This is a genomic window from Natrinema pallidum, assembly GCF_005890195.1.
In the GTDB taxonomy this organism is placed as follows: Archaea; Halobacteriota; Halobacteria; order Halobacteriales; family Natrialbaceae; genus Natrinema; species Natrinema pallidum.
On record NZ_CP040637.1, the window covers coordinates 1,624,173 to 1,681,843 of the forward strand.

The following is a 57,671-nucleotide window of genomic DNA, read 5'->3' on the forward strand; positions in this document are numbered from 1 at the left end:
GTCGCTCACCAGACAGTCGCCCCGTCCCAGCGTCGCGAGGGCCTCGAGCGTGCCGCCGGCCCCGTCGAGACCGACGCGATCGAACGAGTGGCCGCCGTCGGTCGTCTCGAAGACGCTGTCGTTCGTGTCACAACAGTAGCCGACCGACGCATCCGCGAGCGCGATCGCGCTCAGACTCGCGCCGCTGCCCGGCGTGATCGGGTCGTCCCACGCGCACTTGCCGTCACGATACCGTCCGCGGAGGACGGTCCCGGAGCCGGTGATCAACAGAACCGTCTCGTCCCCGCTCGTCCCGCCGACGGCGACCCCCACCCAGTTGTCAGTGCTGTCGGCGGGTGCCGTGTAATCCGTGTGACGCCCCGTCTCGGCCTCGAGCCGGCCCAGCGAGCCGCTGTCGCCTGCGACCCAGACCGCCTCGCCCCCGTCGGTGGCGTCGACGCCGGTGAGTTCGTCGCCCGCGGCGGCCGGCCCGTCCTCGAGAACGATCGACCACGCACCGGTGTCGGCACCGTCGACCGGCGCTCCCGCGAGGACCAGCCCGTTTTCGCCCACTGCGTAGACCGCTCCGGCGTCGGTCACGCAGACGTCCCGGAGCGTCGCGTCGGTCGGCACATCGACGAGGTGCCAGTCAGCGTCGCGGTCGTCCTCGCCCGCGGCGGCCGGACCGTCCCCGGCCCCGGTCCGCTCGAGGGGCGGGCCACCGCCACCCGCGATAGCCGCATCGCCTTCCCCCTCGGCAGCCGTATCGCCGTCGGTTCGACCCGCCGACGGCCGCCACAGGTAGAGCGCGATCGGGGGCACGATGTAGGTGGCCAGCGCGAGGGCGATGAACCCGCGATGGAAGACTGCCAACGTCCCGAACGCCGTCAGACCCGCCGTCGCGACCGCGTGGACCCATGTCTTCGTGTAGTCGCGAAAGAACGAGACGAAACCGCCGCGCGGGCGCGTATCCTGGGTCGCCATTGGGCGTGGCTGCTCGAGTGAGCGTACCGGACTGGCGCGCAAAAACGTACTGCCGGCACGTCCGGTTCGGGACGGGCGCTCGATCGTCTCCGCGTCCGGGTCCCGATCGACGCGGGCCGCGTCGATCTCGAGGTCGTCCGCGAAGTCGTCTACGGAATCGGCTGGCTGGGTGCCACCAGTCCTGGTTTCGATAGAATCGGCTATCGTAGCGACTGACAGTCGATGCACACCTGATCGCACGAGGGCGTTGCGATCAGTGTGTAAATCGTTTCAGTTGCTACTATAACTCTCGGATATCACGCTCGCGCTCAGCGAAGGCAGATGCCATCTGCGAGCGCCCAGCGTTCTGTATACAGACGAACGCGATACATGTCGTGTTCTTACTCATAGTGTGGTTGCTGTTGATTAGTCGTCTTCTGATACGGCTGTCTCGGTTGGATCGACTATCTGTCCCGTCTCAAAGCCGTCCCAATCGAACGTACGTTGGAAGTACAGCGCCACATGGACGAGTGCGAGCAAGACGGGTACTTCGATAAGCGGGCCGACGACGGTCGCGAAGGCGACACTAGATCCGACTCCAAAGACGGCGACTGAAACGGCAATCGCCAACTCAAAATTATTCGATGCCGCGGTGAATCCGATTGCGGTCGTCGTTGAGTAGTCCGCTCCAATGCCGCGACCCATCCCGAAGCTTACGAGGAACATCACGACGAAGTAAATCGTCAGTGGGACGGCAATCAACAGAACGTCTGCTGGGGCCCCGACAATGTTCTCGCCTTGCGTGGCGAACATTACAATGATGGTGAACAGCAATGCGATCAGCGTCAGTGGATCAATTTTGGGAACAAATTCGTCGTCATACCACTCCTCGCCCTTCGTTCGCGTTCCGACATACCGAGTAAGGAACCCACCTGCAAAGGGGATACCAAGGAAAATAACGATTGCTTCGAACACTTGCATCGGCGTGATATCGAAGGTCGTAATCCCGGTGACAAGCGTCTCCATACCCAATAGCGGCGGGAGGAAGAGGGCAAAGAACCAGACGTACACCCCATAGGTGAGGATCTGAAAGAGACTATTGAACGCGACTAAGCCGGTAACATACTCAGTCGATCCTTCAGCAAGTTCGTTCCAGACCAGCACCATCGCGATACACCGGGCCATTCCGATGAATATGAGTCCAAGGAAATACTCGGGACGAGCCGGTAGACCGGGTACAAGCCCGCTGAAGAAGATGGTTGCAAGCCCGAACATTAGCGTCGGGCCAATCAGCCAGTTCTGAATGAGGCTCAACCCGAGAACCCGCCAGTTACTGAATACAGTCGGAAGCCGCGAGTAGTCCGCCTTCGCCAACGGTGGGTACATCATTAAGATAAGACCGAGTTCGACGAGGTGGAGGTCCTGAATTGGTCGGGTCACTGACGGAGCGGCATAGCCGATGCCGACACCAATCGCCATCGCACCGAAGATCCAGACAGTGAGATACTTATCCAGAAAGTCCATTGACCGTGGATCGCCACAGCTCTCGCAGCCGCAGTTCGGGCCGTGTTCGTGGGTAGTGTTACTCATCGTTCACGCTCCCTCCGAGGACTGTTACGAGGGCGACAGCACGCTTGGTCGCTCTGTACTTCTTCCAGCGTCCGTCGTTCCGACTCGAGACAAGCCCCGCTTCGACGAGTGCTGAGAGCGCATGGCTGAGACCACTCTCGGTCACATCGACGACCGCGTTCAATTCGCAGACGCAGAGTTCCGTTTCTGCGGCGACGAGAACGCGAACGAGCGTATATCGCGTCTCGTTGGCCAGCGCTGAAAGAACGTCGAGTTCGGCGTTGACCTGTTCCGGCCCAATCGCTGCTTCGAGCGTGCTGAGTTCGTTGAGCCGTTCTTCGAGATCCTCGTTGCGACACTCTCCGAGTTCGTCTTCGAGATATCGTTGTAGTCGGTCCATTGCTTGCGCCATCACCAGTCGATTGATGAGATACTAAATTAATACTTCCGGTAGAAATCTGCTGTATCGAGTATGAGGTCTACGTACGGGAAGTATCCACACTATTAGAATAGACCCCAATATTTTTGATTGAGCACTCTCTAAACTCTCCTATGGAAAACAAGCAAAGAGCTGAGTCCCGTCCTGTTCGTATCAGTGAAACCAGTCGGAAGCAACGGAACGGATCGGAGTTCGTTGGTGCGTTCGGGAAGAAAACCGGGAGTTCTGATCTTCTTTTTACTGAGGGCCTACTTCCAGAACAGGATGGCACAGTCGCTCGTAACGAACCACCGTCGCGGCAGTTAGAAATTTGTCTCGAAAAACTCGAGGCGGAACTGAACCGATATGGCAAAGGCTTGGATAACGTTCTCCAATTAACACTATATCTTACAGATATGGATGCATATGAGGAGATCAATGAGACTTACGAGCAATTTTTCGACACGACGTGTCCTGCGCGGACAACAGTAGGTGTTTGCGAACTGCTCGGTGGTGCGGTGGTGACTGTTGATGGTGTTATCGCCATTGAATGAAGTATTACGTTCGCACACCTACCTAACAGCTGTGTCACCGGATACGATGTCTAACGAATCGGGTTTCAACAGAGCCAGTTGCTACTATACTCGTCGCTCATCGTCGTACCCGCGATTCGACACCTCGCGGGATCAATCTCGGGCAAGCGAATACCGGCTACCGGAGTCGAGCGGTCGGATCGGCCCGCTCGAGGCCGTGTGGTCCGGACTACCGATCACTCCGTGCGGGGCCGCGTGACCAGCGAGACGGTGAGAATACCGTTGTTGTAGCTCGCCTCGCGATCCTCGCCGAATGCGAGGTCCGACGTGAGCGGTGTGACGGTCCGCTCGAGGACGTGGTCCCCCCGGTCGACGGTGAGTCGGAGGCGACGGGAGTCGGCTTCGATCGTCACGTCGTCGATTCCTGCGGGGGCGATGTCGACGACGGCTCGGAACCGGTCGGCCGCGTCCTCGTAGACGAACTGCGTCGGGAAGGGAAACGACGCCGCGTCGGGTGCCGAACTGGCGGACATGAGACGGCGTTCCGCCGACGGACGGAAGGGTCCCAGGGTGAACAGGTGTACGTTTGATATCCCTGTCGAGCACGGGATGGACGGCAGCCGCCCGGCGGTCCGACCGCGCAGTGGGGACGATCGGGACCGGCCACCGGTCCCCAAGTCACTGTCGCGAGCGAGCGGGAGACGCGAACGGGCGTCGTATACTGATTTTATACCTCACATATCGGAACAGCAGTCATATAGTCGTCCAATGGGAATCAGCACTCGTGACTACTAAACTCAATCTCAGCGATGCACTCAGCTACGGGTTCGATCGGATCACGACCCGTGGCGGAGCGATCCTCCTCGTCGTCTACGCTCTGTTCCAACTCGCCATGCAGGTGAGCGTGCAATCGCTCTTTTCGCGGGTGCTCGCGGACGTGTTCCCCGACGAGAAGTCCTCACAGCTCTATCCACTCGCCGTCGACCTGCCGATCGCCGTCAGTGCCGGGGTAACCGCCCTCCTCGTGCTCGTCGGGGCCGTTATCGGAGTCGTGACGATACGGGCGCTATACGCGGGAATCAACGACGTTCCGACGGCGGACCATACCCGCCGACTCGCCCGAACCGCCGGCGTGACGGTCATCGTCTCCGTCGTCACCTTCGTTGCAGTGCTGGTCGGGACGGCCTTTCTCATCTTCCCCGGCATCTTCCTTGCGGTCAGTCTGGTATTCGCCACCGTCGTCGTTATCATCGAGGACGCTGGCGTCATCGAATCGCTCGAGCGGAGTTGGGAACTCTCGTCCGGACATCGGTTTCGCCTCCTCGTTCTCGGGGTGATTATCGGTGCCGGCGGCGGGCTGGTTAGGCTCGCGTTCGGCATCGTCGGCGTGTTCGCTCCCGTCGTCGGCGAGCTAGCGACGACGGTCACGTCCGGCGTTCTCTCCCTGTTCGGTGCCGCGGTTCTCGTCGGTGCGTACCGACAACTCGCCGGGGATCGAGAACCGCGCAGTCCGTCCGAGTGGTGACGGCGGTCCGACCGACGCGGTGATGAGTGTGATTCGACCGGCGGCGATTACGACGGGGGAGCGAGCCACTGTCTCCGCGTCGTCCCGCGGCACTCCTCAGAGGTAGCCGAGGTCCGCCAGCCGCTCTTTGGTCCCGTCGCGCATCTCGACCTCGCCCGTGCCGTTCGCCTCGGCGAGCGGGTCGAACCGGTCCTCGAGTCGCCGCCGCAACGTCCGGACCCGTTCGGGTTCCGCGTCGCTGATATCGGTGTGTTCGAGCGGATCGGTTCGCACGTGGTGGAGCCGCTCGGAGCCGTCGTCGCCGCGGACGTACTTGTACTCGCTCGTGCGGATCGCCCGCAGCCGGCGGTCGAACTCCCGAACGGCTGCCGGAACCTCGCCGAACCGGGCTTCGAGGCGCTCGATCGAGGGCTGCGGCGCGACGTACTCGGCGAAGACGGCGTCGCGGTTCCGAGCGTCGGACGCGGGGTGGAGCGACCGACTCGACCACTGCTCGCGGAGCTCGGGATCGTCGATTCCGGCCGTCTCGAGCAGCGTCGCCGGGAGGTCGAGCAGTTGGGCGAGGTCGGACCGTCGCCCGCCGCCGGTGAACTGACCCCCGTGACAGACCAGCGGGACGGTCAGCAACGTGTCGTAGAGGTTGTACTGGTGGCCGAAGAAGCCGTGTTCGCCGATGTGCTCGCCGTGGTCGCCACAGACGACGAATAGGGTGTCCGGCCACTCGCCCGCGTCCTCGAGAGCGGTTCGGAGCCGACCGAGTTGGGCGTCGACGTAGGCGAGTTCGGCGCGGTAGAGTCCCCGGAGCAGGGCGAACTCGTGATCGGAGATGTCGTAGTCGTCACAGTCGTAGGCGCGGGGGTCCTGTCTGATCGCGGTCGCCTCCTCGTAGCTGGCTCCCACGGGGAGGAACCGTTCGGCGTACTCCCGCGGCGGGTCGTACTCGACGTGGGGTTCGATGAAGTTGCAGAACAGAAAGAACGGACGGCTATCGTCGCGGTCGCCGAGCCAGTCGGCGATCCAGTCGACCGCGCGGGCGGAGCCGTCGTCGCCGGCTGGCTGGAACAGTTCGCTGTAGAGGATGTTGGCGGCGTTGACGACGGGGTTGCCGTCGAAGAGACGTGCGCGGGTCGCGAGGAGTTTCTCACGGATGTCCTCGCCGCGGACGACCGCGCCCATGTCGGCGTCGGACTGAATGTACTGCCAGCCCTTGCGGAGGTCCGCGAAGCCGCGATCGAAGCCGAACTCCGCGGTGATCCAGGTATTGTTCGAGACGCCGATCGTCTCGAACCCCGCGTCGGCGAAGGCCTCGGGAACGGTTCGCAACTCATCGTCGAGATAGGTGTGGCCGCCGTGCGTGCCGTGTTCGGAGGGATAGGTTCCGGTAAAAAGCGACGCATGAGAGGGAAGCGTCCAGGGCGCGGTCGCGAACGCGTTCTCGAACGCGGTTCCCTCCTCGGCGAGTCGTGTCAGTGTCGGCGTCGGGTGCGTGCAAACGGAATCGTCGCTCGAGGCGGGTCGGTCGTCCGGTGCCGAGCGGAGCCCGACGGAACCGGTCGGGGCCGCGTTTCGCTCGGCTGGCACCGACTGCGTCCCGACGCTTTTCGCCCGCGCCGTATCGAGGACGACGAGAACGACGTTCCGCACAGCACGATGTGACTCGTCGTCACGTCCGTTGGAGTCCGACATGGATACGCTACTTCCACGGCAGGCAGGGAAGGTCACCAGCCCGGAGTATGCAGGGCGTCGATGGCTGTTACCGGCTGATTTCCCGACGGATACGCCGAGCACGGGACGATCCGAGATCGGTCCGGGAACCGCGGCGGCCCGACCCTACGGGTCGAGTCGTCACCGTCGACCGCCCCTTCGTCCGGCTGGGGTCCACGAGCGGACGCTGCTGGACCCGGACGCGGACCCGATTCCCCACGGAGCGGCACTCGAGAGCGCGTTCAGAGATCGCTGCCGCGCTCCGAGTAGAGCACGGGAAGCGTGACGAACGCGGCGACGGCGAGCCCGAGGACGCCGCTCCCGGCGAGCGACGAGATGGGCCAGTAGTAGCCCGAGATCGCGAGCAGGGACACGACACCGGCGGCGACGGCCGCGGCTCTCGCGGTGAGGGCGCGGCTCCCGTGAATCGGGCCACGACCCGCGTCGACCTCTCGAGCGAGGGCGGCGAACTGCCAGCCGGCGAACGCGCCGACCGACGCGCCGACGAGCAGGACGGCGTCGGAAGCGGCTCCGCTCGTGACGAACGCGACGGCGGCGAGGGCGACGGCCAGTCCGAACCCGAGCGTGCCCCGCCGGGCCGGGTACCGATCCAGAAGCCGCCAGACGAGGAGGAGAAAGACCAGTCCGATGCCGACGCCGGCGACGACGTCGACGAGGTAATGGACTCCGAGGCCGACCCGGGAGAAACAGACCACCGTCACGATTCCGGCGGCTCCGACGTATCGCTGGCGGCGCGTGCCGACGGAGCCGTACTCGGCCAGGCTCAGGTAGACGATCGTCGTCAGCAGGGCGTGGCCGCTCGGAAACCCGTACCCGGTCGCCGTCGCGGTGGCCTCGTACAGCGGGTGGACCGCTTCCGGGAGCGCCTCGATGTCCACGAGCGTCCGCTCCGGCCGCGGCAGCGCGAAGACGTGTTTCAGCGCCGTGATGAGCGACAGGCCGGCCAGCAGTAATCCGAAGACGGCGGCGATCCGGTCTCGGTTGTCGGTCTCCAGCCAGTAGCTGGTCCCGACGAGCGCCCCCAGGAACCACACGTCGCCGAGTTGGGTCACCACCCCGAGTACGACGACGGCCCACTCGGGGGCCACCTCGCGGAACGCGTCGAACCAGCCGATCCCTCGAGTCATACTTACGCTACGGACGACGACGCATATAAGCGATTCCGCTCGGCCGGACGGCCGACGCCGCGAGCGGCCCCCGATCGATGTCGTTCACTCGCCGCGGACCGTCACGCGAACGCGGGAAAACCCTCATTTCCGTGTCACCTGTAGGTTTCCGAGACGCGCCATCGCTCGGCGTACGAGGGACCCTCATGAGTGAGATATCGGAGCCCCAGCGCGGGCGTATCGATCCGGAGTACGACCACCGGCGCGTGGACGGCGTCGACGAGGGGCGACTCGAGACGCTGCTCTCCGAGTACGCGATCGGTCGGGACGATCACGAGAACGCGCCCGCGTTCGTGATCCGACCGGACGACGTGCAGGCGGTGATTCGCCTGTTGCGCGACGAAGCCGGGTTCGACCACCTCTCGTGTATCACGTCCCAACAGTACGAGGATCGCTACGAGTCGATCGTCCACATGACCAAATACGATCGGCGGACCCACGAGGTGACGCTGATCGTTCCGTTACCGCCGGCCGAGCCGGTCTGTGAATCCGCCGAACCGGTCTTCCGGACCGCCGACTGGCACGAGCGGGAGGCCTACGACCTCGTCGGCATCGAGTACGCCGGCCACCCGGACCTCCGTCGAATTCTCCTCCCTGAATCGTGGCAGGGACACCCGCTCGCACTCGAGTACGACCAGGACAAACCGCAGGTCGTCAGCTACAGCGAACACGCGAACCCGCTCGCGGCGGACCACCGCGTCACCGAGTCGGACACGATGTTGCTCAATATCGGGCCACATCACCCGGCAACCCACGGCGTGCTCCACCTCGAGACGGTACTGGACGGCGAGTCGGTCGTCGAGGTCGACCCCGATATCGGCTACCTCCACCGGTGTGAGGAACAGATGTGCCAGAACGGCACCTATCGTCACCAGATCATTCCGTACTCGAACCGCTGGGACTACACGGCGAACCTGCCCAACGAGTGGGCGGTCGCCCGGGCGATCGAGGACATCGCCGACATCGAGGTTCCCGAGTACGCGCAGGTCCTGCGGACGATGGCGACCGAGTTCGGACGACTGCTCGGCCACTTCCTCGCGGTTTCGACGTTCGCCCTCGACGTCTACGGCGACTTCACGGCCATCTTCCAGTACGGCATGCGCGATCGCGAAGTCGTCCAGGACATCTTGGAGGACCTGACCGGCCAGCGGATGATGTTCTACTTCTTCCGGCTGGGTGGCGTCTGCTGGGACCTGCCCGACCCCCGCGCGGCGTTCATCGAGAAGTGCCGGGACTTTCTCGACGAACTCCCCGCGAAGGTCGACGAATACCACGATCTGCTGACCGGCAACGAGATATTCCAGATTCGAAGCATCGATACCGGCGTCCTCGAGCCAGCAGTCGCCAAAGAGTACGGCTGTACGGGCCCCGTCGCTCGTGGTTCCGGGATCGACTACGATATCCGACGGGACGACCCCTACGGCTACTACGACGATCTGGAATGGGATGTCGTCACCGAGGACGGCTGTGACAACTACGCGCGTGTCCTGGTCCGCCTCCGCGAGGTCGAGGAGTCGGCGAAGATCATCGAGCAGTGTCTCGACTTGCTCGAGGACTGGCCCGAGGACGAGCGGACGGTCCAGAGTAACGTCCCGCGGACGCTCAAGCCGGACGCCGGAACCGAGACCTACCGCGCCGTCGAGAGCGCGAAGGGCGAACTCGGAATCTACATCCGTGCGGACGGCTCGAACTCGCCGGCGCGGTTCAAGATCCGCAGCCCGTGTTTTCACAATCTCTCAGCGCTGCCGGAGATGGCCGAGGGCGAGTACGTCGCGGACCTGATCGCGTCGCTCGGGAGTCTCGACATCGTGCTGGGAAGCGTCGACCGGTGATCGGTCGGACGCACGCGGCTCCCGTCTCGGCCGATCGACACCGAACGCCGAGTCCTCGAGCGGCGTCGCAAGGAACCGACCGGTCACGACACCCGTCCGCCGCAAGTAGCAGCAATATAGTCCGCTATCTCCGACGAGAGGGAGAACTATTAACTGTCGCGGTATCAGGAGTCGAACGTATGTCGATGTCGATCGATCGGTGGCGGTGGAGTACCGTCATCAGAGATCGCTGGACAGCGCTCGAGCGCGACTGGCAGAGCGTCGTCGTCGGTGCAACGATCGTCGGACTCGTCAGCGTTCTCGGCCTGCCGATCCCCTGGTGACGAATGGGCGTCCGTCGACTCCTTCCGGGGATCGTCGCGCTCTGTCTCGGTGCCGTCCTGGCCCGGTGGGTCGCCCGCGTCGTCGGCGTCAACCACCTGCTCGTCGCCATCGCGCTGGGCGTCGTCGTCTCGAACGCCGTCGGCCTCCCGGACGACTGTGACCCCGGCGTCGCGACGCACAAACTGTGGCTCGGGTCCGGGATCGTCCTCATGGGTGCGTCGATATCGACCGCGACGGTTCTCGAGGTCGGGGGACCGGTCTTTCTCGTCGTGCTCGCCGTTACCGGGATCACGCTCGTCGTCGTGGAACTCCTCGCGCGAAACGTCTTCGGCCTGACCGAACGGCTGGGGACGCTGCTCGCGGCCGGGGCGAGCATCTGTGGCGTCTCGGCGGTCGTCGCGGTCGCCGGTGCCGTCCGGGCGACGGAAGACCAGGTCGCCTACGCGGCGGCCACGGTCCTGCTGTTCGACGCGATTACGATCGTCGTCTACCCGATCGTCGGCGACCTGCTCGACCTGTCCGGCGCGGTCTTCGGAACGTGGGCCGGCGTCAGTATGTTCTCGACCGGGCCGGTCGTCGCGGTCGGCTTCGCCTACTCCGACGCCGCCGGTCAGTGGGCGACGATGACCAAACTCTCGCGAAACGCCCTGATCGGGGTCGTCGTTCTCGGGTACGCGAGCTACTACGCACAACGTGGAGACGACGGCGCAGCCTCCGTCCGGACCCTCTGGGCCGAGTTCCCGAAGTTCGTGCTCGGCTTTCTCGCCCTCGCCGCGCTCTCGAGTCTCGGCGTCTTTTCGTCGGCCCAGCAGGCCTCGATCGAACACGCGTACAACTGGTTGTTCCTGCTTGCGTTCGTCGGCCTCGGGACCGAAATCCGCCTCGCCGACATCAAGAGCACCGGGCTACTGCCCGCGGTCGTCGTATTGCTGGCGTTGCTCGTCGGGAGCCTCCTCTCGTTGACCGTCCTCTCAGTGCTGTTCTGAATTCGTTGCGAGGGGTGGCCGATCCGGTCCCGTGGCTCCCGATCCGTTCGGAGACCGTGTCATCGGTGTCGGTAATACTTTCGGCCGCACCCCGGGGGCCGCCGCGCCGCCGCTGGCTGCGAGGCTGAGCCCTCGAGCGCACGGAACTTACTTGACGATGAGCGCGCAACCAACCGTCATATGTCCAACGGAACGTTCGAGGGCTACGGCGGGCGACACGTGCCGGAACCGCTTCGGGAACCGCTCGAGCGACTCGCGACGGTCTACGACGATATCGCGGACACCGAGGCGTTCCAGTCCGAATTACGGGGCGTGCTCGAGGAGTTCGCCGGGCGGCCGACGCCGCTGTACTACGCCCGAAACTTGAGCGAGCGCTACGGGGCCGAGATCTACCTCAAGCGGGAAGACCTGCTCCACGGCGGGGCCCACAAGATCAACAACGCGCTCGGTCAGGCGCTGCTGGCCAAGCGGGCGGGTCGCGACCGCCTCATCGCCGAAACCGGGGCCGGCCAGCACGGCACCGCGACCGCGATGGTCGGTGCCCTGCTGGGCCTCGAGACGGAGATCTACATGGGGAAGAAAGACGTCGAGCGCCAGGAAATGAACGTCTTCCGCATGCGGCTCATGGGAGCCGAGGTCAACGAGGTTACCCGCGGCGACGAGGGCCTGGCCGATGCCGTCGACGCCGCGCTCGAGGACTTCGCCGAGAACGTCGAGGACACGCACTACCTGGTGGGCAGCGTCGTCGGCCCCGACCCGTTCCCGCGGATGGTTCGGGACTTCCAGAGCGTCATCGGTCGGGAGGCCCGCGAGCAAATACAGGAGCGGACCGGCGACCTGCCCGACGCCGCGGTCGCTTGCGTCGGCGGCGGGTCGAACGCGATCGGGCTCTTTCACGCGTTTCGGGACGATCCCGTCGCTTTCTACGGTGCCGAAGGCGGCGGCGACGGTGCGACCTCGAGCAAGCACGCGGCCCCGCTCGCGAAGGGGACTGACGACGTCATTCACGGCATGAAGACCCGCGTCATCGACGACGACGTCGAGGTCCACTCCGTCTCCGCGGGGCTCGACTACCCCGGCGTCGGCCCCGAACACGCCATGTTCCGGGCCGTCGGTCGCTGCGACTACACCGGCGTCACGGACGACGAAGCGCTCGCGGCGTTCCGGGAACTGAGCGAGACCGAGGGGATCATTCCCGCACTCGAGTCCAGCCACGGGATCGCTCGCGCGATCGAACTGGCGGAGGCCGGCGAGCACGAAACCATCCTCGTTAACCTCTCGGGGCGCGGTGACAAGGACATGGAGACGGCGGCGGCGAAGTTCGAACTCTGAGCGCCGACTCGAGACGCCACGGGCGGTCCACCGCTCGCGGAGCGCAGGCGGTCAGAGGTGCCCTCGGACGCGATTCCGCAGTTGTGTTGCCTCGTCGGCCTCGAGTCGGGTCCGCGGGAGCGATAGGGACACGTCGTCGTCCGCGAAGCGGGGCACGAGGTGGACGTGCGCGTGCTCGACGGTGCCGACGAGCGGCCCGCTGGTGTGAAAGACGCTGAACCCGCGCGGCTCGAGCGCCGTCTCCAGCGCGTTCGAGACGGTGCGGACCGTCTCGAAGACGGCCGTCGCGGTCGATTCGTCTATCGTCAGGACGTCCGACTCGTGGGTCCGCGGAACGACGAGGCTGTGTCCCGTCGTGGCCGGATTCTCGTCCAAAAACGCGACGGTGTGCTCGGTTTCGGACAGAACGTACGCCGATCGCTCGCCCGCGACGATCCGACAGAACTCACAGTCGTCGTGCATACCCGAATACGATCATGAACGAACATATAGGTATCTCCGGTCGATGCGGTGAGCCCGCTACCACTCTTCCGGCGCGGTCGCGGCTCGATGTCCCGTTCGACCGACTGCACGAACGGGACTGCAAGGGAGACGAGAACGACGGCCGAAAATACCCGTGTCACGGCCCGTCTCTGTCGGAAAGAAGACCGTGAAGTCGGACAGCAGCGCGGCTGAATGACGAACTCGTCTCCCCACCACCTGCTACAGTACGCCGTGCTCGTCGCGGAGCGCTCGGTACCGCTCGAGGTACCGGTCTGCCACCGCCGACCGGTCGTAGTCGGCGAACGCCTCGTCGTACGTGCGATGCTCGAGATCGCCCGCGGCGAGGATGGCCTCTGCGAGTTCGACCTCGCTGGTCGTTCGGAATCCTCGGTCCCTCCCTTCGACGAGTTCGTGTGCGCTGGAGTTGGCGTGGTACTCCACGATGCCGACACAGCCGGCGGCCAGCGCCCACAGCATCTCCGTCGGGAAGACGCAGTGGTCGGCCGTCTGCGCGAAGACGTGAGCCCCGCGGTAGGCCGCGATCCGATCCTCGAGATCGAGGTCGCCGACGAAGGTCACCCGGTCTTCGATCCGGAGGTCGGCCGTCAGTTGTTCGTACGCCGCTCGCTCGGGTCCGTCGCCGACGACCGTCGCTTGCCACTCGCGATCACGGAGTTCGGCCAGCCCCAACAGCAGGCTCTCGAGGTTGGCACCCGCATCGAGTCGCCGGGCGTAGATTACGTCGACTTCCGCGCCCGGTTCGACATCCCGAATCCGGTCGCAGTCGATCGGGTTCGGGATCGTCTCGATGCAGTCGCCGTCGGCCCCGAGTTCCCGGACCCACGTCCCGACGAGTTCCGACGGCGTGACGATCCGGTCGGGCCGCCCCGCCGCGAGCTGCGTCCACCGCGTGTCGTCGATGCCGCCGTCGCCGTACCACTCGAGGACGAGCGGTGCACGGGCCATCGTCGCACCCAGTGTAGCGGCGACGACCTGGCTCGGCGGCTGGGGGCCGACGTGGATCACGTCCGGGCGCGTGGCCGCGAGGACGAACGGCAACCGCAGGAGGAACGAACTCCGGGCGTCCGTCCCGGTCGCGACTGCGTGGTATGTTATCCCGTCGTGTTCGTATGTCGACTCCTCGCCGGCCCAGAACCCGGCACAGTACCAGTGGACGTCGTGGCCGCGCTCCGCGAGGAGGTCACAGACGGTCCGAAACCGCTGGTTCGTCTCAGTATCGCGGTGGTGAACCGTTTCGAACGAGACGAACGCGATTCGCATCTGCTCACAGCATCCCAGTGAAAGGATAAAAATCACCCTGTTTCCGTCGAAAGCGGGCCTGACAGTCACCGAGTTGCCGGTCGGTACGTCACGTTCGTCGCGGGCGGAACCGGTCCCGACCGAAACGACTACCCCCTCGAGTCCGTACGGCTCTGGCATGCACAGCTACGACATCGAGCGCTACCTCAACATTCGGAGCGCCTACGGTGCCTCGTTCGGTCCCGACGGCGAACGGCTCTCTTTCCTGCTGGACACGACCGGCACGCCGCAGCTCTGGACGCTCGAGGAACCCCGCGGCTGGCCCGAACAGCGGACCTTCTACGACGAGCGGGTGACCTTCGCCTCGTGGTCGCCCGAGCGCCCGGAGCTGCTCTTCGGGATGGATGAGGGCGGCAACGAGCGCGCACAACTGTTCCGGCTCGATGCCGAAACCGGCGCGATCGAGAACGTGACGGCGATGCCGGAGGCCAAACACCGCTGGGGCGGCTGGAGCCACGACGGCGACCGGTTCGCGTTCACCTCGAACCGCCGGGACGAGTCCGTCTTCGACGTCTACGTCCAGAACCGCGACGAGACCGGGAGCGATGCCGAACTCGTCTACGAGGGCGACGGCTGGCTCTCGCTGTCGGGCTGGAGTCCCGACGACTCCCGGCTGCTGGTCTCACAGGCCTACTCCAACTTCGATCAGGATCTGTCCGTGCTCGACCTCGAGACGGGTGATCTCGAGCACCTCACGCCCCACGATGGCGACGTACGCTACCAAAGCGCGAACTGGGCCCCGGACGGCAAGGGGATCTATCTCGTCACCGACGAGGGCGAGGCGGAGACGCTCTATCTCGCCTATCTCGACCTCGAGACGGGCGATCTCGAGCCCGTCGTCGACGGCGAGTGGAACGTCGACGGCATCGCGCTGGACGACGATACCGGTCGGTTCGTCTACTCGGAAAACGTCGAGGGATACACCGAGCTGACCGTCGGGGAGTTCGACGGGGCCGATCCGACCGCGTTCGAGACGTTCCCCGAACCCGACCTGCCGGGCGGCGTCTCCGGCGGCGTGAGTTTCGGTCCCGATGCCGAGCGGGTCGCGCTGTCGACGACCGGCGACACGGTGAACACGAACGTCTTCGTCGTCGATGTCGAAACCGGTGAGACCGAACGGTGGACCGACGCGCCGACGGCCGGCATTCCGCCGGAATCGTTCGCCGAATCGAACCTGGACCACGTCGAGAGCTTCGACGATCTTTCGGTGCCCGGCTTCTTTACTCTCCCCGACGGTCACGAAGCCGGAGCCACGCCCGTGATCGTCGACATCCACGGCGGCCCCGAGAGTCAACGCCGGCCCTCGTTCTCGAGCGTCAAGCAGTACTTCCTCGATCGGGGCTACGCCTACTTCGAGCCGAACGTCCGCGGCTCGTCGGGCTACGGGGCCGAGTACGCGAGCCTCGACGACGTCGAGAAACGGATGGATTCGGTTGCGGACATCCGAGCCTGCGTCGAGTGGCTACAGGACCACCCCGCGATCGATCCGGACCGAATCGTCGCGAAAGGCGGCTCCTACGGCGGGTTCATGGTGCTTGCCGCGCTGACCGAGTATCCGGACCTCTGGGCGGCCGGAATCGACATCGTCGGTATCGCCAACTTCGTCACCTTCCTCGAAAACACGGGCGATTGGCGGCGCGAACTCCGGGAAGCCGAGTACGGGTCGCTCGCCGAGGACCGCGAGTTCCTCGAGGAGGTCTCGCCGATCAACCACATCGAAAACATCGACGCGCCGCTGTTCGTTCTCCACGGTGAGAACGACCCCCGCGTCCCGGTCGGCGAGGCCGAACAGATCGCCGAACAGGCCGCCGAGCAGGGCGTTCCCGTCCGGAAACTGCTCTTCGAGGACGAGGGCCACGGCTTCTCGAAACTCGAGAACCGCATCGAGGCCTATTCGGCGATCGCCGAGTTCCTCGACGAACACGTCTGAGCGGCCCGGGCCGCCGTCGACCGGCTTTCAGTCGATAAGTATTTCCATGCTTTAATTTTAGAAGGGCTTATATTTACCGCGGCAGGGCTACCTCACGTATGCCCGCTATCGAAACGACTGCCCTGACCAAACGATACGGCGAGGACGTCATCGCCGTCGACGACCTTGACCTGACCGTCGAAGAGGGAGAGGTGTTCGGGTTCCTCGGTCCCAATGGGGCCGGGAAGTCGACGACGATCAACCTGTTGCTCGATTTCGTCCGCCCGACCGAGGGGGCCGCGACGGTGCTCGGTTACGATGTCCAGCGAGAGCCGAAAACGATCCGCTCGCGCATCGGCGTCCTCCCCGAAGGCGCGACGTTGTACGACCGGCTGACCGGTCGCGAACACCTCGAATGGGTCATCGACAACAAAGGCAGCGACGACGATCCGGACGAACTCCTCGACCGAGTCGGTCTCGAACCCGAGGCCGCGGCGCGATCGGCCGGCGGCTACTCGAAGGGGATGGCCCAGCGACTCGGGTTCGCGATGGCGCTGGTCGGGGATCCCGACCTCCTGATCCTCGACGAACCGTCCTCCGGGCTCGATCCCAAGGGGATGCAGGAACTGCGCGAAATCATCACCGCCGAAGCCGACCGCGGCACGACCGTGTTCTTTTCGAGCCACATCCTCGGGGAGGTCGAGGCGGTCTGCGACCGCGTCGGGATCATGAACGACGGCCGACTCGTCGCGACCGGGACCCTCGACGCGCTGCGGGAGAACCTCGACTTCGACGCCTCGATCTCGCTGGACGTCGAGCGCGTCCCCGACGCACTCGTGACCGACCTCGAGACCCACGAGGGCGTCCACTCGGTGACCGTCGACGGATCGACGATCACGGCGTCCTGTGCCAGGACGCCCGTAAAGTACGAGGTCGTAACCCAGGTCGGTGCGGCGACGACCGTCCTCGACATCGTTTCCGAGGACACCTCCCTCGAACGGCTGTTCAACACCTACACGGACGGCGAGCAGTCGGGCGAGGGTGACGTCGACGCCGGTCTCGCCGAGGTCGAGACGGAGGTGTCGGCATGAGCGTCCTCTCCGTGGCGAAGAAGGACTTCCTCGACGTCCGACGGTCGAAGAGCGTCTGGATCGTCAGTGGACTGTACACGCTGCTCGTGGTGTTTCTCTTCCACCTCGGACGGAGCGGAGCGCCGGAACCGAACGTCGTCTCTCAGTTGTCGGCCCTCGCTAACGTCGGACTGCCGTTTATTCCGATCATTGCGCTCATGATGGTGTACCTCGCGATCGCCGGCGAACGGGAGTCGGGAAGTATCAGATACCTGCTCTCGCTTCCGAACACGCGACGGGACATCGTCCTCGGGAAGTACCTCTCCCGCGGGGCCATCGGTGCCAGTGTGATCCTCGTTGCGTTCGGCGTGGGCGCGGTGACGGCGGTTCTCTGGTACCCGTCACTCGAACCGACGGTCTTCGCCGGCGTCGCTGGCCTGACCGTCCTCCTCACGCTAGCGTACGTCTCGGTCGCGATCAGTATCTCCGCTGCGACGGGGTCGCGGTCGCGGGCGATGGCCGGTTCGATCGGGTTCTACATCGTCAGTAATCTCATGATGCTCGTACCTGCCTTTTCGATCGTCGCCGCGATCAAGTACGTGCTGAACGATCAGTTCGGGATGGGGCTCTCCGATCACCTATTCGAGTTTATCCGCATGCTCAGTCCGACGATCGCATTCAGAAAAGCCTTCCCGCTCGTCGTGCCGAGCGACATCGAGACGTTCATGGTGAACGTGGACCCCTCGGCCCCGGCCTACCTCGCGCCCGAAGTCGCCCTCGCCATCCTCGTCGCCTGGCTCGTCGTGCCGGCCGCGCTCGGTCTGTGGCAGTTCAACCGGGCCGATCTGGGCTGATTCACTCTCAGCCGATTACGCCCGTTTTCGTCGCCACGTCTCGAGCGGCCCGTTCGTTCATCCCGTTACCCAGGATCGTGTATCGGTCGCGGATCTCGTGACAGGTCGTTAGCGCCTCGATCACGGTCTCGTCGTCGAGACCCAGTTCCGCCGCAGTCGTCGGCGCGTCGATGCTCGCCAGCGCGTTGCGGATGTCGCGCCAGATACCCCGGTCGCCGCCGTGGAGATAGGCAGTCATGATCGAGCCGACGCCGACCTGATGGCCGTGCAGGGCCGCGCCGGGCGCTAAGCGATCGAGCTGGTGCGAGAAGAGGTGTTCGGCCCCGCTGGCCGGTCGGGAGGAGCCGGCGATGCTCATCGCGACCCCCGAGGACATGAGCGCCTTGGTGACGACCCAGGCCGACTCCTCGAGCCCGGGTCGGATGAGGTCGGCGTTGTCGACCAGGATTTCGGCAGTCATCTCCGAGAGTGCGGCGGCGTATTCGGAGTACTCGACGTCCTGGAGTCGCTGGGCGAGCCGCCAGTCCATGACGGCGGTGTAGTTCGAAATGATGTCGGCGCAGCCGGCGGTCGTCAGGTCCCACGGTGCGTCGGCGAGAAGCCCGGTGTCGGCGACGACCGCCAGCGGCGGTTCCGCGGCGACGCTGTGTCGGGAGTCCCCGTCCGGTACCGAGCCGCGATTGCTGACGATGCCGTCGTGGCTCGCCGCAGTCGGAACGGAGAGAAAGCCCATCTCGAGGTGGTGGCTGGCCAGTTTCGCGATGTCGATGGCTTTCCCACCGCCGATGCCGACCAGATAGGAGACTTCCTCGGCCTCGGCGACCTCGATCACCCGTTCGACGGCGTCGAAGGTCGCCTTCTCGATCGTGACGATCGCGGGGTCGATCCCGGCGGCTTCGAAGTCGGTCGCGATGGGATCGGCGGCGACCTCGCGAGGCGTCGGACTGGTGACGAACAACGGCCGTCCCTGTAAGTGGAGATCGTCGACCACGTCGACGACCTCGCTGCGAACGTCGTGGCCGACGACGACGTTTCGCGGGAGGCGGATCCACGTCGATTTGTCGAACATACCGGACCTGACACACCCCCGGGACATGTGCTTTTCCTCGTGGCCGCGCTGATCGACGCGACCCCGCTCGATCGGTCCCGACGTGAGCGACGCGAGCGAGAGCCGACCGCGTCGCCGATCCGTTCGCCACGGCGAATGCGATAGGCTATAATATTTCCAACAGTATCGGCCCAATATGCGTGTGGCAGTCGCGTTCTGGGTCGGCCTGCTCGTCGTCGGCCACGTCGCGGGTCGACTGTACGGTTCGTACACGATTCGGCGCGGCGGTGACGACGATCACCGATCGCGCGGGACGTACCGATTGCTGTCCTTCGTCGGCCTCACGGCCGTTGTCGGCCTCACGCTGTCCGGTCTCGTCGACGCAACCGAGACGACTCTCTCGTCGCTGCATCCGGCGCTGGCCGGTGGACTGGCGGCTCCCCTCGCCTGGGTCCCGACGGGGATCGGAACGATCGTCGCGGTCCTCGTCACGTACCTCGGCGTCTTTCCGTACGCCCGCGAACGGCGCGACCTCGAGATTTCGGCTGCAACCGCGGTCGCTCGTCTCGCGAAATACCTCGTCGCGATCGCGGTGCTCTGTCTCGGTCTGATAGCCCCCCTGATCGTCCTCCTCAGGCTGTCGACTCCGAGCCCGCTCCTGATTCCGATCCTGTTCGCCGGCCTCCTCTTCTGGGTCTTCGTCTGGACACAGTACAGCGTGCAACTCTCACAGGAGATCAGCGAGCCGACGGCCGACCAGCGACGGCGGCTCGAGGCCGCCGCCGACCGGGTCGACACGCCGATCCCTCTCGCGGGCGTCATTCCCGGCGAGGAGACCGAAACGGCCGGCCTCTATCTCGGGGGCTCGTTCCGGAACCGGCGGTTGTACGCCACCGACTACACGTTCGACGCCCTCGACGACGACGAACTGACGGCACTGTGTGCACGGGCAGCCGCGGCCGACGAACTCCGACTCCTCGAGCGCCGAGCACTCGTCGTGTCCCTCCTGGCCGGACTGTTCCTGACCCTGACTATCTGGCGATCGATGCTCGTCGCACTCCCCGTGCTCGCCATCGCCTGGCCGCTCCTGTCCTGGTACCTCCAGCGCTGTGCGTTCGCTGCCGATCGTCGCGCCGCTCAGTCGGTCGGTGCCGACGATCTCGCCAGCGCGTATGAGGCCATCGCGGACCCGGCCGGCGAGCGCGGACGACTCCACGAACGGCTCGCATCGAGGCCGTCGACGGCGCGACGACTCGAACGACTCCGTCACTGACCCCCGGTTCAGAGGGTCTCGAGAACCCGCAACACGCGCTCCTCGGCCTCTCGATCCGGTCCGTTCCCGTCCCCGTCCCGGTCGCTTTCGAGGTGGTCGTCGACCGACCGAGCCATCGCCTCCTCGAGCGGCGTCGACTCCCAGCCCAGCGCGGCGAGTTTCGCCGTCGAGAGGACGTGCGGGTACGCTCGGTAGAGCGGGTAGTCCTCGAGGTCGATGTCGCCGGCAGCGAGTTCCCGCGGTCCGGCGTGGACGATCTCGACCTCGGTAGCCAGCGTCTCGCCGATCAACGCGACCATCTCCTCGAGCGTGACGAGTCGTCGGTCGCCGACGTTGTAGGCCTCGCCGGCCGTGCCGCGCTCGGCGACGATCCGGAGCGCGCTGGCGACGTCTTCGACGTACACGCGGTGCCAGACGTTCGTCCCGTCGCCGGGGACCACGACCCGATCGAAGCGGTTCACGCGATCGATCCACCAGTCCAACCGCTCGGTGTAGTCGTGGGGACCGTAGACGATCGGCGGTCGGACGGCCATGGCTCGAACGCCGTCGTCGGCCGCCGCGAAGACCGCCCGATCGCCCTCGGCCTTTCGATTCCCGTAGCTCTCGGCCGAGTCGTCGGTCGCCTGCTCGGCCGTACAGGAGTGCAGGGGCGTCTCGCCCTCCCGCTTGGGGATCTCCTCGCGGCCGTAGGCCGCGCCGCTCGAGACGGAGACGTACGCCTCGCAGTCCTCGAAGAGTCGCGTCGCGACGCGGACGTCCTTGGGGTGATAGGCCACACAGTCGAAGACAGCGTCGGGATCGACGGTCGTCGCCGCGGCCTCGAGCGCCGTGTCGTTCGTCCGATCGCCCTCGACGTGGTCGACCCGGTCGTCGTCCGCGAACGGGTTCTCTCGGGTCCCGCGGTTGAAGATCGTGACATCGTACTCGTGGTCGAGGAGATCGGCCACGAGATGGCGGCCGATGAAGCGAGTGCCGCCGATAACGAGTGCACTGTCCATACGGGACCGACGGGGCTGCCGGAGCAAAACCCTGGCGACAGGCTGTGACGAGAGCTGCCGCCAGCACGGAACGGGCGTGGAACGAACTCCACGCCCGATCCGACTCGGCCCACCCGTTCAGGGGAGGGTTCTTTGATCCCCTCCGTTGTAGGGCGGCCCGGTATGTCAGGACAGCTCTGGACGGATCGCGCTCGGGAGCACCCACTCGAGTGCGACCACTGTCACTACCCGATCCCGGGCGATCCCGAGGAGAGCGACGACGGGCAGTACTGCTCGACCGCCTGCCGCGAGGCCGCCGACGACGAGTCGACGCTGCCCGATCCCGAAGCGTACAAGCGGTTCGTAACCGGCGTCGAACCGCTCGATTCGCTCGTTCCGAACGGCGTTCCCGCCGACTCCTTTCTCCTCCTCTCGGGGGACGAGGGGACCCGCCGCGCCGAGTTGGGGACCGAGCTCGTCTGGCGCGCGCTCGAGCGGGGCGAACCCGCCGTCGTCGTCTCGTTTGCCAACCCGCCGACGGCGACGCTCGAGCGGTTCTACGAGAACGGCTGGAACGTCCTCCCGGCGCTGGAAACCGGCCGCCTGCGGGTTATCGACTGCTTCACCCACCGGCTCGACGACCGCGACGCGTTCCGCGAGCACCGGACCGACTGGGCGACGTTCATCGGCGAGGCGGCCGGCGATGCGATCGTGGCGGTTCGCGATCCGAGCGATCGTCGCGAGGTGGCGAACACCCTCCACCGCGCGCTCGACGACCTCGAGATGACCGAGACGGGGCTGGTCACGATCGACTCGCTGGATGAACTCGAGTCGTTACTGCAAGAGCAGTTGGTTCACGACTTCGTCAAAGACGTTCGGGCGACGGTCTGCAAGGCGCGGTTCGTCCCGATCGTCGCCGCCGCGACGACGGCGGGGCAAAACGGCTATCCCGAGGAAGAGTACGTTTTCGACGGGATCGTCGATCTGCGGCTGACGGACCACCTCGTGGCCGACACACGGCTCAAACAGCTCGCCGTTCGCAAACTGATCGGCGGCGAGGTGCTCCCGCAGTGGGTGACCTACGAACACGAACCCGCCCGCGGGCTGTTCGCGTTCGGCCCGAACACGGAGCCACAACAGGTTTACGACCTCGGAAACGCCTCGCCACGAGCGAACAGCCCCCGATAATCTCGACGGCGGTACTCGAGCGACGTGCGACTCGACACGCGACGTGGTTCCGGAATCGCGTCCAGTCGCCCGCCCCCCAGGACCCGCCTCCGCAATTATACCCGCCGACGACCGCTATCGGCGTGCACGCGAACTCACGCTCGGGTTTTATCTGCCCGTTCGGGATAGGTCCGACCGCAGCACGACCACCAGCGGCCAGCGCGTCGACCGCACCGCATCGGGAATCGACGGCCGACTGGAGTCGACGATCCACACAGCCACACGATGAACGACCGATACGACAGCGATCGACGGACGGAGGAACGGACCGAGCGATCGAACGAGGCCGGGACGCGAACCCGGGGTCGGGGGCGAGAGCACGACAGCGAGACCGAACGGACTCGACAGGGCGACGACCGCGGCTGGCTTCACGGGTTGTTCAGCCGCGGCGAGAGCGACGATCGCGGGTCACGGGGCCCCGAGCAACGCGGTGAGCGCAGTCAGCGCCACAAGCAACGCACCGAGCAGCAGCGCGAACGACGGACACGGACCGGACAGCGGTGGGGACAACAAAGCGGGCAACAGCGCAGCGGGGTCGAAACGAACGCGATGGACCGAGCGACCCGCTCGTACGGCGGCGAAGCCCGACAGGAGGGGCGGCAAGGCGAACAGCGCGGCCAGCGCGACCGACAGGGTGAGAGGCAGGAACACAGGGGCGGTCGGCAGCAGGGCGGCATGCAGCGAGCCGAACGCGGCGCGGAGCGATCGCAACGCGGCCAGCAGGGGATGCAGCGCGGTGGGGACCGCGAGCAGCACGGACGACAGCCCGGAACGCAAGGCCAACGAGGGACGCGATCGCAGCGGGGCAGCGAGCAACACGGCAGTCAGTACCAGCAGGGACAGCCCGAGATCGGTCGCCACCAGCGGAGCGAAGGCCAGCAGACTGGTCCCCAACGGGAACAAGAAAGCGGACAGCGTGGCCAGCGACCTGGACACGAGTATCAGGACCGACAACAGTTCAGCCGCCAGGAAGATCGGCGAGAGACCCAGGGCTCCTCGAGCGGCCGCATGAACCGAGGACAGCAGTCCGGCGGCGGCCTCGAGTACCGCCAGCGGGGTCGCCGCTCCGAACAGGGTGACTGGACCGAACCCCGCGAGTCGGAGCGGGACTCGAGCGATGACCGAAACCGGCCGTTACAGGAGGACGATATGACTACCCGCCGCCACGTCCACGAGCGCGATCCGACGGCCGACGAGGAGCCTCGAGACGAGGACCGGTCGCGGTAACGGCCTCGAGCGCCGGCCCGTCCGCGAACCGCGCATCGAAACCGTCCCGTTTTTGCCGCGTCTCCCCCGATCGTGGCGTATGAGCGGCACGTACGTCCTCGTGATCGACGTTTCGCGATCGACGACGATCGAGGTCGGCGCACTGGGGGATCGCGAGTTCGCCGCCGGCGCGTACGCCTACGTCGGCAGCGCGTTCGGCCCCGGCGGCTTCAGTCGCGTCGACCGCCACCGCGAACTCGCCGCCGGCGACCGCGAGACGCGCCACTGGCACGTCGACTACCTGCTCGGACATCCCGCGGCGCGCCTCGAGCGCGCGATCACGTTCCCGGACGCCGATCGGGAGTGTGAACTGGCGCGGTCGCTGCCGGGCGAGTTCGTCTCCGGGTTCGGGGCGTCCGACTGTGACTGTCCAGCACACTTGCTCGCCACACCGGGCGGCGACGCCGTGCTCGAGGCGGCGATCGACGCGGGTGGCGTCGTCGACGCGTAGCTCGCGGGCCGTTCACCGCCGACTTATTACCGATGGCCGCGAACCGGGAGTCGTGAGCAATCCCGACTCCGACGCCGAGTCGCAATCCGAACCGGCCCCAGAACTCAGCGACGACGCGATGGCCCGATTCCCCGTCCCGGCGTTCGACGACCTCCCGGCTGACCTCCGGGAGCGAATCGTCGAAGAGACCGACCGCGCCGGCTTCACGCCGAACGTGTTCTCGGCGTTCGCGTACAAACCCTCGCACTTCCGGGCCTTTTTTCAGTATCACGACGCCCTCGTCGAGGACACCGCCCTCGAGCGCGAGGAGATCGAGATGCTCATCGTCGCCGTCTCCGGCGTCAACCACTGTTACTACTGTAACGTGGCCCACGGGGCGCTCGTTCGGATCTACGCCGAGGACCCGACGCTGGCCGACCAACTGATCGCGAACTACCGGACCGCGGATATCGGCGACGCCCACCGAACGATGCTCGATGTCGCGGTGAAACTCACCGAGCGGCCGGCCGATGTCGAACCAGCCGATCTCGAGGCGCTCCGGGACGCCGGGTTCAGCGAGGAGGCCATCTGGGACATCGGAGCCGTCACCGCCTATTACAACATGAGCAACCGAATGGCCATGTTCGCCGAGATGCGACCGAACGACGAGTTTCACACGCTTGGGCGGGAGTGAGCGACCGGCACAGCGTTCGACCGCATGACTGAAAACCATAATTAGACAGGGCTAAAGATTAAGTTTGTAGGTACAAAAGCAAGTGGTAGTGGAGGTGATCACACCACGAAAGCGACACAGGAATGCACTGCCGATTACACCTACCGGGGTCGATCGTGCCAAGTGATAGTCGCCCGGTAGACAGCGGACGCCGACTCGCGGTTACGGTCTCCCAGTCTTCACACGTGATCAGTCATCGTAACTCCCAGTCGGTGGGTGAACTCCTGCCACCCAGCACTGTTCCGCTGTTTTCGCGATGGAGCGTGCCGTGACCTCCACGCCGAGTAGTGATCGAACCGTTCGACCGACGATACACGTGCCCTGCGGCCTGTAGCGAACGATCACGGACTGAATTTGATACGTCTAATATACCCTCGAGAAGGAACCCGGCCCGGTCGCGATCACATCGTCGACCCGTCGACCGCGTTCGCTGCGGGGCCGACGGTCCGCTCTCCGCTCGAGGAACAGGTCGAGGGGTTAGTCGTCGCCCGCCGCGAACCCGGCGGATTCGGTCTCGGCGGCGACCTCCGGCGCACCGGGCAGTTCGTTGCGAACGTCGTCGCTGCCCTGCTCGGTGATCGCCTCGTAGTAGGCCTCGGGCATGACCTTCACGAAGGCCTCGAGCGCGCGCTCCCAGTTGTCCAGCAGGTGTTGGCCGCGTTCGGAGCCGGTGTAAGCGACGTGGTTCTCGACGAGGCGGCGCAGCATCCGCTCGTCTTTCTCCTCGAGGGCGTCGTGCAGCGAGACCATTCCGGTGTTGGCCTTCGCTTCGAACTCGTCGTCGGGGTCGTAGACGTAGGCGACGCCGCCGGACATGCCGGCCGCGAAGTTCGTACCCGTCTCGCCCAGCACGGCGACGACGCCGCCAGTCATGTACTCGCAGCCGTGGTCGCCGACGCCTTCGACGACGGCCGTGGCACCGGAATTGCGCACCGCGAAGCGCTCGCCGGCGACGCCGTTGACGTACAGTTGACCGTCGGTCGCGCCGTAGAGCGCGACGTTACCGATCGAGACGTTCTCGGTCGGGTCGTAGGCCGCGGTCTCGGGCGTCCGGATGGTAAGCTTCCCGCCCGACAGCCCCTTGCCGACGTAGTCGTTGGCGCTGCCGTCGAGATGCATCGAGACGCCGCTGGCGAGGAACGCACCGAAGCTCTGCCCGGCAGTTCCCTCCGCATCGATCATGATCGTATCCTCGGGCAGTCCGGGTTCGCCGTAGCGGCTGGTGACGCGGTTCGAGAGCATCGCGCCGACGGTGCGGTCGACGTTCGTCACGTCCGTCTCGAGGCTGACCGGCTCCCCGTCCTCGATGGCGTCGGCCGCGGCCTCGATGAGGTCGCGATCGAGTTGCTCCTCGAGTTCGTGGTCCTGCTCGCGGAGCTTCCGACGGACATCGCTGCCGGGGTCCGCGAGGACGTCCGAGAGGTCGACGTTGCGGGCCTTCGGGTGGTCGACATCGTCGCGCTGCTCCAGGGCATCGACTCGGCCGATCATCTCGTCGACGGTCTCGAAGCCGAGTGCGGCCATGATCTCGCGCAACTCCTGCGCGATGAACGTCATGTAATTGATGACGTGTTCGGGCTCGCCGGGGAACCGCTTGCGCAGGTCCTCGCGCTGGGTGGCGACGCCGACCGGGCAGGTGTTCTTGTGACACTGCCGGGCCATCACGCAGCCGCCGGTGACGAGCGAGGCGGTCCCGAAGACGTATTCCTCGGCACCCAGCAGGGCGGCGACGGCGACATCACGCCCGGTCTTCATCCCGCCGTCGGCGGAGACGCGGATACGGTCGCGGAGCCCGGTCGCGCAGAGCATCTGGTTCGCCTCGGCGAGGCCGAGTTCCCAGGGAAGGCCGGCGCTCTTGATCGAGGTCCGCGGCGAGGCACCCGTCCCGCCGTCGTGACCCGAGATGTGGACCACGTCGGCGTTTGCCTTCGCGACGCCGGCGGCGACGGTGCCGATACCGGCCTCGGAGACGAGTTTGACGTTGATGTCCGCCGCCTCGTTTGCGGCCTTCAGATCGAAGATCAGCTGTTTCAGGTCTTCGATCGAGTAGATGTCGTGCAGCGGCGGCGGCGAGATCAGTCCGACGCCCGGCGTGGACTTGCGCACGTGGGCGATCATCTCGTTGACCTTCGAGCCGGGGAGATGACCGCCTTCGCCGGGTTTCGAGCCCTGTGCCATCTTGATCTGGAGTTCGTCGGCGTTCGAGAGGTACGTCGACGTCACCCCGAAGCGGCCGCTTGCAACCTGCTTGACGTTACACTCACGTTCAGTGTTGAATCGCTCCGGCGGCTCGCCGCCCTCGCCGGAGTTCGACTTGCCGCCGAGCCGGTTCATCGCGATCGAGTTGTTCTCGTGAGCCTCCGGCGAGAGCGAACCGAGCGACATCGCGGCGGTCGAGAACCGCTGGACGATGTCCGTGATCGGCTCGACCTCCTCGATCGGGATCGGGTCGCGGTCGGAGTCGAACTCGAGCAGGCCGCGCAGGGTCTGGAGGGTCTGCTGTTGGTCGTTGATCTTTGCGGCGAACTCCTGATAGCGCTCGTAGTCGTTCGAGCGGACGGCCTGCTGGAGCGCGCCGACGGTGTCGGGGTTCCACTGGTGGTGAATCCCGTCCGAGCGGTGCTCGAACTCGCCGTGGCGGTCGAGGTCGGCGTCATCGCCGTCCCCGCCGAAGGCCGTCGCGTGGCGCTCGCGGAGGTCCGCCTCGATTTCGGCGAGGCCGATCCCCTCGGTGCGGTTCTCGGTGCCGGCGAAGTAGTCCGCAACGAGGTCCGAATCGAGACCGACGGCCTCGAAGATCTGGGCACCCTGGTAGCTCTCGACCGTCGAGATCCCCATCTTGGCCATGATCTTCAGGAGTCCGTCCTCGACGGCACCGACGTAGGCATCGATCGCGACCTCGGTATCGGCCCCGTCGGGGCCGGCGGTGATGTCCTCGATCGTCTGGTAGGCGAGGTACGGGTTGACCGCACCCGCGCCGTAGCCGACGAGCGTCGCGAAGTGGTGGACGGTGCGCGGATCGGCGGACTCGACGACGAGTCCGACGTGGTTACGCAGGCCGTTGCGCACGAGGTGGTGGTGGACGCCGCCGGTCGCCAGCAGGCTCGGAATCGCGATCCGGTCCGCGTCGACGTTGCGGTCCGAGAGGACGATCACGTCGTGGTCGCCGTCCTCGATCGCCGCGACGACATCCTCGCGGACGCGTTCGATCGCCGCCTCGAGGTCGTCGCCGGGCTCGTCGCTCCGCGGCTCGTAGGTAATATCGATCGTCGCGGCCGTGATACCGTTGGCCTCGCAGTCGCGGATCGACTCGAGTTCGGCGTCGGTCAGGATCGGCGAGTCGAGGACGAGCTGACGGGCGTGTGCGGGCGACTCGTCGAGGAGGTTGCGCTGGAAGCCCAGCCGCGACTCCATCGAGGTGACGAGTTCCTCGCGGATGTAGTCCAGCGGCGGGTTCGTGACCTGTGCGAACAGCTGTTTGAAGTAGGAGAACAGCGGTCGGTTGAACTCGGTGAGGACGGACAGCGGCGTGTCGTCACCCATCGAGCCGACGGGGTCTTTCCCCTTCTGGGTCATCGGCTCGATCAGGTTCTCGAGTTCGTCGTGCGTGTAGCCGAATGCGGCCTGATAGTCTCGCAGTCCCGAGATATCCGTCTGCGGCGAGCGGTCGTTCGTGGTCCGAATATCGTCCAGACGCACCTGCTCCTGGGCGACCCACTCGCCGTAGCGGTCGTCGGTGAGGTCGTCAAAGACCTCCTCGTCGGGAATGACCCGACCCTCCTCGGGGTCGGCGAGGAAGAGCTGGCCGGGCTTGAGACGGCCACGCTCTTCGATCTCCGCGGGATCGGTCTCGAGCGCGCCGGCCTCGCTGGCCATGATCAGGCGGTTGTCGGTCGTCACGTCGTACCGGCAGGGACGCAGGCCGTTGCGGTCCAGCACTGCGCCGACGCGTTCGCCGTCGGTCGCCGCGACGAGTGCGGGGCCGTCCCACGGCTCGACCAGCGAGGCGTGGAAGTCGTACCAGTCTTTCCGGTCGTCGTCCATCGTGTCGTCGCCGTCGCAAGCTTCGTCGGAAGGTTGCTGCCCGTGGCGCTTCGCGCCACGACCGCGCCAGGCCTCGGGGACGAGCATCCGGAGCGCGTGCTCTAAGTCCCGGCCGTCCTGCATCAGCAGTTCGAGCGCGTTGTCGACGCTCGCGGTGTCGGACTGGTCGGGGTCGTCGATGATCGGCTTGACCGCCTCGAGATCGGGGAGCACGTCGCTCTCGATGTCGGTCTCGCGGGCGCGCATCCAGTTGATGTTGCCCTGAATGGTGTTGAACTCGCCGTTGTGGATGATGTTCCGGTAGGGATGGGCGAGATGCCAGGCCCCGAGCGTGTTCGTCGAGAACCGCTCGTGGACCATCACGAACGTCGATGCCATCCGCTCGTCGGTGAGATCGGGGTAGTAGGCGGGGAGTTGAACGCCTTTCAGCAGCCCCTTGTAGACGACCGTCTTCGCGCCCAGCGAGACGACGTAGAAGCGCTCTTTGTTCTCGATATCGGCGTCCTCAACGGCGTTTTCCAGCGCGCGTCGGGCGACGTAGAGCCGACGGTCGAAGTCGTCCTCGGAGAGATCGTCCGTCGGCGCGACGGCGACTTGCCGGACGTCGGGTTCGGAGTCGACCGCCGTTTGCCCGAGGTCGTCGTTGTTCGTGGGGACGTCCCGCCACTCGAGGACGTCGAGGTCGTAGGTAGCGAACGTCTCCTCGACCAGCGAGACGAGTGCCTCGCGCGCCGCGGTAGCCTGCGGAAAAAAGAGCGAGCCGACGGCATAGGTCTCCGGGAGGGACGCATCGAGAACGTGATCGAAGAACGAGTCGGGCGTCTGGAGCATAATACCGGCCCCGTCGCCGGTGTTCTTCTCCGCACCGGTCGTCCCGCGGTGCTCGAGGTTTTCGAGTAGTTCGAGTCCGTCGGCGACGACGTCGTGTCCCCCGTCCCCATCGAGGTCCATAACGACGCCGACGCCGCAGTTCGACCGTGCGTCCTCGGGGTCGGCAAGCCCCGCCGAACGCTCGGTGGATGATGCTATATGTGGCTGTGACATGCACACACGTAGCGGGAACGACTATAAGAGGCTAATCCATTATGACTAAGTGTATTATTAACACATATGGACCGATATAAGGTATAACCAGTGGCCTTAATCACTACCAGGGTACCCTCGCCGGTCGGTCTACCGTCCGTCTCGGAGAAGCGTCGCGTGGTCCGCACGGCCGTCGAACTCCCGCCCGGGAAGCGGGTCTTCCCGGTAGCGGGGAATGTCAGAGGCACGTAGTGTTCACCCACCAGAGTGAACACCACATACGCTTACTCAGCCTCCCCGGGTAAGGTACCACGGGTTAAAGGATTAGGTATGAGTGAAATGGTCACTCATGATTTACCGACGGACGGCCATCGAGTTCGGCTCGCGCCCGAACGATAGTCGGAACTGAAACGATTGACACACTGATCGTAACGCTGACGTGCGCTCAGGTGTGCACTGACTGTCAGTTACTACTATCGCGGCGTCGAAACAGAACCGCCGAAGCCGAACCGGTCAGTACGACTTCGCGAAGTACGCGATTTCGTCTGCGGGGTCGCCACAGACGCCACACTCGTCGTGGTCGGGTTCGGGCACTTCGCCGGCCGTCGAGCCGCCCTCGTCCTCGAGCGGTTGCATGACGATTTCGGCGGCGATCTTCTCCTTGATGACCTCCTCACAGGCCTCGTCACCACACCACGGCGTCTTCACGTAGCCGCCGTGTTTGCCGATCGTTCCGAGGATCTCTTCGGGGCTGTGTGCCTCGCGGACGTTCGCTTCCAAGTTCTCCTCGGCGGACTCGTAGAGTTTGTCGAAGATTTCGTCCAGGTGCTCGTCGACGGCGTCGACGATCCCGTCGCGGCCCGCGACCGATTCAGCGTTGTCCGGCCGGTGGACCAGCGTGACCTCCGCGTCGTCGACCTCGTGGGGGCCGATCTCGAGTCGGAGCGGGACGCCGTTGAGTTCGTGTTCGTTGAACTTGAAGCCGGGATTGCGCTCGTCGCGGTCGTCGAGTTCGACGCGGAAGCCGGCCGCCTCGAGGTCGTCGGCGATCCCCTCGGAGTACTCGAGGACGTCCTCCTTGGTGTCTTCCTGCCAGATCGGGACGATGACGACCTGCGTGGGCGCGACCGTGGGCGGGAGCACGAGTCCCTGATCGTCGGAGTGGGTCATGATGAGCGCCCCGATTGCACGCCAGGAGAGGCCCCACGAGGTGGTGTAGGCCGTCTGCTCTTTCTCGTCCTCGTCGGCGAAGGTGATGTCGAACGCCTCGGCGAAGCTCTGGCCGAGGTTGTGGCTGGTCGCTCCCTGCACGGACTTGCCGTCGGGCATCAGCGCCTCGACGGTCGTCGTGGTGTCCGCGCCGGGGAACTTGTCGTGTTCGGGCTTCTTGCCGCGGAGCACCGGCACCGCCAGCACGTCCTCGTAGACGCGTTCGTACTGCCCCAGTCGGGTCCAGACCTCTTCCCACGCGCCCTCGTTGCTCGCATGGGCGGTGTGTCCCTCCTGCCACATGAACTCCTTCGTCCGGAAGAAGGGCTTGGTCTCCGTGGCTTCCCAGCGGACGACCGAACACCACTGGTTGAGTCGCATCGGGAGATCGCGATGGCTGCGGGTCCAATCGGCCATAAAGGGCGCGATGATCGACTCACTGGTCGGCCGGACGGCCAGTCGCTCCTCGAGTTCGTCGTGGCCGCCGTGGGTCACCCACGCGACCTCCGGATCGAACCCCTCGACGATGTCCTTCTCCCGCTCGAGGAAGCTCTCGGGGATGAACATCGGGAAGTAGACGTTGTCGACGCCGGTGTCCGTGAACCAGCCGTCGAGCGACTCCTGAATGGCCTCCCAGAGGGCGTAGCCACGCGGCTTCGTGACGATGAAGCCGCCCATCGGTGCGTAGTCGGCGAGGTTGGCCTTCTGGACGACTTCGGCGTACCACTCGCCGGGCTTGTGCGATTTCGACTCGGTGATGCCGAGTTCCTGGCTCTCGTCGCTCATATCTACAACGATAGCCACAGCGGTCTTAAACGATGCGAAGGTGAACCGTATTTTCACGAAACTATCAATCAGAATGGGATTAAATACAATATTTTAATAAATTTATAGTTAACTATATGAGAATTTAAGTAAAATACAATGCAATATTTTCCTAATTAGTGAATATACGATTAATAGCTAGCAAAACAATATACCGAGATGTTCCTCGCAGAACTCCGCGACAAACATCTCGTCAATCCTGCACCGTGGCTGCAAGTGGCACTCCATCAACACAGTCTCGATTACAGATACGAAAAACACGGTAATCGGAACAGTGTCGAACATGTCTTTCGGGCACTAAAAAGCCAAACTAACCAGTTCTCAAGCTGTTTCAGCCATACCGAAGCAGACACCGTCGAAAATTGGCTCCAAGCGTTCGGCTTCACATGGTGTCAGTTTATCTGAACACTACCCAATTGCACACCTCATATTATTAATAATCAATAGCAATATGTTACAATACTGTCCGGGATAAATTATAAATGCCATGGCGTTAATACTGAGTGTATGGACGAAAGTCCGAAGAAAGTAGAGAAAGGCAGAAGATCAACTATCAAAACACTTGGAGCTGGCGCTTTAGCTGGAGTCTTTGTTCCAAAGACTGTAAGAGGTAAATCCAATTCAGATAATTTACTTGAGCGTTCTTTGATCCTTCGAGAACAAGAAGGATGGACCGTTGATAAGTGGTCTGAATATCTCACAAGACACGGTGCCGATGTTTACTCAGCTAGCGGGAAATTACAGGTTCCACCAAAGAATGCTGATAACGAAGCCCACATAGAAGAGTTAGAAAGGTCTTGGATTACAATCACCTTAACATACAGTGAAAATCTTGGTTCCGATGATTATATCGATCTTAGCTGGCAGTGGGAGTATTACACACCAGATGCACCGATTCCACTTGATTTAGTCAAGGTTGGTTGGTCTGATAATGATTATGTGAGATCTGGTGAACCGTGGTATGGTTCATATGTGAGTGAAATAACTGACAAAGATTCTGAGTTTAATACTGGCTTTGTTGCAGAGTACGATAGTTCTAAGCAGGAACAGAGCACACTCCCCTATAACCCAACACCAGGCGAAGATGAAACTATTTACGGGAGCGGTTGTGGAATGCCGGTTAAAACAAAGGATACCGACCCTTCGAAGCGAAGAATAGAATTTGACTATTATCATACATGGAATGAGACTACATATGATATTTCCGTAGGGTCGAGTGGTCCGGTTATCAATCCTGAAAATGAAACAAATCAATGGGTTGCAGAAGACGGTGCCCTCGAAACGGAGATACGTGATGGAAAAGATTTTAACTGGGATAATGCATAGTAATTAAGCCAGTCACAAGTACCATTATCAATTTCGTCGGTGCCGGCGAGATTGACATCGAACTCCAGAGCAGTATCAACTTCCTCGACTGGCATCACGTGCTGACGATTCTGCTCGCAATCCTCGCGGTCGTCATCGTCAGCGAATTGGTCTCGGCGTACCTCCGGTCGGAGGTACGCTGACCCTTGCTTTTTATTCGCTGACACAGTTTCAGAAATCACAAACGGGTTTCTTCCGGTTCTCGCGGACTTATGGGAATCGGTCACGGAGATACGGATATGCGAGCCATCGAAGTCAGCGAGTACGGCGACAGCGAGCAACTAGAAGTAATCGAGGCCGAGAAACCCGAGCCCGGTGAAGGTGAAGTTCGAATCGACATCGAGGCAGCGGGAATTAACTTCGCTGACATCATGCAGCGCCGCGGTCACTACCCGGACGGCCCCGAAGCGCCGTACGTCCCCGGGATGGAGGCCGCGGGCGTCGTCGACGCGGTCGGTGACGGCGTCGAGGAACTGTCGGAAGGCGATCGCGTCGTCGGCATGCTCGACACCGGCGGCTACGCGGAGTCCGTCACCGCCCCCGCGGACCTGCTCTTTCCCATCCCCGACGCAATGCGCTTCGAGGAAGCCGCCGGCTTCCCCGTCCAGTTTCTGACTGCCCACGCCTGTCTCTTCGAGTGGGGCGGCCTCGAGGCGGATGAATCCGTGCTCATCCAGGCTGTGGCCGGCGGTGTCGGCACCGCGGCCGTCCAGTTGGCGTCGAACGCCGGCGCGGAGGTCTTCGGTACCGCGAGTACGCAGGAGAAACTCGACCTCGCGGCCGACCTCGGCTGTGACCACCCGATCAACTACACCGAGACGGACTTTCGCGAAGTCGTCGACGAGGAAACCGACGGCGAGGGCGTCGACCTCGTCTTAGAGAGCGTCGGCGACGACGTCTTCGAGCGTAGCCTCGACGCGATGGCTCACTTCGGCCGGATGGTCACCTACGGGGTCGCCAGCGGCGTCCCCGCCGAGGTCAGCAACCAGCGGCTGCTCTTCGAGAACAAGACCGTCAAGGGGTTCCACCTCGGCCAGGCCGCCACGCACGATCCGAGTCGCGTCATGAAGGCCGTCCCGGAACTGACCGACGGGTTCGCCAGCGGCGATCTCGAGGTCATCCTGGGCGAGTCGTTCGCGCTCGAGGACGCGGCCGAGGCCCACCAGTACATCGAGGACCGGAAGAGCTCCGGGAAGGTCGTTCTGAAGCCCTGAGCAGAGCGGGAGAGATCGCCCGCAGCACGCTCGAGTCGGTGAGATCGCCGGTCTCGCGGGCCGTGCCGACGGCGGCGAACCGCCGTGAGCGGACGACGCCAACCGGGGTGGGGCGTGGCGAACACCTGCCGCCGCGGCGGCAGGCGCTTCCGTCGGTCAGTTCTCGTTCCCGAGCGACACGCCCCACTCGAGGTCGTGATCGACGAACGCGGCCTCGTCTAACGGCTTGCCGCCCTCGAACCGGAACTCGCCGGCCACGGTGTTCCCCGCGAGGACGCCAGGTAGCCAGAGGTGGTCGTCGTCCCACATCCGATCGTAGGGGACATCGTCGACGGGGACCCACTCCGGGTGTGCTTCTTCGGACGACGTGGGTTCGCCCTCGAACGAGCGCGTCCGGTAGACGTGACAGAACGTGTGGCCCTCGCCGTCAAGCAGAAATGTGAGTTCGCCGGCCTTCTCGAGGTCGCGGACGTCAAGGCCGACCTCTTCTCTCGTCTCGCGGACGGCGCAGTCCCGCGGGGTTTCGCCGGACTCGAGTTTCCCGCCGGGGCCGTTGTACCAGCCCTCGCCCAACCCGCGGCGTTTCTCGATCAGCAATACGTCGTCGGCGTCGTCACCGTCGTCGCGGAGGGGGAAACACAGCGTCGTCTCGATCATACGCGGGAGTTCGCACGGAGCGCCAAAAGGGTGTACTCTCGGTCGAATCAGCCGGTTCGCATGGCGTCCCGTCGCTCGCCGCGACCGGTCGCCGTCCGGGTCCGCCTGGCAAACTGGGTGCCGGGTTAGCCGTCGACGTGCGAGTAGACGAACTCGCGGACCAGTTTTGCGGCCAAGGCGGCCGCCTGCCCGTCGTCGCGGTCGTTGACTTCGACCACATCGAACCCGCCGGCGTGGGATGCGACCGACCGAACCACGTCGCGGAGTTCGCGGGGCTCGAGGCCGAACGGCTCCGTCGTTCCGGTGCCCGGTGCGTAGCCGGGGTCCGCAGCGTCGATGTCGACGCTCAGGTAGACCTCGCGGTCCGCGAGTCGATCCCCGGGCGTCCACTCGCCCACGTCTTCGGGCGGGACGACGGTCACGTCGTCGTCGGCCGCTCGCTCCCACTCGGCTTCGCTACCGGTGCGAGCGCCGAGGACGATCACGTCCTCGACGGATGCGACGTCCTCGAGAATTCGGCGGGTGACGGCGGCGTGGGAGAGCGGGTTCCCGTCGTAGGCGTCGTACAGGTCGAGGTGGGCGTCGCAACAGACGAACACCTCGGGTTCGACCGCGCGGACGCCCGCGAGCGAGACGGTGTGCTCGCCCCCCAATAGCAGGGGCACGGCGTCGTTCCAGACGGCCTCGCGGATCGTACTCGTCAGATACTCGAGATATGCTTCGACATCGTCCCAGGCCCGCACGTCGCCGCGGTCGACGACGCCAAGCTCCGAAAAGTATCGGTCCGTCCGGTGGTCGTAGTCGTCGAACGGTTCGGCAAACGATCGAATGCGCCGGGGCCCAAAGCGGGTCCCCGGCTGAAAGGTCGTCGTGGCGTCCAGGGGCGCACCGACGACCACGAAGTTCGCGCCGCCACGGGTGGACTCGGGCCCTCCCGTGTCGGAGTCGCCGTCACGATCGGACTGTGCCGCCGCGTCGGTCCCCTCGCGTTCGTCGGTCGCCCCGGGAAACATCAGACGATCTTTCGCTGGTCTTCCATCTCGAGGTATTCGATGTTCTCGTCGGGGGAGACATCGATGTCGTCGGGAATGCGCATCGTGATGGTCTCGTAGGTCTCCAGATCCATGACCTGCATGTCGCCGTCGTCGACGGAGACGACCTGTCCGTTTTTGCGTTCGATGATCGGGACCCAGATCTTCGCGTCGACGGGCTGGGAGAGCGATCGTTTCTTGCCGTCGAAGACGCCCTCGGCCTCGACACGAGCCTTGGCGCTGCCGTGTTTGCCCGGCTTGGCCGTCGAGTAGGCGTTGATTTTACACGGCGTGTCCTCGATCATGACGTAGCTGCCTTCCTGGAGGTCGCGAACCTCGGTCTGCTGTTTCGCCATGTCCCGGCGTAATCAATCGACGTGCATAAACCGTTTGGAATGCGCGCTGCGGCGAGTTCTGCCCGACAACGGGTCGCACGGTAGCTCCAGTCACGTTCCGGGAAGGGTTACGGCCGCCGACCGGTCCCGTCGGGGACGACCTCGGGGGGCAGGCCGTCGAGCTCCGGCCCGTTCCACCCGTCAAGGGTCGCCTCGACCGCGTCTGCCTCTGTGACGAGTCGATCCGTCGTGATCCGTTCCTCGCGGCGCACGGCCTCGCGACCGATTCGGCCGGCAAGATGGCGCACGTCGCGGATGCTGAACCCCGCCGTCGCGTCGGCAACCGCGTTGAGGTCGATGTCCTCGGCGAGGATGCCGTCCGGGAGCGCATCGTCCAGAATCGCGGCGCGAGTCCTGCCGTCCGGCGGCGGAACCTCGATCCGCTCGTCGAACGTCCCCGCGTGAAGGACATCGACGTTCACCCGCTCGACCCCTCGCGCGGTCCCGACGACGAGCACGTCGTCCTCGAGCGTCGGCAGGAGCGTCGCCAGCCGCGTCGCGACGCGTCGGATCGCTCTGGACCCGCCCGATGCGGGTGCGAGTTCGTCGAGATCGTCGAGTACCAGGACGCTCGGCGCGATCGAACGTGCATCTTCGATGATTTCTGCCGTGCGATCGGCCGGATCGTCGACGCCTTCGCGGCGGAAGCGGTCCGGACTGATCTCGACGAGCGGCCGATCGAGTTCCGCGCCGATCGACCGGGCGAGCGTTGTCTTCCCCGCGTCGGGCGGCCCGTACAGTAACACACCGTCGACGGGTGTGATCCCGTAGCGCTCGTAGCCATCGGGATTAGAAAGCGGGTCGAAGACGCGGCGTTCGACCGCCGCTGTGAGATCGCCCATCCCCGGCAGGGCGTCGAACGGTACCGGCTCTTCGGTCGACGAACGGCCGATGTCCTCGTCGAACCGGTCATCGTAGCGATCGAGCCAGCCCGGGATACTGGTGTCGATTTCGTCGACCGCTCGGCGGAGATGGGACTGCCTGACCGACGATTCGTCGGCGATCGCATGACGGGTCGCGACGTCGGTCAGTACCGTCACGTCGCTCGAGGCGTAGCCAGCGGTCGCATCCGCGATCGCCGCGAGGGTCGCGTTGTCGGCGACCGGCGTGTCGGCCAGCTCGAGCCGGAGGATTTCGAGGCGCGCCTGTCGGTCCGGCGGCGGGACCTCGACCCGTTCGTCGAACCGGCCCGATCGCAGGATGGCGTCGTCGACGTCGTCGAGGTAGTTCGTCGCCGCGAACACGACGATCTCCGAGTCGTCCTGGCTCTCGAGTTCGGTCAGCAGCTGGTTGACCATCTGCTGTTCGCTCGTCGCCATTCGGCCCGAGCGATCGCCGGCGATCGCGTCGATTTCGTCGATGAACACCAGGCAGGGCTCGTTCTCGCGGGCGGCCTCGAACACCGCCGCGACGTTGTCGGCGGCTTCGCCAATGTACTTGCTCGTGATGTCGGCCGGCGTGACCTCGATGTAGTTGTAGTCGGTTTCGGCCGCGACTGCGCTGGCGACGAAGGTCTTCCCGCAACCGGGCGGACCGTGGAACAGGACGCCGTTGACGGCTCCGATCCCGTAGTGGTCGTACACGTCGCGGCGGGTCAACGGGTCGATCACACGATCGCGTAACGTCTCCGTGAGTTCGTCCATGCCACCGACATCGTCGAAGTCGTGACCAGGTGGGTCGGTATCGAGAGCGGCCGTCTCGAGTGCAGTGTCGGTCTCCTCGTCGCTTCGCGACTCACGTCCCGCTCCGTCCTCGGGCGATCGGCTGCGATGGCCCGGAACGGCCGTTCGGTTCGCGACGAACAGCTAGGCCAGGGTCGCCGTCGGCGGTGCAAAGGCGAGCGCGAGATCGCGAGTCGCAACGAAGCCGACGAGCCCGGCGGCGTACGTCAGGCCCAGCAACAGTCGGTCGAGGTCGGTCGATGCTAGCCAGGAGACCGCCCGAAAGACGACCGCGAACGTCCCGAAAAGGAGCACGGCCGCCAGAAACGCGTTCGATCCGGGGACGAGCGCGCTCCAATTGCCGGCCTGTGCGAGAGTTAGTAGCGCAACCATTACGCAGTACGTGACGCGAATCCAACAAAGCGATTCTGGTCTCGAGCCTGACGGGTTCGATCCGTCGCGGTCACGACGGCGTCGGGGCCACCGTCGGCGCTGCCCGTTCAGTGCCCCTCTCGCGACCCCGACGCGGACGGCTCCCATCGGAACCCGGCCGCATCGACCGGGGCCTCGAGCGGACTCGTCGGCAACCCGTCGCCGACGGCGGGGTCGTTGTACGCCCGCGGCGCGATGTCGTTCGGGCCGTCGGGATAGAACAACGACGCCAGCAACTGGAGGTGACCGCGACCGACGCCGAGTTCGAACTGGCCGCCGCCGTACAACCGAATATCGCGTTCCGCACAATAGGCGAGGGTTTCACACAGCGACTCGAGCGAGCCGAACCGCGAGGGTTTGATATTGAGCCAGTCGGGTTCCCAGGGTAGCGCATCGACATCCTCGAGCCCGTGAATCGGGGCGTCCCAGGAGACCCGCTCTCGAACGGCGGGGTCCGCGAACAGCGGTCGCGTCTCGTCGGTCAGCGCGGGGTCCTCGATGATCGCCTCGGGAAACGCCGCGAGGACGCGTTCGTACAGGGCGGGATCGGCCGGCACGTCGACATCGGTGCCCTCGTACTGGCCCTTCAGATCGAGGATGCGGACCGCATCGGTCCCGACCGTGTCGCCGATGGCTGCGACGAGGTCGTCGTCCCAGGACGGGATCGGATCGAGCTTGAACTCGAGGTTGGGCACCCGCTCGCGCAACGACTCGAGTCGATCGGTCGTCGGCGGGTCGCCGAGTCGGGTGCTGGCGACGAACCGGACGGGGTCGTAGCTGCGCTCCAGTTCGCTCCCGAGGTCGGTCCCCGCTTGCCGGAGCGCGAGGTCCAGCGCGGCGCTCTCTATGCCCCAGCGCCGGTAGTTCCGAAAGACAGCCCGATCGGGCGCACCGCCGGGAAAGAGATCGAGGTCGGCGAGTCGGTCGGACACCGATGCGAAGGTGTAGTCGCCGGTGAGGTCCGGCAACCCCGTTTCCGCTAGCCGGTCGTGATCCGCGGTCTCGTAGGTGACATCCTCGCCGCGTCCGGTGACCACGGCGTCGCCGCTCGATCCCGGCCCGGAAAGGGCGAACTCCGTCGTGACGCGGGTGAAATCGCTCGAGGTCGCACGCTCGCGGCGCTCGATCGATACCTCGTCGATCGTCACCGACAGGTCGGCGAGCCGATCATAGTCCATACCGGTCGTTCGGTCTCGGGGCCAAAAGAGGCTTGGCGCGCTTGCGGCGTCACTCGAGGCAGCGACGAGCACCCGCTCGGCCGTCCGCACCGACTTCGGGACGGCCGTCTACGGTGCCGGCGCGGTCACACCGGTTCCCCCTCGGAGCGGGGCGTCCCGGAGGGCACCGACACGGTTCGGGTGTGGCCGACCGGCTCGAGGTCGTCCGCTCGGAGAACCCGATCGCGCCAGACGGCGTAGCCCGCCAGGTTCCACGCGAGGCCGGGGGAGCAGTCGCCGATCGCGCCCGAGACAGCCGGCGCGAACTCGGGGATTTCGTAGCGGTCGAAGATCGACTCGAGCGGCCCCGATCCGAGAAATCGCTCCGCGGGGAAGTTCCCGTTCCCCTTCGGCTTGCGCCGGTCGTACGCGGGGTACCACTCGCCGAGCAATCGCTTCGGGACGTGTTTGGGCTCGCCGTCGCGGACGTACCGCTCGGGTGCGGGGAGCCCGAGCGCGAGCTCGGCGACGGCCTTGCCCGCGAACGGCGTGTACATTTCGCAGCCGCGGGCGAGGGCGGCTTGCCGCCAGACGGTGACGGCGTCCTCGCAGAAGAAATCGACCCACTGTCCGACGTGGACGTGTCTGGCGTACCGGGTCCCCGACGCCGCGGGCACCCGATCCATCGCGTACTTGTAGCGCTCGCGCTGGCGTCGCTCGTACTGCCGGCGTCCGATCGCTTCGATGACCGCCGGGATATCCGTGTAGACCGCGAACTGCAGCCCCTGTCCGTCGGGATCGGACGGATGCCGCCGGAGTCCATCGAGCACGTCCCGGTGATGCCGGAGTTTCTCACCGACCGGCGGGACGTAGCCGAGGGGGCGCGTCCGCCACACGGTGCGAGCGGTCTCGAGCGAGCCGCTGAGGCCGAAGACGGCGTCCGCGACCTGACCGCTGACCAACGTATCGGCCCCGTCGTACTCGCGGTAGATGCCGTCGAACGTCGGCGTCTGGAGTTGGTGGGGCGGCAGCCCCAGCGCGTCGACGGCCGCCTCGAGCCGCTCGAGGTAGTTCGACTCGGCCATCTCGACGACCTCGCGGTCGGTCTCGACGAGCTCGTTCGCGCGGTCGGCGTACTCACGTTCGAACGCCAGTTCGGGCGTGTCGAACGACGCGGTCACGCTCTCGGTGGGGTTCGTCAGGTAGGGCGCGAGGACGGTCGAATCGACGCCGCCCGAGAGCATGAGCGACGCCTCGTCCGCGACGGGGGCACAGACCGCCGCCAGGACCTCGTCGAGTCGCTCGTGTGCGCTCTCGGGCGCGAGTCCCGACTCGGGCGTGAGCGTTTCCGTCAGTTCGGTTCGGGGCGTCGTCTCGCCGGGCGTCCAGGTGAGCGTCTCGCCGTGACCGAGCCGGTGGATCCGCTCGACGTAGGTATCGATCGGCGTCGTCCGATAGAGCAGGTGCGCGGCCGTCGCGCGGTCCGGCACCGTCCGATCGGCCGGCTCGAGCCGCGCGAGGGCGTTTCGAAACAGGTCGGTGACGACCGGTTCGCCGCTCGAGTCGAGACAGTAGAACACTTCGTAGGCCGACGTGATCCCGCGGTGGGCCTGCACCGTCGGTTCGGCCGCCCGTTCAGAAAGGACGACGACCGTTCCCTCGCCGGGCAGCGAGTCGTGAAGCGCTTTGACCGCTGCGAACGGCGCGCCGCGTTCGATCGCAGTGCGGAGTTCGCGCCGGTGCGTGCCGGCGATGATCCACCGGCGCTCGTCTCGGGTAACGACCTCGGCGTTCGGATTCGCGAGCAACACTGTCGCCATTGCCAGCCCCAACCGGCAGACGGGACATTGTAATGGGATGGATACTCCGCGCGAACCGACAGTCAGTCGCCGATGAACGCACCGGCGCTACTCCTCGCCGCGTCGCTGGCGCAGGTTCTGTCGCGTGAACTGCGGTCGCGCGCCGATCGATGTCGGTGAGCGGAACGACCGATAGAGCTGGATGACGACGATCACCGAGAACCCCGCCGCGACGACCGATGCCCTGGGTGCCTCGAGGGCGTACAGGACACCCATCGAGAACAGCGACATGGTGAGGAGCATGCCGTAGACCAGTCGCTTGGCGAGTTTGTCGAAGACGTTTTGCTCGTCCTCGACGCCGATACGGACGAAGAGGTCGTCCCGGTCGAGCCGATCGAGCGCGCGCTCGGTCTTGGGCGCGAGACGCGTCAGTGACTCGCCCGATCGGCGGAGCTGTCGGCCCGTCTCGTCGATGTAGTTCCGAATGGACTCCTCGCGGTACCCCTGTTCGGTCAGGTACTCGGTCGCAGTCGAGATGAAGTCGAAGTCCTCGTCTAGGGTGACACACACTCCCTCGACGACGGTTGCGACCCGCAGGATCAGCGCGAGGTTCTTCGGCAGTCGGAGGGGGAACTCGTAGATTGAGTCCTCGATCTGTCCGACGATCTGGTTGACCCGGTACTGTTCGATGTCCTCGCCCCGGGCGTCCTGGATCGCGATTTCCATCACTTCGGCCATGACGCCCCGATCCGCGTCGGGGGAGAGCGTCCCGATCTCGACGAGCGCGTCGAGAATGCCGTCGATGTCCTGATTGGCGACGGCGATGTAGAAGTCGACGATCTTGTCCTGCACGAACGGATCGACCCGTCCCGACATGCCGAAGTCGTAGAAGACGATCCGTCCGTCGTCGGTCACCGCGAGGTTTCCCGGGTGCGGGTCGGCGTGGAAGACCCCGTCGTCGATGATCATCTGCAGGTACGCACGCTGTAAGTCCGTTGCGACCCGCGTACGATCGATCCCCCTGCGCTCGAGTTCGTCGACGTCGTTGATCTTCGTCCCCTCGATGTACTCCATGGTGAGCACGCGCGGGCCGGAGTGGCTTTCGACCACGTCGGGGATCACGAGCCCGTCGTCGTCGGCGAAATTCGACTGGATTTCGGTGAGCATCGCCGCCTCGCGCTCGTAGTCCATCTCCTCGCGGATCGTCTTCGAGAACTCCTCGGCGAGGTTCTCCAGCGAGAACGAACGGGCGTCATCGACGAAGTACAGCAGGAGCGGCAGGGACCACTTGATGACCCGCAGATCGGCCCGAACGAGGTCCTCGATGTCCGGCCGGCGGATCTTGACGGCGACGGCGTGGCCGCCCTCACCGCTCGTGTGGGTCCGTGCGTGCTCGCTTTCGCGGTCGAGACGCGCCCGATAGACCTGTCCCAGACTCGCGCCGCTTATCGGTTCGGTATCGAACGCCGCGAATCGCTCGTCGACGGGACCGAGTTCGTCCTCGAGAACGCGTTTCGCTCCGGGCCAGGGTGCCGGCGGCACGTCGTCTTGCAGCGACGCGAGGACGTCGATGTACGCCGGCGGGAGCACGTCGGGACGCGTCGAGAGCAACTGGCCGAGTTTGATGAACGTCGGTCCGAGAGTCAACAGCGACTCGAGTAGCACCTCCGCTCGGTGGCGGTGCGTCTCCGGCTCAACCCGCCGGGGACGGCCGAACAGGAGGAACCGCCGCCGGTCGCGGGCGTAGGCGAGCAACAGCGGAAGGAACTGCCACGTGACGACGGCAAATCGCTTGTATGCGCGAAGTGAGACCAGCCTCGGTCACCCGGGTTAGGAGCCCTCGTCGACGATGTCGATCGTCGTCTCCTCGCGGGAACCGCGTTTCGGCAGCGTCAACTCGAGGACGCCCCGGTCGACGGCGGCCTCGGCACCCGCATCGGACGCGTCGTCGGGCAGCGGGAGGTCGACGTCGAGAAACAGCGACCGGTTTTCCTCGACGTACTGGTAGTCGCCGGCCGGCGTTTTCTCCCGGTGGGCATCGATTGAGATGCGGCCGTCCTCGATCGCGAGGTCGAGCGACTCGACGGAGACGCCGGGGACGTCGAGTACGAGCAGGTAGGCATCGTCGCTCTCGAGCAGATCGAAGAAGACGTCCTCGGAGAGGTCCCGCAACGCGTCGCGGAGCGCTGACATGGATATCGGTTCGAACCCCGATACGAAAAACCCCGTGGTCGCGGCGATCTCTCACCCCCGACGAGCGGTCCGTGGGCGGTTTCGATGACGGCCAGTTACCGCGGGGACGCCGTCGTCTCAGAGCGAACCGACCGGCCCTGATGCAGCGGCGCGTGTGTCACCCTCTATCAACTCCGCCCGGCGTGACACACGGGTGGCGCTACTGCACACTCGTCGGGACGGAAGCCGACCGCTGACGCCCGCTTCTCGCCCGAGCGACCGGGCAGCCGACGGGTTCCCCCACGCTTTTGCCGTCCGGCGACCCGAATCAGGGTATGGAAGGAGCCGACCGCGAGCGCACGGAGGCCGGGTTCAAGGTCCGAACACCCGTCGACGAGGCGCGCCGGATTCTGCAGGCGGCAGTCGCGAGGGGCGGGGACGCCGATTCGGACGTGCCCTGCGGGACCGAGACCGTCGATGTCGACCGCGCGGACGGCCGCGTCCTCGCCGCACCCGTTACGGCCGCTCGAGACGTGCCCCACTACCGGCGGGCGGCGATGGACGGCTACGCCGTCCGGGCCGCGGATACCTTCGGGGCCAGCGACCGCTCGCCGGAAGTACTGCGGATCGCCGAACCCGCCGCTGACACTGCCGGTACCGACGAGCACGCGACCGCCGACAGCATCGCCCCCGGGACGGCCGCACGAGTCCACACCGGCAGCGCGCTCCCCGAGGGAGCCGACGCCGTCGTCATGATCGAACGGGTCACCGAGCGCGAGTCGGTCGGCGAACTCGAGATCGAAGACGCGGTCGCGGAGGGGGAAAACGTCGCGCCGGTCGGCGAGGATATCGAGGCGGAGCAGCACCTCTACGATGCGGGCCACCGGCTTCGGCCGTCGGATCTCGGCCTGCTGCGGTCGGCGGGCTACGGCCGCGTCGCGGTCGCCCAGCAGCCGACCGTCGGCGTCGTCCCGACCGGCGAGGAACTCGTCGCGGGCGACCCCGGTCCCGGCGAGGTGATCGAAACCAACGGACTGACGGTCTCGCGGCTGGCCCAGCGGTGGGGCGCTCGCGCGACCTACCGCGACGTGGTCACCGACGATCCCGAGTCACTGCGCGTGGCGATACAGCGGGATCTGACGAAGGACGTGGTCGTCACCACCGGCGGTTCCTCGGTCGGCGAGCGCGACCTGTTGCCGGAAGTGATCGCCGACCTCGGCGAGGTGCTCGTCCACGGTGTCGGGCTCAAACCCGGCCACCCCGTCTGTCTGGGGATCGTCGAGGAGACGCCGGTGCTCGCACTGCCGGGCTACCCCGTCGCCTGCATCGTCAACGCCGTCCAGTTCCTCCGGCCGACGCTCCGCTGGCTCGAGGGGACCGAGCCCGACCCCCACCCGAGCACGCGGGCTCGCCTCGAGCGCAAACTCCCGAGCGAACCCGGGGCGCGGACGTTCGCGCGGGTGCGACTCGAGCAGCGCGACGCGGCCGACCTCGAGCCCGACGAGCCGCGATACGAGGCGATCCCGACGCGGGCGAGTGGGTCGGGCGTCCTCTCGAGCGTCGCGCTGGCCGACGGCTGGGTGGTCGTCGACGACGACCGCGAGGGGATTCCGGCCGGCGAGACGGTTGCCGTCGAAAACTGGGAAATCAATCCGTAGTCCTTCACGAGAACACCGAGCGCGGAGTTCACAGTCGTGCACGCCGATTCGGAGCAGCGAGTCGCTGTGCATCACCTCCCGGATGCGGTCGGTTTCGATCGACGCTCCGGAGGACGAACTCACCGGAGCACTTGCCGAACCGCGTCCGCCAGCGCGTTCACGCGGGCGACGTGTTCGTAGGAGCCGTCCCGTACCCCGTTGGTCACGTAGGAGAAGCCGATATTCTCCACGGGGTCGGCCCAGCCGACGCTGCTGCCCAGGCCAGCGTGGCCGAACACGTGCGCGGGCGAGAGCGAACCGTAGGGTGCGACCGTCGTGCCGCCCTTCCAGAACCCGAGCGCGAACCGGCCTTCGCGGCCGAGTGTACCGTCGGCGTCCGTCTCGGCCTCGAGACGCGTCATCCGGTCGACGGTCTCGGGTTCGAGGAGTTGGGTTCCCTCGAGTTCGCCGCCGTTGGCGAGACAGGCGTAGAAGCGGGCCATGTCCCCGGCGGTCCCGATGCCGTTGGCGGCGGGGATCACGGCGCGGTGGATCTCCTCGGCGTTGAACGGTGCTGCGACCTCAGTGTGATCGCCCAGCCCCTCGCCGGGGTCGCGACAGCGGTCGAACTCCTCGAAGCCGACGAGCGTCGCGACATCATCGTCCTCGTCCTCCCGGAGACCGATGCCGGTGTCGTCCATGCCGAGGGGGTCGAAGACGCGCGCTTCGGCTGCCTCTTCGATCGGCATCCCGGAGACGCGACGGACAAGTTCGCCGACCAGCCAGCCGAACGTCAGCGCGTGATAGGCCGGCGTCTCGCCCGGCGTGAAGGTGGGCTCCATTGTCTCGAGGTGCTCGACGACGGCGTCCCAGTCGTCCCAGAGGTCGGGCCGGTCGTCGATCTCGCCCCGGTTGAGCCCCGAGGTGTGACTGAGCACCTGCCGGACGGTGATCGCCGCCTTTTCCGTCCCCTCGTCGGCGAACGCGGGCCAGTGGTCGACCACCCGGTCGTCGTACTCGAGGTGCCCCTCCTCGACGAGCGAGTGCAGCGTGACCGCGGCGTAGGGTTTCGTACTCGAGAAGAGGACGTGTCGTGTCCCGCGGGTCTCCGCCGGGCCGTCGGGGGCTTCGACGCCGCCCGCCAGGTCGAGCACCGGCTCGCCGTCGACGTAGACGGCGAGTTGCGCCCCGTGGTGGAGCCCGACCTCGAGATGACGGTCGAAGAGGGCAGCGATGCGCTCGCGATCGGTGTCGGAAAGCCGTGACATGGGTCGCACCTCTTCGGGCGGACGCTTAACCGTTGCCGTGGGGTCCCCTCTCACGGGCGGTCGCAGCGACCGAAACGCCGCGGCGAGTCGACCGACGTTTTTAGCCCCGGCGGCCGAAGGGGCGCTATGACCCGCAAGGAGTTTCGCGATCTCGCGACCCCCGACGAGGCACGGGCGGCGATCGACTCGCTGGCCCTCGAGGGGGGCATCGAACGCGTCCCGCTCGAGAACGCGCGGGGCCGAGTGCTCGTGGCGCGGCTCGACGCCGAACTCGACGTGCCGGGCTTCGACCGGGCGAGCCTCGACGGCTACGCGCTCCGGGCACGGGACACGTTCGGCGCGGACGAGGCCGACCCCGCTCGGCTCGCGGTCGTCGGTGAGGTCCACGCCGGCGCGGAACCGGACGTGGCACTCGAGGCGGGGCAGGCAGCCGAGATTTCGACCGGCGCGGTGATGCCCGACGGTGCCGACGCGATGGTGCCGGTGGAGCGCACCGATACGGACGGTGGCGGTGACGAGGTTCTCGTCCGCACAGCGGTCGCCCCCGGTGACAACGTCATGTTCGCGGGTGCGGACGTGGCCGCGGGCGAACGCGCGCTCGGCCCCGGGACCACGATCACGCCCCGCGATATCGGCCTGCTGTCGGCCCTGGGGATCGACGAGGTACCGGTCCGAGCCAAGCCGCGGGTCGGCATCGTCTCGACCGGCGACGAACTCGTGCGGCCGGGCGACGACCTCGAGAGCGAGCGCGGCGAAATCTACGACGTCAACAGCTACACCATCGCCGCCGGGGTCGAGGATGCGGGCGGCGAGGCGGTGCTCTACCCCCACGCCGGCGACGAGCAGGACGAGATGGAGGGGATTCTGCGGACCGCGGCCGACGAGTGTGACCTCGTCCTCTCCTCGGGATCGACCAGCGCGAGTGCGGTCGACGTGATCTACCGCGTTATCGACGAGCAAGGCGAGTTGCTGCTCCACGGCGTGAGCATCAAGCCGGGGAAACCGATGCTGATCGGGCGGTTGGACGACTCCGCGTACGTCGGACTCCCCGGTTATCCCGTCTCCGCGATGATGGTCTTCCGGACCTTCGTCGCGCCGGCGATCCGCGAGGCTGCCGGGAGACCGGAGCCGGCGTCCGCGACCGTCTCCGGCCGGTTGGCACGGCAGGAACGGTACGAGGAAGGTCGCCACCGGCTCATGCCCGTCGGGGTGGTCACGGATGGCGACGGCGAGACGCTCGTCTACCCCGTCGACAAGGGCAGCGGCGCGACGACCAGCCTCGCCGACGCGGACGGCGTCGTCGAAGTCGGCCCCGAGACCGACTATCTCGAGGCGGGCGAGTCCGTCACGGTCACGCTGTTCTCCCCCGACGTCCGGCCACCGACGCTGTTCGGGGTCGGCGAGGACGACCCGACGGTCTCGCGGGTGCTCGACGGCCTCGAGCGCCCGCGATACCTCTCGGTCGGCTCCCGACCGGGCCTGCGGCGGCTCCGCGAGGGCGTCCCCGACGTGGCGGTAGTCGCGGGGCCGCTCGATAGGGACATCGAAGCGGACGAAATCGGGCGCTGGGACCGCGAGTGGGGGCTGGTCGTCCGGGCCGGCAACCCCGACGAGATCGAGGGCCTCGACGATCTGGTCGACCGCGACCTCCGGTTCGTCAATCGGACGACCGACTCCGGGTTGCGCTCGAGTCTCGGTGCTTCGATCGCCGACGTTGCCGAGAAACGAGGAACTGACCGCCACGAAATCGTCGACGCGGTCGACGGCTTCGATCTCGGACTCCGAGCCCACGAGAGCCCCGCTCGCAAGGTTATCGCGGGCGACGCCGATGCCGGTCTCGGCCTGCGGGAGACCGCCGACCGCCTCGATCTGGGCTTCGTCTCCCTCGGCGAGCAGCCGGTGCGCGTCCTCGCGAATCCCGATCGGACGGGGAAGGAGGGGGTTCGGGAACTCGAGACGGTGCTCGCGGACGCCGCGTCGGCAAAGCGATAGCGGCGAATCGCGCTTCGCCAATTCCGGTCTCCTCTCACCCGTCTGCGATGGTGCGTGCTAGCCCTGCCCCTAATTTGCGAGCGTTGGCGTGGGATCGGCGGTCCCGTGACCCATGCGACGGGCCTGTGTGTCCGTGAATGGCGATCGGTTGGGGAGAATGTAGTTACTCCGTGTCGTCACGATAGCGGAACGCGCAGTTCCCGCTCGTCCCACCCACGCTCCCTCCGTTCCTCCCGTCGTTCCTCGAGCCCGCCGTTTTTGGTCGCGCACACCCTACGAGCAGTATGCGAATCGTCACGACGCTTCCCTCGGCGACCGAGACCGTTGCCGCGCTCGGCTGCGAGCCGGTCGGTGTCTCCCACGAGTGCGATTATCCGCCGAGCGCTGCGTCAGCACCCGCAGTCACCAGCTCGCGGATCGATGCCGCGGGCTCGAGCGGTGAGATCGATCAACAGGTCCTCGAGACCGCCGACACCGAGGCCGGCGTCTACGATATCGACATCGAGACCCTCGCCGCTCTCGAGCCGGACGTGATCGTCACACAGGGAATGTGCGACGTCTGTGCGGTCGACGTGGCCGTCATCGAGGATGCTGTCGACCGAATAGCGGTGGAGCCCGAGATCGTCACGACCGACCCCCACAGCGTCGGCGACGTGCTCGGGGACCTCGAGCGGATCGGCCATGCCATCGGTCGCGAGGACCGCGCTCGGGAGGTTCGACGGGACCTCGAGTCGCGGATCGAAGCGGTCCGGAACCGAGCCGCCGATAGTGACGCCGAGGACCGCCCGCGCGTGGCGGTCTTCGACTGGACCGAGCCCGTGATGATCGCGGGCCACTGGACGGCGGAACTGGTCGACTGGGCCGGCGGCGAGTACGGGCTGGCCGCTGTCGGCGAGCGCTCGCGCCCCCGTGAGTGGGACGAAATCCGGGCTTACGACCCCGAGGTCGTACTCGTCGCCCCCTGTGGCTTCGGCCTCGCACAGACCGCACGGAATACAACGGACCTCACCGAGCGCGACGGCTGGAGCGACCTGACGGCCGTCCAAGAGGGGCGCGTCTGGGCGATGGACGGCGATCAGTACCTCAACCGGCCCGGCCCGCGGCTGGTCGACACGCTCGAGGCGCTGGCACCGATCGTGCAGCCGGCCCTGTTCGACGGGCCGGCCGCGGATATCGCCGTTCCGTTCGATGACCTCGAGACCCTCGAACCGGCGACCGATCCCGACGACGATGCTCGAGTCGACTCCGCGTCTCGAGCCGAGGTCGACTCGAGCCCGTGATCGTCATACCGGCTGACAGCCGTGAGACGATTCTCGAGCGTGCCCGCGAGGGAGACCCCGACGAAATCTGTGGAATTCTTGGTGGCGAGTACGAACCTGGCGGAAAGAGCCGCGTGCACTCGCAGTATCCGACCGAAAACGTCGCCGACACACCGCGGACGCGATACGAGATCGATCCCGAGGAACAGTTGGCGGTCTTCGAGCGGCTCGAGAATCGCGGCGAGGAGATCGTCGGCTTCTATCACTCTCATCCCCGCGGCCCGCCGCGGCCGAGCGCGACCGACGCCGCACGGGCGACCTGGCCGGACCGGTCGTACGTGATCGTCTCGCTCGAGCCCCTCGAGATCGGGTCGTGGCGCTGGCGGACGGGGACCGACGGACAGTTCGAGCGGGAGCGAGTGGCCGGCGACTGACCACGACGGCCGCTCACTCGTCCGCGCGGCGCTCGAGGTCGTCCGCCCGCGCTCGCGCGTCGGCCGCCTGCTCCCGGAACTCCTCGATCCGCTGGGTCAGCTTCTTGCCGGCGGTGTATTTGAACTCGTCGGGCATCATCCCGTACTCGATGTCGAGCGTGATCAGCGTATCACACCCCTCGATGATCTCCGGAGCCCAACTTCCCCGTGCCAATTTCGACTCGTCCGTGATCACCGCCTCACCGTCTTCGACGTCGATGAACGCACTGACGGTGTTCCAGATGTTCGGATCGCTCGAACTGACCTCGTCGAACAGTCCCTCGAGCCGCGAGTCCTTGATCTCCTCGTCGCGCAGTTCCGCGAGCAGGTCCTCGAGACCGTCGGCGATCTCGTCGTATCTGGCGGCGTCCTCGCGGAGGGCGGCCGGTGACTCGCTCGAATCGGTCCCCGTCATCGTGTCCCCTCCGTCTCGTCGGTAGCTGCGGTCATGTACGGATCGTACCCGCTTCGGCACCGTAAACGTACGCTTCCGTGACTGGCACTGTTCAGCATCGATTGACGGGTGGGGCAGCAGGGGTTTCGTGGTTCCGCTGCCAGAAATCAGCCGCCTCGGCGGGGATCGTGACTGGCGTGTGTTCGAGTCGTACAGCGGCTGAAAGACCGCGCCAACTCCTCGCAGTCCGAAACCGCCGGACTCGATCGGCGCGCTCGATGGTGCGGCACGCCTCCAGTGCGCGAAGCAATAGGGTGACTCGAGTACCGCTCCCATGTCATCTATCGGGTGGTATCGCCCGGCTGTAACGAGTCACAGAGCAAACTGGACCGGGACTGTTATCTCGAGAGAGGCAGTGCGCTACTCGAACCGTTCCGCCTGCTCGGTGCAGGTCACCACGGCGCTGGAACCCGGTACGAGCACTACGATTTCGATGATCGATGCCGCGACCGCTGCCAGTTCGACGTGGGACGTGGAATACACGCCCGACGACGCCTCCGAGCTGTCCGCCCCTCCGGCGGCTGAAACGGAGCTCTGACGGCGGTGGCCGCCACGAACTTCAACTCCGCCCCTCGAGCGACGGCACCGCTGCGGCCTCGTTTTCGAAGAAGGCCAGGCCGTGAATCCGACTGTCGGCGGTCAGTTCGGGATGGAACGATGTCCCGACGACGGGGCCGTCCCGAACCGCGACGGGACGGTCGTCCCACGACGCGAGCACGTCGGCGTCGCCGACCGTCGCAATCGCAGGTGCCCGAATGAACACCGCCGGATACGGATCGTCGAGGCCCGCGACCGCAAGCGGTGCTTCGAAACTGTCCTTCTGTCGGCCGAAGGCGTTGCGCTCGACGCCCACGTCGAGCAGTCCGAGTTCGTCGACCCGGTCGTCGCCGGCGTCGCTCGAGGCGACGATCAGGCCGGCACAGGTCGCGAGCAGGGGTTTGCCGGCGGCGACGTGGGTCCGAATTTCGGGGGCGATCCCCTCGCTGTGGAGCAGTCGGGAGATGGTCGTCGACTCGCCGCCGGGCATCGCGAGCAGGTCACAGTCGGGAACGATCCCCGCGTCGCGGATTTCGCGGACCGTGACCTCTCGGTCGCGGGCCGCGGCGGCGCGTTCGATAGCGGCCGCGTGTTCCTCGACATCGCCCTGCACCGCGACGACGCCCGCAGTCAGTGACATGGCCGCGGGTATGGACGGTGCGGTAAAAAAGGTCGCGGCACGGGACTCGCACGCCGGCACCGCCATGGCAGGCGCTTTTGTCCCTCCCGGTCGGCGACACGACCGTGACGACGGTGCCACCGACGGCAGCCCGGCTGCTCGAGAGCGCCCCGCTGATGGCACATCTGGCGACTAGCGTCGACGGACGACCCCACGTCGCGCCGGTCTGGTACCGGTACGCTGACGAAACCGTGGCGGTCGTGACGACGGGCCGGAAGCTGGCGAACATCAGGCGGAATCCGCGGGTCGCCCTCTCGGTACAGCAAGACGAGGCGGGCCAGACCGAGTGGATGGTGACGCTGCTCGGGACGGCCGAGGTCGTCGACGATGCGGACGAGACTGCGGCGGCCCGTCGCCGGATCAACGAGAAGTATCACGCGGACCCCGACGCCCACGCCGACAACACGCTGGTCCGGATCGACATCGGTTCGGCGACGTATCGGACGTACTGACGGCTCCGAACCCGTCACTTCCCGTCGCGACGCAGGTTCGAAAGGGACGCACCGGAAGGCTGTCGAACCCGCTGCCATCATCTCGGGACGCGGCCCCCAGTTCGGACCGATGTGAATGACCGACCGATAGTACGACCCGTCCGCCTCGAGCACTGCGGGCTCAGTTCGCGAGCCGCGGCGACCACCAGCGGGAGCGTGTGATTCGTCGATGGAGACCGAAACATCGTCCGCGTCCGTGGTCGTACTCGTCGCTTATCATGCTTGAATGGGCAAGCGGTTGCAACGCCGCGGTTCGGTCCGCTGCCGTGGGCCGACAAGAACGTCGTTCGGTACTCGGTCTGCGTCTCGACCGGCCGGGCCGACACGCGCCGTCACAGGAGTCCGATTCGGCAGTCGCGTGGACCCTGCAACGGGACTCTCAGGCGATGACTTCGCCGAAGAACTCCTCCTGACACTGCTTTGAATCGGGGTTCGTCTCCCGTAACTCCCCGAATCCAGCAATGGTGGGCGTTCCCTCGCGGTAGGCTTCCGCCTCGAGGATGATCGAGTCCGTGGGCGCATCCTCGAGTTCGTCGATGGACACCGTCCGTTCGCCCTCGACCGGCCCGATAAACGGCATCACGTTGCCGATCCCCTCGCCGTTGAACACCACCTCGAACCGAACCTCGGCGAAGTTACCGACGATACGAACGGTCTGACAGTCGATGAACTCGATGAACTCCTCGTCCTCGGGTTCGTCGAACAGTTCCTTCCCGCATTCGACTAACTCCGGATTCGCGACTCTGATCGCGCCGCCTCCGGGGATGGTGTTCGACGCGTCGCGGAACGCCTCCGCCGCGTCGAGTCTCGAGTTCTCGGGTGCCGACTCGAGTTCCGAGACGTGGATCGTCCGCTCGCCGTCGACCGGGCCGACCGGGCCTCGCACGTTTCCGAAGTCGTCGCCGTCGAACGACGCCTCGATCACGACTTCCTCGAAGTCGCCGACGACGCGGACCGTCTGACAGTCGATGAACTCGATCCGTTCGCCTTTCCGCTTCGTTTTCCGATCGAGTTCCGTCTTCGAATCGACCTTTTTCGTCGCGATCTCCGTCCCGTCGTGGGAGAGCGTGACCGCCGCTTTCGCGTCCTCGAGACCCCTGACCCAGAACGAGGTGGCGTCTTTCGCGGCGACGGATACCGACCCGGATCGCTTGCCGTCGGTTACCGACCACTCGACCGTTACGTCCCGTTTCCCGTGGTTGTGGACGCGGAACGCGGCGTCCAGCGTCGATCCGGTCTCCGCCTCGGTGGTTCTGTACCCGATCGCCTCGAGTTCGAGTTCGTCCATCGCGTCCGCGTCGTCTCCGTCCGTCTCCTCGTGATCGGCATGGTCGTCCGTTTTGTTCTTCTGATCGGCGTTATCGTCGTTGTCGTCCGCTTCAGTCAGTGGTTCGTCGGCATCCGTCTCGTCGTCATCGTCGTCCGAACTCGCACTCGACAGGACGATCGCACCGCTGCCAGCGACCGCGCCGGTCGCGCCGAGCGCCAGCAGATAGTCGCGTCGTGAATGTGGTAACCGTGTCATGCGTATCGGTCCCGAACGAGGGTCGGGGCCACTCGCGTCGTCCACGGCGGGCACTATTGTTATCAACCAGCTGAAAAACTCTCGAGAGGCCTAGCAGCGACTTCGATCGCTGTAACCGAACTGTACGTGCGTCCTGCTGTGACGGCGATCAAAGCGACGACACTGCGGACGGCTGCACCGCCGCGGTCGATGGCGGATCGTCACCGTGGCCCGCTACACGAGGCTCTTGCTGTCGATAGACGACGCGACTGTAAGCCGCGGATACCCGTTCGAGGCGACGATCTGGGCTGTCCGATGGGACTTCCGGAAACCGACGACGCTCGTGGCTTACAGCCCGGTCGGCACGTCGAGAAACGTCGTCTCGAGGCCCCATTCCGCGACGCGGTCCTGCAGCGATCGCACGCCGAAGGTCTCCGTCGCGTAGTGACCCGCGAGGAAGACGTGCAGTCCGGCCTCCCGGGCCTCGTGGTAGGCGTTCCCTTTGCCTTCCCCCGTCACCAGCGCGTCCGCATCGGCGTCGACGGCCTCGTCGAGCCAGTCGACCCCGCTGCCGGTAACGATCGCCACGTCCTCGATCTCGTCGGGGCCAAAGTCGAGGTGCTGGACCGGCTGGCCGCCGGTCTCGAGGGTCGTTTCGAGCCGGTCGCGCAGGGCGTCGGGCGCGTAGGGGTCGCCCGCCGTTCCCCGCTGGCCGACGTATTCGGTGCCGAGTTCGCCGAAGGGGGCGCGGTCCTCGAGTCCGAGCAGGTCGGCGACGCCGGCGGCGTTGCCCAGTTGCTGATGGCCGTCCAGGGGGAGATGCGAGACGTACAGCGCGAGGTCGTTCTCGATCATGGGGGCGATCCGATCGTAGGTCCGGCCGGTCACGCGATCGAAGCCGCCCCACGAGAGCCCGTGATGGACGACCAGCAGGTCCGCGTCGGCCTCGACCGCGCGGTCGACCGTCTCACGGACGCCGTCGACGGCGAACGCGACGCGCTCGAGGTCGCGGTCCTCGGGACCGACCTGCAGCCCGTTCGCGCTGGCGTCGAGATCGGCGTAGTCGGCGGTCCGGAGCTCCTCGTCGAGTCGGTCGACGACGCTCGAGAGTTCCATAGCGACCCGTTCGGCGCGGGAGGCCTTGTATTCGGTTGATTCCGCTCGAGCGCGCGACGGGCGTCGTCACGACGGTCTCGCGGGCGAGTCGACAATCCCGTTCGGGTCGACCACCCCGTGCGGAAACGCGGTTCCGACTGTCCTACATCAGGTAGAACAGTGGGAACAGGATCACCCACACGATGTCGACGAAGTGCCAGTACAGGCCGAAGTACTCGACCGGCCGATGATCCCGGAGATAGGCATCGACGGACATGATCCGGTAAATCATGAACGACGCGATGAGCAGGCCCAGGATGACGTGGAACGCGTGCAGGCCGGTCGTCACGAAGTACAGCGAATACTCGAGGTCGGTAAACCAGTAGATGCCGTGTGCGAACTCCAGACTCCACTCGTAGCCCTTGACCGTGAGGAACGTGAGTCCGAGCACGATCGTTGCCCCCAGCGATGCCAACAGGCCGCGCTTGTGCTCGCGTTCGGCCATGATGAGCGCGAGGACGACGGTAAAGCTCGAGGTCAACAGCACGTAGGTGTTGACGAGGCCGACGACCTCCGAGGGCGGTACCGTCTCGAACGTGCCCCAGCCGGCGTGCAGGCGCATGAAGATATACGCCCCGATGGCGGCACCGAAGACGACCACGTCCGACGCCAGGAAGAACCAGACGCCGAGTTTCGTGCCGCCGACGCCCTCGAACGGCCAGCGCTCGGCGATCGCCTGATCGGGTGCGTGGAATCGCTCGCGGCCGTACTCGAACAGCGTATAACCGAGGATCGCGATGCCGCCGACGAACAACATCGGGTGCAGAAGGTCGGTCGACCCGGTCTGCTGGAGTTCGGCACCGCGTGCGATGGCGAAGTCGGCGACCCAGGGCGTCAGTCCCGAGAGCCCCAGGAACGTGACGAACATGCCGATTCCCACTCCGAACGGCCAGATGCTCGCGTGGTCCTCGTGGTCGGCCTCGAGCGGTTCGGTCTGGGCGGCCTGCTCGCGTGTAGCCGCCCCGCCGTCGGCGGCCGTCGCGTCGTCGACGAACTCGAGTTTCCCGCTGGCGTAGCTTGGACGGTCCGGCCAGTTCTCGAGGGGCGGCGGCGACGTCGTCGCCCACTCTGCGGTTCGCGAAAACGCCCAGGGGTTGTCGGGCGCGTCGGGGCCCGAGCGCAGGCTCTTGCCGAGCGCGTAGAACATGATGAGATAGGACGCGCCGAGGACGAAGGCACCGACCGTCGCCAGCCGGTGATAGAGGGTAAACTCCGTCCCGAAATGGAAGACGCGACGCGGCGTCTCCCAGGCCATGAACATCGGGAAATACAGCAGGTTGAAACCGATGAAATAGACCGCGAAGTGGAGCCTCCCGAGCGTCTCGTCGTACATTTTGCCGGTGATCTTCGGCCACCAGTAGTAGATGCCGCCGACCAGCGCCGTCGATCCGGCGACCATCACGTAGTGGAAGTGTGCGACGACCCAGTAGGTGCCGCGGAACTGGTAGTCGAGGACGACCGCACCCAGGAAGACGCCGGTGATCCCACCGAGGATGAACAACACCAGCGCGCCGAGATTGAACAGGAACGGCGTGGTAAATCGAACGCGCCCTTTGACCATCGTATAGATCAGCGCGAAGACCATCAGGTCGAAGGGCAGCGAAATCCCGATCGTCGTCGCCATGAACAGCGTCTTGATCGGGAGGTTGATCGTCGTCAGGAACATGTGGTGCATCCAGACGAGGAACGACTGGACCGCGACGAGGACCATCGCGATGATAACCCACTTGCGGCCGACCAGTCGCCGACCACAGAACGTCTGGAACGTCTCGAACAATACCCCGAGCGCCGGGAAGAAGACGATGTACACCTCCGGATGGCCGAAGAACCAGAAGATGTGCGCCCACAGCAGGCTCGAGCCCCGATCGGTCGCGAAGTACTGGGTCAGTAGGACCCGATCGGTGACCAACAAGAGCAGGGCGGCCAGCAGCGCCGCGAACGCGAACAGCATCATCCAGACGGTCAGCAGTATCGACCACGTAAACAGCGGCATGTTCCACAGACCCATCCCCTCCGCACGCTCGTAGTGGATCGTCGTGAGGAAATTAACCGTCGCGATCGTCGTCGACATGACGAACAGGACCAGCGCGAGGATCGTCAGGGTCCCGCCGGCCGTCGCCGCCATCGCCGTATTGTACATGGGAACGTTCAGCGGCGCGTACATCGTCCAGCCGCCGGCGAAGGCTCGCTCCTGAAAGAACGCGATGGCGAGGAGAATCCCCGAGAACAGATAGAACCAGTAGCTCATGGCGTTCAGTCGCGGGAACGAGAGGTCCTTCGCCCCGATCTGAAGGGG

At 65.6% G+C, this 57,671-nt stretch carries 48 protein-coding genes and 2 pseudogenes (2 of these 50 cut by a window edge); 22 read left to right on the forward strand and 28 right to left on the reverse strand.

The features are described 5' to 3' along the window. The 4 genes and pseudogenes from FGF80_RS08070 to FGF80_RS08085 all read right to left on the reverse strand — a co-directional run. On the reverse strand, positions 1-963 hold the 5' portion of the coding sequence (locus tag FGF80_RS08070; RefSeq protein WP_138653245.1) for a beta propeller repeat protein. Its footprint begins 264 nt before the window's first position; 963 of the gene's 1,227 nt are visible here — the first part of the coding sequence; the start codon lies at positions 961-963; the stop codon falls past the left edge of the window. Positions 964-1,246: 283 nt separating this feature from the next. Beyond that, a pseudogene (locus FGF80_RS19895) lies at positions 1,247-1,351 on the reverse strand (arsenate reductase/protein-tyrosine-phosphatase family protein); the annotation flags it as partial. A 17-nt stretch (positions 1,352-1,368) separates the two neighbouring features. Further along, positions 1,369-2,532, reverse strand: a complete 1,164-nt coding sequence (gene arsB, locus FGF80_RS08080) for an ACR3 family arsenite efflux transporter (RefSeq protein ID WP_049908102.1) — start codon at positions 2,530-2,532, stop codon at positions 1,369-1,371. Continuing rightward, complete coding sequence (locus tag FGF80_RS08085; protein ID WP_138653247.1) at positions 2,525-2,923, reverse strand: ArsR/SmtB family transcription factor; 399 nt, start codon at positions 2,921-2,923, stop codon at positions 2,525-2,527. The genes arsB and FGF80_RS08085 overlap by 8 nt, the downstream gene beginning before the upstream one ends. Before the next feature lie 140 nt (positions 2,924-3,063). On the opposite strand from FGF80_RS08085, the gene FGF80_RS08090 reads away from it, so the two are divergent. Further along, positions 3,064-3,483, forward strand: coding sequence for a RidA family protein (locus FGF80_RS08090; RefSeq protein ID WP_083864596.1), 420 nt, complete (start codon positions 3,064-3,066; stop codon positions 3,481-3,483). A gap of 215 nt (positions 3,484-3,698) precedes the next feature. Here FGF80_RS08090 and FGF80_RS08095 read toward each other — a convergent pair whose 3' ends face one another. Continuing rightward, positions 3,699-3,995, reverse strand: a complete 297-nt coding sequence (locus tag FGF80_RS08095; protein ID WP_006185988.1) for an Hsp20/alpha crystallin family protein — start codon at positions 3,993-3,995, stop codon at positions 3,699-3,701. Positions 3,996-4,246: 251 nt separating this feature from the next. Here FGF80_RS08095 and FGF80_RS08100 point away from each other — a divergent pair, with 251 nt between their 5' ends. Next, positions 4,247-4,987 carry a hypothetical protein gene (locus FGF80_RS08100; RefSeq protein WP_138653249.1) on the forward strand — a complete coding sequence of 247 codons (741 nt, stop codon included), beginning with the start codon at positions 4,247-4,249 and terminating at the stop codon, positions 4,985-4,987. Positions 4,988-5,083: 96 nt separating this feature from the next. On the opposite strand, the gene FGF80_RS08105 is transcribed toward FGF80_RS08100, so the two are convergent. After that, positions 5,084-6,673: a sulfatase gene (locus FGF80_RS08105; RefSeq protein WP_138653251.1), complete on the reverse strand. Its 1,590-nt coding sequence runs from the start codon at positions 6,671-6,673 to the stop codon at positions 5,084-5,086. 260 nt (positions 6,674-6,933) lie between these two features. Further along, on the reverse strand, positions 6,934-7,839 hold the full coding sequence (locus FGF80_RS08110; protein WP_006185991.1) for a phosphatase PAP2 family protein: 906 nt from the start codon (positions 7,837-7,839) through the stop codon (positions 6,934-6,936). 185 nt (positions 7,840-8,024) lie between these two features. Between FGF80_RS08110 and FGF80_RS08115 the strand changes: the two genes are divergently transcribed. The 4 genes from FGF80_RS08115 to trpB all read left to right on the forward strand — a co-directional run bounded on the left by FGF80_RS08115 (position 8,025) and on the right by trpB (position 12,352). Then, entirely contained in the window at positions 8,025-9,710 is a 1,686-nt protein-coding gene (locus FGF80_RS08115) for an NADH-quinone oxidoreductase subunit D (RefSeq protein WP_138653253.1), read from the forward strand. A gap of 179 nt (positions 9,711-9,889) precedes the next feature. After that, positions 9,890-10,033, forward strand: coding sequence for a hypothetical protein (locus FGF80_RS19130; RefSeq protein ID WP_006185993.1), 144 nt, complete (start codon positions 9,890-9,892; stop codon positions 10,031-10,033). 3 nt (positions 10,034-10,036) lie between these two features. Further along, positions 10,037-11,020 (forward strand): YeiH family protein, encoded by a 984-nt coding sequence (locus FGF80_RS08120; protein WP_138653255.1) that lies wholly within the window; start codon positions 10,037-10,039, stop codon positions 11,018-11,020. A 180-nt stretch (positions 11,021-11,200) separates the two neighbouring features. After that, entirely contained in the window at positions 11,201-12,352 is a 1,152-nt protein-coding gene (trpB, locus tag FGF80_RS08125; protein ID WP_138653257.1) for a tryptophan synthase subunit beta, read from the forward strand. A 51-nt stretch (positions 12,353-12,403) separates the two neighbouring features. On the opposite strand, the gene FGF80_RS08130 is transcribed toward trpB, so the two are convergent. After that, on the reverse strand, positions 12,404-12,814 hold the full coding sequence (locus FGF80_RS08130; protein WP_006185996.1) for an HIT family protein: 411 nt from the start codon (positions 12,812-12,814) through the stop codon (positions 12,404-12,406). Positions 12,815-13,054: 240 nt separating this feature from the next. Further along, positions 13,055-14,116, reverse strand: coding sequence for a glycosyltransferase family 4 protein (locus FGF80_RS08135; protein WP_138653259.1), 1,062 nt, complete (start codon positions 14,114-14,116; stop codon positions 13,055-13,057). Positions 14,117-14,273: 157 nt separating this feature from the next. Here FGF80_RS08135 and FGF80_RS08140 point away from each other — a divergent pair, with 157 nt between their 5' ends. The 3 genes from FGF80_RS08140 (at position 14,274) to FGF80_RS08150 (ending at position 17,988) form a co-directional block, all read left to right on the forward strand. Beyond that, positions 14,274-16,085 carry a S9 family peptidase gene (locus tag FGF80_RS08140; protein ID WP_138653261.1) on the forward strand — a complete coding sequence of 604 codons (1,812 nt, stop codon included), beginning with the start codon at positions 14,274-14,276 and terminating at the stop codon, positions 16,083-16,085. Positions 16,086-16,183: 98 nt separating this feature from the next. After that, complete coding sequence (locus FGF80_RS08145) at positions 16,184-17,155, forward strand: ABC transporter ATP-binding protein (RefSeq protein ID WP_006185999.1); 972 nt, start codon at positions 16,184-16,186, stop codon at positions 17,153-17,155. After that, complete coding sequence (locus tag FGF80_RS08150) at positions 17,152-17,988, forward strand: ABC transporter permease (protein WP_138653263.1); 837 nt, start codon at positions 17,152-17,154, stop codon at positions 17,986-17,988. Before FGF80_RS08145 ends, FGF80_RS08150 begins: the two co-directional genes overlap by 4 nt. Positions 17,989-17,995: 7 nt before the next feature. Here FGF80_RS08150 and FGF80_RS08155 read toward each other — a convergent pair whose 3' ends face one another. Further along, the gene (locus tag FGF80_RS08155) at positions 17,996-19,057 is read right to left on the reverse strand and encodes an NAD(P)-dependent glycerol-1-phosphate dehydrogenase (protein WP_138653265.1); all 1,062 of its coding nucleotides are present in this window, start codon (positions 19,055-19,057) and stop codon (positions 17,996-17,998) included. A gap of 175 nt (positions 19,058-19,232) precedes the next feature. Between FGF80_RS08155 and FGF80_RS08160 the strand changes: the two genes are divergently transcribed. Further along, positions 19,233-20,309, forward strand: a complete 1,077-nt coding sequence (locus tag FGF80_RS08160; RefSeq protein WP_138653267.1) for a M48 family metalloprotease — start codon at positions 19,233-19,235, stop codon at positions 20,307-20,309. A gap of 8 nt (positions 20,310-20,317) precedes the next feature. On the opposite strand, the gene FGF80_RS08165 is transcribed toward FGF80_RS08160, so the two are convergent. Next, positions 20,318-21,307, reverse strand: a complete 990-nt coding sequence (locus FGF80_RS08165; protein ID WP_006186003.1) for an NAD-dependent epimerase/dehydratase family protein — start codon at positions 21,305-21,307, stop codon at positions 20,318-20,320. A 162-nt stretch (positions 21,308-21,469) separates the two neighbouring features. Here FGF80_RS08165 and FGF80_RS08170 point away from each other — a divergent pair, with 162 nt between their 5' ends. The 4 genes from FGF80_RS08170 to FGF80_RS08190 all read left to right on the forward strand — a co-directional run bounded on the left by FGF80_RS08170 (position 21,470) and on the right by FGF80_RS08190 (position 24,903). After that, positions 21,470-22,474 carry an RAD55 family ATPase gene (locus FGF80_RS08170; protein WP_006186004.1) on the forward strand — a complete coding sequence of 335 codons (1,005 nt, stop codon included), beginning with the start codon at positions 21,470-21,472 and terminating at the stop codon, positions 22,472-22,474. A gap of 264 nt (positions 22,475-22,738) precedes the next feature. Then, on the forward strand, positions 22,739-23,740 hold the full coding sequence (locus FGF80_RS19560) for a hypothetical protein (protein ID WP_238705363.1): 1,002 nt from the start codon (positions 22,739-22,741) through the stop codon (positions 23,738-23,740). Positions 23,741-23,819: 79 nt separating this feature from the next. Next, on the forward strand, positions 23,820-24,230 hold the full coding sequence (locus FGF80_RS08185) for a GIY-YIG nuclease family protein (protein WP_138653269.1): 411 nt from the start codon (positions 23,820-23,822) through the stop codon (positions 24,228-24,230). A gap of 118 nt (positions 24,231-24,348) precedes the next feature. Beyond that, positions 24,349-24,903 carry a peroxidase-related enzyme gene (locus FGF80_RS08190; RefSeq protein WP_175417057.1) on the forward strand — a complete coding sequence of 185 codons (555 nt, stop codon included), beginning with the start codon at positions 24,349-24,351 and terminating at the stop codon, positions 24,901-24,903. A 516-nt stretch (positions 24,904-25,419) separates the two neighbouring features. On the opposite strand, the gene gltB is transcribed toward FGF80_RS08190, so the two are convergent. After that, positions 25,420-30,030, reverse strand: a complete 4,611-nt coding sequence (gene gltB, locus FGF80_RS08195) for a glutamate synthase large subunit (RefSeq protein ID WP_175417006.1) — start codon at positions 30,028-30,030, stop codon at positions 25,420-25,422. 492 nt (positions 30,031-30,522) lie between these two features. After that, positions 30,523-32,004: a proline--tRNA ligase gene (gene proS, locus FGF80_RS08200; RefSeq protein ID WP_138653273.1), complete on the reverse strand. Its 1,482-nt coding sequence runs from the start codon at positions 32,002-32,004 to the stop codon at positions 30,523-30,525. A gap of 192 nt (positions 32,005-32,196) precedes the next feature. Between proS and FGF80_RS19985 the strand changes: the two are divergent. The 3 genes and pseudogenes from FGF80_RS19985 to FGF80_RS08215 all read left to right on the forward strand — a co-directional run. Next, a pseudogene (locus FGF80_RS19985) lies at positions 32,197-32,448 on the forward strand (IS6 family transposase); the annotation flags it as partial. Between the two features lie 102 nt (positions 32,449-32,550). After that, complete coding sequence (locus FGF80_RS08210) at positions 32,551-33,369, forward strand: hypothetical protein (RefSeq protein ID WP_138653275.1); 819 nt, start codon at positions 32,551-32,553, stop codon at positions 33,367-33,369. A gap of 278 nt (positions 33,370-33,647) precedes the next feature. Next, positions 33,648-34,622: a quinone oxidoreductase family protein gene (locus tag FGF80_RS08215; RefSeq protein ID WP_138653277.1), complete on the forward strand. Its 975-nt coding sequence runs from the start codon at positions 33,648-33,650 to the stop codon at positions 34,620-34,622. Between the two features lie 156 nt (positions 34,623-34,778). Here FGF80_RS08215 and FGF80_RS08220 read toward each other — a convergent pair whose 3' ends face one another. The 9 genes from FGF80_RS08220 to FGF80_RS08260 all read right to left on the reverse strand — a co-directional run bounded on the left by FGF80_RS08220 (position 34,779) and on the right by FGF80_RS08260 (position 43,947). Further along, entirely contained in the window at positions 34,779-35,279 is a 501-nt protein-coding gene (locus FGF80_RS08220; protein ID WP_138653279.1) for an 8-oxo-dGTP diphosphatase, read from the reverse strand. Positions 35,280-35,404: 125 nt separating this feature from the next. Beyond that, entirely contained in the window at positions 35,405-36,292 is an 888-nt protein-coding gene (speB, locus tag FGF80_RS08225; protein ID WP_138653281.1) for an agmatinase, read from the reverse strand. Continuing rightward, the gene (locus FGF80_RS08230) at positions 36,292-36,666 is read right to left on the reverse strand and encodes a translation initiation factor IF-5A (protein WP_006185622.1); all 375 of its coding nucleotides are present in this window, start codon (positions 36,664-36,666) and stop codon (positions 36,292-36,294) included. Before FGF80_RS08230 ends, speB begins: the two co-directional genes overlap by 1 nt. Before the next feature lie 107 nt (positions 36,667-36,773). Continuing rightward, positions 36,774-38,348 carry an AAA family ATPase gene (locus FGF80_RS08235; protein WP_138653283.1) on the reverse strand — a complete coding sequence of 525 codons (1,575 nt, stop codon included), beginning with the start codon at positions 38,346-38,348 and terminating at the stop codon, positions 36,774-36,776. 162 nt (positions 38,349-38,510) lie between these two features. Next, positions 38,511-38,759, reverse strand: coding sequence for a hypothetical protein (locus FGF80_RS08240; RefSeq protein WP_138653285.1), 249 nt, complete (start codon positions 38,757-38,759; stop codon positions 38,511-38,513). Between the two features lie 107 nt (positions 38,760-38,866). Further along, positions 38,867-39,976, reverse strand: a complete 1,110-nt coding sequence (locus FGF80_RS08245) for an enolase-like domain-containing protein (protein WP_138653287.1) — start codon at positions 39,974-39,976, stop codon at positions 38,867-38,869. A gap of 125 nt (positions 39,977-40,101) precedes the next feature. Further along, complete coding sequence (locus FGF80_RS08250; protein WP_138653289.1) at positions 40,102-41,775, reverse strand: asparagine synthase-related protein; 1,674 nt, start codon at positions 41,773-41,775, stop codon at positions 40,102-40,104. Positions 41,776-41,862: 87 nt separating this feature from the next. Beyond that, positions 41,863-43,509 (reverse strand): ABC1 kinase family protein, encoded by a 1,647-nt coding sequence (locus FGF80_RS08255; protein ID WP_138653291.1) that lies wholly within the window; start codon positions 43,507-43,509, stop codon positions 41,863-41,865. Positions 43,510-43,584: 75 nt separating this feature from the next. Then, positions 43,585-43,947 (reverse strand): Hsp20/alpha crystallin family protein, encoded by a 363-nt coding sequence (locus tag FGF80_RS08260; protein WP_138653293.1) that lies wholly within the window; start codon positions 43,945-43,947, stop codon positions 43,585-43,587. A gap of 314 nt (positions 43,948-44,261) precedes the next feature. Between FGF80_RS08260 and FGF80_RS08265 the strand changes: the two genes are divergently transcribed. Further along, entirely contained in the window at positions 44,262-45,584 is a 1,323-nt protein-coding gene (locus FGF80_RS08265; protein ID WP_138653295.1) for a molybdopterin molybdotransferase MoeA, read from the forward strand. Between the two features lie 119 nt (positions 45,585-45,703). Here the strand turns inward: FGF80_RS08265 and FGF80_RS08270 are convergent, their stop codons facing one another. After that, positions 45,704-46,831, reverse strand: a complete 1,128-nt coding sequence (locus FGF80_RS08270) for an EstA family serine hydrolase (protein ID WP_006185615.1) — start codon at positions 46,829-46,831, stop codon at positions 45,704-45,706. 126 nt (positions 46,832-46,957) lie between these two features. Between FGF80_RS08270 and FGF80_RS08275 the strand changes: the two genes are divergently transcribed. The 3 genes from FGF80_RS08275 (at position 46,958) to FGF80_RS08285 (ending at position 50,516) form a co-directional block, all read left to right on the forward strand. Further along, the gene (locus FGF80_RS08275) at positions 46,958-48,823 is read left to right on the forward strand and encodes a molybdopterin biosynthesis protein (RefSeq protein ID WP_138653297.1); all 1,866 of its coding nucleotides are present in this window, start codon (positions 46,958-46,960) and stop codon (positions 48,821-48,823) included. 284 nt (positions 48,824-49,107) lie between these two features. Beyond that, entirely contained in the window at positions 49,108-50,103 is a 996-nt protein-coding gene (locus FGF80_RS08280) for an ABC transporter substrate-binding protein (protein WP_138653299.1), read from the forward strand. After that, complete coding sequence (locus FGF80_RS08285) at positions 50,100-50,516, forward strand: desampylase (RefSeq protein WP_138653301.1); 417 nt, start codon at positions 50,100-50,102, stop codon at positions 50,514-50,516. The genes FGF80_RS08280 and FGF80_RS08285 overlap by 4 nt, the downstream gene beginning before the upstream one ends. Positions 50,517-50,529: 13 nt before the next feature. Here FGF80_RS08285 and FGF80_RS08290 read toward each other — a convergent pair whose 3' ends face one another. Together FGF80_RS08290 and pdxT are read right to left on the reverse strand one after the other, a co-directional pair. After that, a complete protein-coding gene (locus FGF80_RS08290) occupies positions 50,530-50,970 on the reverse strand; it encodes a hypothetical protein (RefSeq protein ID WP_138653303.1) in 441 nt (146 codons plus the stop codon). 598 nt (positions 50,971-51,568) lie between these two features. Further along, positions 51,569-52,186, reverse strand: coding sequence for a pyridoxal 5'-phosphate synthase glutaminase subunit PdxT (pdxT, locus tag FGF80_RS08295; protein ID WP_006185610.1), 618 nt, complete (start codon positions 52,184-52,186; stop codon positions 51,569-51,571). 104 nt (positions 52,187-52,290) lie between these two features. On the opposite strand from pdxT, the gene FGF80_RS08300 reads away from it, so the two are divergent. Further along, on the forward strand, positions 52,291-52,677 hold the full coding sequence (locus tag FGF80_RS08300; protein WP_083864581.1) for a pyridoxamine 5'-phosphate oxidase family protein: 387 nt from the start codon (positions 52,291-52,293) through the stop codon (positions 52,675-52,677). Positions 52,678-53,095: 418 nt separating this feature from the next. On the opposite strand, the gene FGF80_RS08305 is transcribed toward FGF80_RS08300, so the two are convergent. The 3 genes from FGF80_RS08305 to FGF80_RS08315 form a co-directional block, all read right to left on the reverse strand. Then, positions 53,096-54,241, reverse strand: coding sequence for a hypothetical protein (locus FGF80_RS08305; protein WP_138653305.1), 1,146 nt, complete (start codon positions 54,239-54,241; stop codon positions 53,096-53,098). 327 nt (positions 54,242-54,568) lie between these two features. Next, positions 54,569-55,336, reverse strand: coding sequence for a Nif3-like dinuclear metal center hexameric protein (locus FGF80_RS08310; RefSeq protein WP_006185607.1), 768 nt, complete (start codon positions 55,334-55,336; stop codon positions 54,569-54,571). A 142-nt stretch (positions 55,337-55,478) separates the two neighbouring features. After that, positions 55,479-57,671, reverse strand: the 3' portion of a protein-coding gene (locus tag FGF80_RS08315) for a cbb3-type cytochrome c oxidase subunit I (RefSeq protein ID WP_138653307.1). The gene runs 270 nt beyond the window's last position; the window shows 2,193 of its 2,463 coding nt (coding positions 271-2,463); its start codon lies off the right edge, out of view — the gene reads right to left on this strand; its stop codon occupies positions 55,479-55,481.

Coding starts and splice junctions, on each gene's coding strand:
- arsB (WP_049908102.1), bottom strand. CDS start 2,532: ATGAGTAACACTACCCACGAACACGGCCCGAACTGCGGCTGCGAGAGC.
- FGF80_RS08085 (WP_138653247.1), bottom strand. CDS start 2,923: ATGGCGCAAGCAATGGACCGACTACAACGATATCTCGAAGACGAACTC.
- FGF80_RS08090 (WP_083864596.1), top strand. CDS start 3,064: ATGGAAAACAAGCAAAGAGCTGAGTCCCGTCCTGTTCGTATCAGTGAA.
- FGF80_RS08095 (WP_006185988.1), bottom strand. CDS start 3,995: ATGTCCGCCAGTTCGGCACCCGACGCGGCGTCGTTTCCCTTCCCGACG.
- FGF80_RS08105 (WP_138653251.1), bottom strand. CDS start 6,673: ATGTCGGACTCCAACGGACGTGACGACGAGTCACATCGTGCTGTGCGG.
- FGF80_RS08110 (WP_006185991.1), bottom strand. CDS start 7,839: ATGACTCGAGGGATCGGCTGGTTCGACGCGTTCCGCGAGGTGGCCCCC.
- FGF80_RS08115 (WP_138653253.1), top strand. CDS start 8,025: ATGAGTGAGATATCGGAGCCCCAGCGCGGGCGTATCGATCCGGAGTAC.
- FGF80_RS19130 (WP_006185993.1), top strand. CDS start 9,890: ATGTCGATGTCGATCGATCGGTGGCGGTGGAGTACCGTCATCAGAGAT.
- FGF80_RS08120 (WP_138653255.1), top strand. CDS start 10,037: ATGGGCGTCCGTCGACTCCTTCCGGGGATCGTCGCGCTCTGTCTCGGT.
- trpB (WP_138653257.1), top strand. CDS start 11,201: ATGTCCAACGGAACGTTCGAGGGCTACGGCGGGCGACACGTGCCGGAA.
- FGF80_RS08130 (WP_006185996.1), bottom strand. CDS start 12,814: ATGCACGACGACTGTGAGTTCTGTCGGATCGTCGCGGGCGAGCGATCG.
- FGF80_RS08135 (WP_138653259.1), bottom strand. CDS start 14,116: ATGCGAATCGCGTTCGTCTCGTTCGAAACGGTTCACCACCGCGATACT.
- FGF80_RS08140 (WP_138653261.1), top strand. CDS start 14,274: ATGCACAGCTACGACATCGAGCGCTACCTCAACATTCGGAGCGCCTAC.
- FGF80_RS08145 (WP_006185999.1), top strand. CDS start 16,184: ATGCCCGCTATCGAAACGACTGCCCTGACCAAACGATACGGCGAGGAC.
- FGF80_RS08150 (WP_138653263.1), top strand. CDS start 17,152: ATGAGCGTCCTCTCCGTGGCGAAGAAGGACTTCCTCGACGTCCGACGG.
- FGF80_RS08155 (WP_138653265.1), bottom strand. CDS start 19,057: ATGTTCGACAAATCGACGTGGATCCGCCTCCCGCGAAACGTCGTCGTC.
- FGF80_RS08160 (WP_138653267.1), top strand. CDS start 19,233: ATGCGTGTGGCAGTCGCGTTCTGGGTCGGCCTGCTCGTCGTCGGCCAC.
- FGF80_RS08165 (WP_006186003.1), bottom strand. CDS start 21,307: ATGGACAGTGCACTCGTTATCGGCGGCACTCGCTTCATCGGCCGCCAT.
- FGF80_RS08170 (WP_006186004.1), top strand. CDS start 21,470: ATGTCAGGACAGCTCTGGACGGATCGCGCTCGGGAGCACCCACTCGAG.
- FGF80_RS19560 (WP_238705363.1), top strand. CDS start 22,739: ATGAACGACCGATACGACAGCGATCGACGGACGGAGGAACGGACCGAG.
- FGF80_RS08185 (WP_138653269.1), top strand. CDS start 23,820: ATGAGCGGCACGTACGTCCTCGTGATCGACGTTTCGCGATCGACGACG.
- FGF80_RS08190 (WP_175417057.1), top strand. CDS start 24,349: ATGGCCCGATTCCCCGTCCCGGCGTTCGACGACCTCCCGGCTGACCTC.
- gltB (WP_175417006.1), bottom strand. CDS start 30,030: ATGTCACAGCCACATATAGCATCATCCACCGAGCGTTCGGCGGGGCTT.
- proS (WP_138653273.1), bottom strand. CDS start 32,004: ATGAGCGACGAGAGCCAGGAACTCGGCATCACCGAGTCGAAATCGCAC.
- FGF80_RS08210 (WP_138653275.1), top strand. CDS start 32,551: ATGGACGAAAGTCCGAAGAAAGTAGAGAAAGGCAGAAGATCAACTATC.
- FGF80_RS08215 (WP_138653277.1), top strand. CDS start 33,648: ATGCGAGCCATCGAAGTCAGCGAGTACGGCGACAGCGAGCAACTAGAA.
- FGF80_RS08220 (WP_138653279.1), bottom strand. CDS start 35,279: ATGATCGAGACGACGCTGTGTTTCCCCCTCCGCGACGACGGTGACGAC.
- speB (WP_138653281.1), bottom strand. CDS start 36,292: ATGTTTCCCGGGGCGACCGACGAACGCGAGGGGACCGACGCGGCGGCA.
- FGF80_RS08230 (WP_006185622.1), bottom strand. CDS start 36,666: ATGGCGAAACAGCAGACCGAGGTTCGCGACCTCCAGGAAGGCAGCTAC.
- FGF80_RS08235 (WP_138653283.1), bottom strand. CDS start 38,348: ATGGACGAACTCACGGAGACGTTACGCGATCGTGTGATCGACCCGTTG.
- FGF80_RS08240 (WP_138653285.1), bottom strand. CDS start 38,759: ATGGTTGCGCTACTAACTCTCGCACAGGCCGGCAATTGGAGCGCGCTC.
- FGF80_RS08245 (WP_138653287.1), bottom strand. CDS start 39,976: ATGGACTATGATCGGCTCGCCGACCTGTCGGTGACGATCGACGAGGTA.
- FGF80_RS08250 (WP_138653289.1), bottom strand. CDS start 41,775: ATGGCGACAGTGTTGCTCGCGAATCCGAACGCCGAGGTCGTTACCCGA.
- FGF80_RS08260 (WP_138653293.1), bottom strand. CDS start 43,947: ATGTCAGCGCTCCGCGACGCGTTGCGGGACCTCTCCGAGGACGTCTTC.
- FGF80_RS08265 (WP_138653295.1), top strand. CDS start 44,262: ATGGAAGGAGCCGACCGCGAGCGCACGGAGGCCGGGTTCAAGGTCCGA.
- FGF80_RS08270 (WP_006185615.1), bottom strand. CDS start 46,831: ATGTCACGGCTTTCCGACACCGATCGCGAGCGCATCGCTGCCCTCTTC.
- FGF80_RS08275 (WP_138653297.1), top strand. CDS start 46,958: ATGACCCGCAAGGAGTTTCGCGATCTCGCGACCCCCGACGAGGCACGG.
- FGF80_RS08280 (WP_138653299.1), top strand. CDS start 49,108: ATGCGAATCGTCACGACGCTTCCCTCGGCGACCGAGACCGTTGCCGCG.
- FGF80_RS08290 (WP_138653303.1), bottom strand. CDS start 50,970: ATGACGGGGACCGATTCGAGCGAGTCACCGGCCGCCCTCCGCGAGGAC.
- pdxT (WP_006185610.1), bottom strand. CDS start 52,186: ATGTCACTGACTGCGGGCGTCGTCGCGGTGCAGGGCGATGTCGAGGAA.
- FGF80_RS08305 (WP_138653305.1), bottom strand. CDS start 54,241: ATGACACGGTTACCACATTCACGACGCGACTATCTGCTGGCGCTCGGC.
- FGF80_RS08310 (WP_006185607.1), bottom strand. CDS start 55,336: ATGGAACTCTCGAGCGTCGTCGACCGACTCGACGAGGAGCTCCGGACC.